The following is a 56,328-nucleotide window of genomic DNA, read 5'->3' on the forward strand; positions in this document are numbered from 1 at the left end:
GCTCGGCGACCGGAGCGGCCGCGACGACGGGTGCCGGGGGCGGCGTGGCGGGCCGCGCGTCGGGGAGCCCGGCCCAGACCGGGCTGGTCGCCAGCACGAGGCCGATGACCAGCCCGGTCAGGGCGGGGGCACGACCGGTCAGCGCCGGCCCGCGGGACGCAGGCGGGCGAGCGAGAGCCCGACCAGCGCGACGCCGGCCGCGGAGAGCGCGGCCCACCCGGCGGCCGGGACGCCCTCCGACGGGGCGCCCGACGGGGCCCCGGCGGGGACGCCGTGCGGCGCGGAGTCACCGCCGCCGACGGTGAAGGTCACCAGCTCCAGGTTGTCCTGCTGCAGCGACCCGACGGCGTGCACGAACGTCGTCGTGCCCTCCTCGAGGGTCAGGTCCGCCGGCCCGATGACGGGGTCGGTGGTGCCGGCGGCGGCGACGGCGGCCGAGACGGTGCCGGCCGGGACCTCGAGGGCCTCCTGGTTCGGGTTGGTCAGGTTCCGGACGACGGGCTCGCCGCCGGCGAGGACGTCGACGGCGGGCGCGGCCGCGAGGTGGCGCACGACCACGCGCGCCTGCCCCGCGGGGACCTCGCCGACCTCGTTGACCAGGGGCGTCAGCGACGGCTGGCCCTCGGCGGTGAGGTGGGCGGCGAGGGTGACGTTGCCGCCCGCCGGCACCTCGGCCTGCGCGGAGAGCAGGGGCTGGCCGGACCCGTCGGCGGCGTCGGCCGGGAACACGGCGACCTGGTGCGGGCCGGACGGGAGGTCGAGCGGCCCCTGGCTGGTGCCGGGGGCGAAGTCGTCGAGGGCACGCTCCCCGTCGACGTAGACGTCGACGGGCGTGTCGGGGATGCCGTGCACGACGTAGACGGTGCCGGTGTCCTGGGCGACGGCGATGCCGGCCGTGCCCAGGGCGATCGCGGACGCGAACAGGGCACCGGTGGCGGCGCGAGCGAGGCGGCGCATCGGGTTCTCCTCGGGAGCTCGAGAGGCGGACACCCCCTCTACGGCCGCTGCCTCCTCCACGGATGCAGGTGCGCAATGTTCGTCGCGCGGTTCGGTCGCGCGGGGTGGCGCTGGGGAGCCGTCCGAACTCCTGCCGGTAGTCCGCGGCGAAGCGGCTGAGGTGGGTGAAGCCCCAGCGGGCGAAGGCGGGCGACGGCGGGCGACGGCCCCGCCGCGGCTCAGATGTTCGAGGCGTCCGGCGGGAGGTCCGAGGGCGGCCGCGGCACCCCGGCGCCGCCGCCGGAGCCCGGGCAGGACACGTCGAGGGTGTAGGCCGTCATCGACAGCGACCCGTAGGCGTAGCCGTCCACGAGCACGTCGACGTCCGGTGCCGAGCCCGCCCCGGCCAGGCCGGCGAAGTAGAGGGCCGGGATGAAGTGGTCCGGGGTCGGGACCGCGGACCGGAAGTCGGTGTGGGCGTCGAGCGTGGCGAACTCCGTGGGCTCGGTGAGCATCCGCTCGCGCGAGTCGTCGCTGAACCGTTGCGCCCAGTCGTAGCCGTCGTCGGCCAGGCCCCAGTCCATCGCCCGGAGGTTGTGGACCACGTTGCCGCTGCCGAGCACGAGCACACCCCGTCGCCGGAGCGGGGCGAGCTTCGCGCCGAGCTCGAGGTGGTGGTCGAGGGGCTTGTCGGCGTTGATGCTCAGCTGCACGACCGGGATCGAGGCGTCGGGGAAGGCGTGCAGGAGCACCGACCAGGTGCCGTGGTCGATCCCCCAGCTGTCCACGTCGGCCCCGACCCACGTCGGGTGGACGACCTCGCTGACCTCCTCGGCGAGCTCCGGCAGCCCCGGGGCGGGGTACTGAACGTCGAACAGCTCGGCCGGGAAGCCGAAGAAGTCGTGGATGGTGCGCGGTCTCGGCATCACGGTCACGGCGGTGGCGTTGATGTACCAGTGCGCGCTGATCACGAGGATCGCGCGGGGGCGCGGCACCGTCGCGCCGAGCGAGCGCCAGGCCGCGGTGTAGCGGTTGTCGGCCAGGGCGTTCATCGGGTTCCCGTGCCCGAGGAACGCGGCGGGCATGAGCGTGTCCGCCGCCCCTGCGTCGGTCGTCTCCGCGTGGACCATGTCTCCTCCGACCTCCCCTCGGGCGCGTGATGGTGGCGTCGAGCTCCCGGCGCCCAGCCTCGCGGTCGTCGCACGTCGATCGCCAGAGGTCAAGCGGTCGAGCCGACCTCGAGGTAGCGGGTGGCCATCTCGGCGACGTCCGCGGCCGTCCTGTCGATGGGCTGCTGCGGCAGCACGAGGTGGCTCAGGGTCAGGCGGGTGGCGGCGTCGGCCGCGGTGGCGACGCGATCGGGGTCGAGCTCGGGGTGGTGGTGCCGGACGAGGGCGGTGAGTCCCCCGCGCGCGAGGTCGAGCACCGGCGCGCCCCGGCTGGTGATGAGCGGGAGGAACTCGGCGCTCGAGTCGCTGAGCAGCACGGCCTTGACCAGGGGATCGCCCTCGGCGGCGGCGAGCGTGGTGCGCACCGCGGCCGTCCACCGCTCCCGCAGCGTGTCCTCCTCGGCCATGGCGGCGCCGACCTGCTCGAGGAGCTGGTGGGCGTGCCGGAGGACGAGGGCCTGGGAGAGCCCGTGCTTGTCGCCGAACGTCTTGTACAGCGTCTGGCGGCTGACCCCGGTCCGCGTCGCGACCGTCCGCATCTGGAGCCCCCGCCACCCCCGGGCGAGGACCTCCTCGGCCGCGGCGTCGAGAGCCACCTCGCGCATGCGCTGGTGGGCCTCGTCCCGGTACGGGTTGCTCACGGGGACACACCCTACCGAGACGCGGACACCTTGGCGGCGGCGTCATCTCGGTTGACACTTTCGCAGAAGTGTTGACTGCGCGGGCCGATGTCCCGACAGTGGTGGGGGCACCGACGCCACCCCGGGGAGGACCCGATGACCGAGAGCGTCACGAGCTTCGCCAGCGGCACGCCCGACCGGCCGCACGACGACGTCGACATCTCGTCGAAGGCGTTCTGGTCGGCGACGATGGACGAGCGGGAGCGCTCGTTCGCCGTCCTCCGGGAGCGCGGCACGATCACCTGGCACCCCCCGTTCGAGGACCAGCTGCTGGAGGTCCCCGACGACCACGGGTTCTGGGCGGTCACCACCTACGACGACCTGGTCGAGGTCACCAAGCGCCACGACGACTTCCTGTCCGGACCCGGCATCCTCATGGAGAACCTGCCGCCCGAGCTGGTCGAGGCCGGTCAGTCGATCATCGGGATGGATCCGCCGCGCCACACGAAGCTGCGCCGGCTGGTGGCCGCGGCCTTCACGCCCAAGCAGATGCGGCGCATCGAGGACCGCATCAAGGCCAACGCGACGAAGGTCGTGGACAACCTGCTCGACAGGATCGACGAGGGCGGCGGCACGGCCGACTTCGTGGCCGAGTGCGCCGAGCCGCTGCCGATGCACAACATCAACGACATCATGGGCGTCCCCGACGGCGACCGTCAGCAGGCGGCCCACGAGGCCAAGGTCGGCACCGGGTGGAACGACCCGGAGCTGGTCGGCGAGGGGCGGGAGCAGGTCCTCGGCCGCCTCTTCCAGGCGCTGACGTACGTCCACGGCCTGGCGACGTCGCTCGCCGCGCAGCGTCGCGTCGACCCGACCGACGACCTCATCACCGCGCTGGCCCGCGCCGAGGTCGACGGGGAGCAGCTGACCGACGAGGAGATCGGCGCCTTCTTCGTGCTGCTGACCATCGCCGGCAACGACACCACCCGCCAGTCCACCAGCCACGGGCTGCGGGCCCTGACCACCCACCCCGAGCAGCGGGCGTGGCTGCTCGAGGACCTCGAGGGCCGGATGCCCGACGCGGTCGAGGAGCTGGTCCGCTGGGCGACGCCGATCATGACCTTCCGCCGCACCGCGGCCCGCGACCTGGAGTTCCGGGGCCAGCAGGTCACCGCGGGCGACAAGCTGGTCATGTTCTACTCGTCGGCCAACCGCGATGCCTCACGCATCGAGCGGCCCCACGAGCTCGACCTGTCCCGCCACCCGAACCCGCACATCAGCTTCGGTGGCGGCGGCATCCACCACTGCCTGGGCAACCAGCTCGCCCGCTTCCAGCTCCGCGCGCTGTTCACCGAGCTCCTCACCCGCGCCCCGCACCTGGTCGCCGGCGAGCCCGAGCTCATGCCCGGCAACTTCTTCCACGTCGTCAAGCGCATGCCCTGCTCGCTGTGAGACGGACCCGAACGAGGAGGACCTGATGGCGCCACCGCCGTTCGCGGTGCCCGTCCGTGCCCTGGCCCGCGCCCTCGCCGACGTGCTCGACCTCGGCGCGGAGGCCGGTGTCGCGGTCGGCCTCCTGACCGCCGACGCCCTCGGCGCCCTCCCCCGGCCCGCGCACCGAGCCGGTCGAGGTGATCGCCCGTCGAGGTCAGGACGCCGGTGAGCGCGGCTCACGAGGAGGGACGCCGCGATCGTCGAGCAGGGCGCGCACGGACCGGCGGGCACTCGTCTTCTTGCTGTGCAGGAGCGCGGCGTCGAGCACGCGGTGGGTCGACCGGCAGTCCTCCACCTCGACGACCACGCGGTGGAACGGCCGACCCGAGAGATAGACGACCACGACCTCGGTGCCGTCGCGGACGCCCCACAGCTGTCGCCGCTCGCCGATCCCGAAGCAGCCCACACGCAGCCGACCCACCCATGTGAGACCGGGGCAGGGCAACCGAGGGCTCGAGGCCACCGCGTCGTCCCGGGACATCACCCGCGATCCGACGATCCGTTCGAAGGGCACGTGGAGGCCTCGACGGCAGGCGGCGGCCCGATCGATCCCGGTGAACAGCGCCTCCAGCCCGGTCGGCCCCACGGCAAGCTCGACGGCCATCGCACCTCAGCTTCGTCCGGGAGCAGGCCGGTCGGCCTGGTCCTTCGGCGCCACCCCGCGCTGATGGAGGCGAACGGATCGATTCCGTGTCGCCGGGAGCTCGCCGAGGGTTACCGCCACGGGGCCGTCCGCGCCGAAGTTCGTGCCGACGGCGGCGGCCGGCGCGCCGACCGGAGGCAGCCCGAGTCGGCCGCCCGCGCCGATCCCGCCGGGCGCGCACGTCGACCCGACGGTTCCCAGGGCCGAGACCGGCGGCGCACCGCCGCCGTCGCTGACGATTTCCTGACGAACCCCCCACGCGCCTTGGCGCCATGACCGGCATCACCTGAGCTGGGGCTCATGACCGCCGCAGCCGTCGTGCCCGCCGAGCTCGACGTCCTCGCCGCGGGGGGCGCCTCCAGCGGAGCGCTCGCCGCCGTCGAGGACGCCATCGACGCCGTGTTCACCCCGGTCGCCGAGGGGCTGTCGGCCGTCGTGTTCGCCGAGATACCGCTGCTCGGGGTCTCGTTCCCGTGGATCGTCGGGTGGCTGATCCTGGCCGCCCTGATCTTCACCGTGTACTTCCGGGCCCCGCAGTTCCGCAACTTCGGGCTCGCCGTGCGCATCGCCCGGGGCCGCTACACCGGCGACGACGAGCCCGGCGAGATCCCGCACTTCCACGCATTGACCTCAGCGGTCTCGGGCACGGTCGGTCTCGGCAACATCGCCGGCGTCGGCGTCGCCGTCACGATCGGCGGGGCCGGCGCCACGTTCTGGATGATCGTGGCGGGGCTGCTGGGGATGTGCACCAAGTTCGTCGAGTGCACGCTCGGGGTCCGCTACCGCGAGCACCACCCCGACGGCACGGTCTCGGGCGGGCCGATGCACTACCTGCGCCGCGGGATCGCGGAACGTTTCCCCTCGGCGTTCGGCCGCAACCTCGGCAAGCTCCTCGCCGGTCTCGCCGCGGTGTTCATCCTGTTCTTCGGCGTGGCCGGCGGGAACATGTTCCAGGCCAACCAGACCTTCGCGCAGCTCAGCGAGGTGACCGGCGGCGAGGCCGGCGTTCTGGGCGGCGACGGCGCGGCCCTGGTCTTCGGCGTCGTCCTGGCCCTCGTGGTCGGCCTGGTGATCTTCGGCGGCATCCGGTCGGTCGGCAGGGTGACCAGCCGGCTGGTCCCGGCGATGGCCCTCGTCTACGTCGTCGCGTGCCTGACCGTGCTCCTGGTCAACCTGCCGCTCGTCCCCGCCGCCGTCGGCGCGATCACCAGCGGGGCGTTCACCGGGGCCGGCGTCGCGGGCGGGGTCATCGGCGCCCTCATCGTCGGCTTCCAGCGCGCCGCGTTCTCCAACGAGGCCGGGCTGGGGTCGGCCCCGATCGCGCACTCCGCGGTCAGGACCCGCCACCCCGCGACCGAGGGCTACGTGGCGCTGCTCGAGCCGTTCGTCGACACCGTCGTGATCTGCACGATGACCGCCCTGACCATCGTCGTCGCCGACACTCCCTACTGGCGCGAGGCCCAGGCCGCGGCCGTCGCCGGGCAGGACCCGGCCGGCGTCACCGTGACCTCTTCGGCGTTCGAGACCGTGCTTCCCTGGTTCCCGTACGTCCTGACGTTCGCCGTCGCCCTCTTCGCGATCTCGACCATGATCACGTGGGGCTACTACGGCCAGAAGGCCTGGACGTACCTCTTCGGCCGCAGCACGCTCTCGGAGCGGATCTACCAGGTGGTGTTCTGCCTGTTCGTGGTCATCGGCTCGGTGCTCACCCTCGGCGCCGTCCTCGACTTCGCCGACGCGGTCCTCTTCCTGCTCGCGCTGTTCAACATCATCGGGCTGTACCTGCTCGCGCCCGTGGTCAAGGAGGAGGTCGCCGCCTTTCGGGCGGCCCGGCGGTCGGGCGAGGTGGTCGAGATGGCACCCGCCGAGCGCCGGGCGACCACGCGCACCTGACGATCACCTGACGAGGTGTTCCCGTTGCTCCGCGGGACCTCGCCGGGTGCCCGGGGGCGGGTAGCGTTCTCACACCGACGCCGCGGGAGGGCCACCAGATGGGGACGCGTGTCCTGCTCGTCGAGGACGACGAGCGCATCCGCCAGGCCCTCGGGCTGGCCCTGGCCGACGAGGGCTACGACGTCGTGGAGACCGCCACGGGCGAGGAGGCGCTCGAGGTCGTCGACCCCGACCTCGACGTCGTCCTGCTCGACCTGATGCTGCCCGGCATCGACGGCATCGAGGTGTGCTCGACGCTGCGCTCGCGGGGCGACCTGCCGATCATCATCGCGACCGCGCGCTCCGACACCGCCGACGTCATCGCCGGGCTCGAGGCCGGCGCCGACGACTACGTCACCAAGCCGCTGATCGCCGGGGAGCTGGCCGCGCGCATCAAGGCGCTCCTGCGGCGGCGGCGTCCCGCGGGTGCGGAGGAGGCGCCGGGCTCGCCGGAGCTGCGGCTGGGGGACCTGGTCATCAGTCCGGGTCGCGAGTCGGTCGAGCGGGCCGGGCAGCCACTGCACCTCACACACACCGAGTTCCGGTTGTTGGTGGAGCTGGCGACGGCCCGCGGCGACGTCGTCACCCGCGAGCAGCTGCTGCAGCGGGTCTGGGGCTACGACTACTTCGGCGACACCCGGCTGCTCGACGTCCACGTCCGCCGGCTCCGCCGCAAGATCGAGCCCGACCCCGACGACCCGACCCTGGTGCTGACCGTCCGCGGCTCGGGCTACCGCACGGGACCATGACCGACCTGCGCCGCCGCTGGGAGTCGGTGTCCCTGCGCTGGCGGGTCGCCCTCGCGTTCGGCGTGGTCACGACGGCCGTCGCCGCGCTCCTGTCGGTCACGACCTGGCAGCTCGCCTCGAGCTACATGCTCGACCAGCGGGAACGGGGCGCGACCAACCAGGCCGTGGTCGACGCCCGGCTCGTCGCCGACAACCTGCAGCGACGCTCGGACGAGCTGCCCACCCTCCTCGTGGGCCTGGCCGGCCGACCGGAGACGAGCGTGCTCCTGCGCCGCGGCGGGACGTGGACCACCGCCGGGCGGGAGACCGACGTCGAGGACGTACCCCCCGCGCTCCTCTCCGCGGCACCGGCCCGCCAGCGTGTCGAGGTCGACGGCGTGCTCGTGCTCGCGGTCGCGATCCCGGTGACGCCCGACGGCGACATGTTCGTCCGGCTCGCGTCACTGACCGAGCTGGACCGCACGCTGCGCTTCCTGTCCGGCGTCCTCGTCATCGGGACGGTGGTCGCGGGACTGCTCGGTACGTTGCTGGGTTGGTGGACCGCCCGGCGTGCGCTGCAACCGTTGTCCGAGCTCACCGATGCGGCGGGGCGCATGGCCGAGGGCGACCTGTCCGCTCGCCTCCCGGTGCGGCGCGAGGCCGACCTGGCGCCGCTCGCGTCGCGCTTCAACGCCACGGCCGACGCCCTGGAGGAGCGGGTGCAGCGCGACGCCCGCTTCGCCGGCGACGTCAGCCACGAGCTCCGTACCCCGCTCACCACCATGATCAACGCGGTCGAGGTGCTCCGGCGCCGTCACGGCGACCTCCCCGAGACCGCCGGGCGCGCCGTGGACCTGCTCGGCGCCGACGTCCAACGGTTCCACCGCATGGTCGAGGACCTGCTGGAGATCTCGCGCGGAATCCAGGTGCCCGACGGCCACGACCTCGCGCCGGTGGACCTCGCCGTCGTGGTGGAGAACGTGCCCGAGGCGCTCGTCCCGGGCGCCGACGTCGAGGTCGCGCACCCCGCGCCGCTCGTGATGGCCGACCGGCGGCGCCTCGACCAGGTCGTCGCGAACCTGTGCGACAACGCGCGCCACCACGGCGGCGGGGTGGTCCGTCTCGGGGTCGTGCGCCGCGACGGACAGGCGGTGATCGAGGTCGACGACGCCGGGCCGGGCGTGCCGGCCGATCTGCGCGAGCGCGTCTTCGAGCGCTTCACGCGTGGGGGGCGTTCCGGGCGCAACGGGGCCTACAGCGGGGGCACCGGCCTCGGGCTGGCGCTGGTCGCCCAGCACGTCCACGGCCTGGGCGGGCGGGTGTGGGTCGAGGACCGCCCCGGTGGCGGGGCGCGGTTCGTCGTGGCGCTCGAGGAGGTGTCGTCGTGACGCGATGCGTGGGGCGGCTCCTGGCGGCCGGTGTGATCGTCCTCGGCGCGACCGCGTGTGGCGTGAGCCCTGAGAGCGACCCTGAACCGCTGCCCCCGACGATCCCGGTGGTGCTCCCGCCCTCGGTCACCCAGGAGCCGGCTCCGCCCACGCCGAGCCCGCCGCCGAGCCCGCCGACTCCCCCGCCGTCGGGTGCCGCAGGGCCCTGAGCGGTTCAGCCCGACGCGCCGACCCCGAGGGCGCGGCAGGACGGGACGGTCGCGGCCTGGGCGGTGAGCGACGGCGGCAGCGCGAGGTCGGGCAGGGACACGGCGGGGCCTGCGAGGACGAGCCGACCCCGGACCTTCTGCAGGGTGTCGAACAACGTCCCGTCCGCGACCTCCGGCACCGCGCGCAGATCCTCGCGCAGCATCGCCAGCTGCGCCGTCCGGTCGCGCAGCAGCCCCACGACGGGCTCGGTCACCATCTGGCCGGCCTCGATCGGCGGCGGCCCCGCGCGGTTGATCCCGTCCGCGGCGGCGTCGAACGCCCGGATGCGCTCGTCGAGGTAGGACAGCATCTGCTGTCGCGACCCGAGGAGGTCCTCCGTACGGATCTCGGGCGGCCCCGGGGCCCGCACCGCCGGGGTCAGGGCGGTGCACACCTGATCGAGCCACGTCTCGGGCGTCGGGTTGCCGGACGGGTTCTCCGGACCGAACGGCCGGGGCTGCGGGGGTGCGGCCTCCACGCCGTAGGCGCAACCGGACAGGAGACCGAGCAACAGGACCAGGGGCATCAGGTAGCGGCGCACACCCGTGGCGTGCCCAGGTCGGCCGGGCGACCGACACGGCGCCGGGCCATCGTCAGGCGATCGTCAGCCGGTCGTGCCGTCGGGTCGCGACCCGACGTGGTCGATTGGGTCCATGGCCAGACCCGGGACGCACCGGCTCCCCCTCCTGCTCCGGGCCGTCCCGGTCGTCGCCGCGGCGGGCGTCCTCGTGGCCGCGTTGCTGGCCCCGGTCGCGATCGGTGCGGGGACCGTGCTCGCGCGCGCCTCGACGGGGGTCGGGGCCACGACCACCGGCATCCTCGACCGCGCGCCGGACGCCGCAACGGTGGTGACCGATGCGACCGGGGCACCGATGGCCCTGCTCTACCGCCGGTTCCGGGTGCCCGTCGGGCCGGCGGGGATCGCGGACACGATGAAGGCCGCGATCGTGGCGGTCGAGGACCGCCGGTTCTACGCCCACGACGGCGTGGATCCGCAGGGGCTCGCCCGCGCGCTGGTCAGCAACGCGGTGCGCAGCACGCCGCTGGAGGGCCAGGGCGCCTCGACGATCACCATGCAGTACGTCAAGAACCAGCGGCTCTACACGCTCGCCGACACCGCGGAGGAGCGCCGGGCCGCCACCGCCGACACCCTCGCGCGCAAGCTCACCGAGGTCCGGCTCGCCCACCGCGTCGAGGACCGCCTCGACAAGGACACGATCCTGGCCCGCTACCTGGACCTCGTGTACTTCGGCCGCGGCGCCTACGGCGTCGAGGCGGCGGCCCGCACCTGGTTCGCCACGAGCGCCGCCGACCTCACGGTGCCGCAGGCCGCCCTGCTGGCCGGCATCGTCCGCGCCCCGGCGACCTACGACCCGATCGACCACCCCGACGCAGCGCGGGCCCGGCGCGGCCAGGTGCTCACCGCGATGACCGAGGTCGGCTCCCTGACCCCGGCACAGGCCGCAGTGGCCCGCGCCGCGCCGCTCGATGTCGTGCCCGACCCGGCGCTGCCCGCCGAGGGCTGCCTCGCCGCGCGGGAGGGCACCGGGTTCTTCTGCCAGGAGGTCGTCGACCGCGTCACCGCCGCCGGGCTCGACCTCGCGACCGGCGGCTACACCGTGCGGACCACGCTCGACCCCCGGGTCACCCTCGAGGCACGCGAGGCGGCCCGGGACGCGGTCGACGCGGACGACGAGGTCGCCGAGGTGGTGTCCGTGGTGGCGCCGCGCCCCGACCGCCGCCCGGTGCTCGCGCTGGCCGCGAACCGGGCCTACGGCGACGACTCCGCCGCGGGCGGGACGATGCTGCCGATCACGACCGCTCCCCTGCGCGGCGCGGGCTCCATCTACAAGATCTTCACCGCGGCCGCCGCGCTGGAGCGCGGGCTGGTGACCCCGGACAGCGAGCTCGACGTGCCCGAGCGCTACACCGCCACCACCTTCGACGACGCGGGCGAGGACTACGCGGTCGAGAACCTCGGCACGTACGACGACGAGATGACCCTCGAGCGGGCGCTCGCCGAGTCCCCCAACACCGCGTTCGTGGCTCTCCTCGACCGGCTGGGCAGCGTCGACCCGGTCGTCGACGTCGCCCGCCGCCTCGGCCTGCGCACGACCCTCGCCGCGCCGGGACCCGGCGGCCGTCCCCTCGCCGAGCGGGTGCGCGCCGCCGAGCAGGCGTCGTTCACGCTCGGGCCGGACCCGACGAGCCCGCTCGACCTCGCGAACGTCGCCGCGACGATCACCGCCGGCGGCACCTGGTGCCCCCCGACCCTCGTCGCGCGGGTGACCGACCGCGCGGGCCGGGACGTCACCCCACCGCCGCCGCCCTGCGAGCAAGCCGTCTCTCCCGAGGTCGCCGAGCAGCTGCGCCGCGCGCTGTCGGAGGACCACGTCGACGGCACCGCCGCCGACGCGGCCGAGGACGCCGGCTGGGACGGGTCGATGATCGGCAAGACCGGCACCACGCAGCGGTCGGCGTCGGCCGCCTTCCTCGGAGCCACCGATCGCTACGCCGCCGCGGTCATGACCTTCTCGCTCGACGCGCCGGAGCCGTTGTGCGCCGACCCGGTGCGCACCTGCTCCGACGGCGACCTGACCGGAGGCTCCGCGCCGGCAGAGACGTGGTTCGACCTCATGACCCCGTGGCACCGGGGCACGGACGCGTCCCCCGAGGCGGACGAGGACGAGGACTGAGGCACCGGTCCTGCGGGCAAGGGTGACCGTGGCCCTGATGCGCCGACGCCCACCGCGGACACGCCCGGGGCGGATCGCGGCGTCGGCGTCGCGGCATCGCCTCCCCGCGCTCGCGGCGGAGTCGGCGTTCTTCGCGGCGCTGGCCGTCTTCCCCGCCCTGCTCACGGTCGTCGCGATCCTGCGGGCGGCCGGGACGGCGCTGGGCGCGGACGCGGACGTGGCCGCCGCCGAGGGCATGACCCGCCTGCTACGGGTGGTGCTCACCACGCGGGGCAGCGCCGCGGCGGACGCCGCCGCGACGCTGCTGACCACCAGCACCACCGGTCTGCTGACCGTCGGCACCGTGGCCGCGCTGGTGCTCCTGGTCCGGGCCCTGCGCTCGGTGCTGCACGCCCTGGCCACCATCGCGGGGCGCCCGGCCCGGACCTGGCGTGCCGCCGCCGCGCTCGCCCTCCTGCTGCTCGTCGGCGGCGCCACCGTCACCGCCGCGGCCGTGCAGGACCCGCTGCTCGTGCTCGACGTCCCGGCGGGACACCTCGTGTGGCGTCTCCTGCGCTGGCCCGTCGTCGTCCTCGCCCTCGTCGCCTGGGCGGTGCTGGTGCTGCGGGTGGGGATGCGGCTCCGCCGAGGGACCTGGCGGGTCTCGCTCGTCGCCGCGGCGATCGCCGTCGCGGGGTGGCTCACGGCCAGCGCGGTCTTCCCGCTCTACGTCTCGGTCGTCGCCCGCGTGGCCGGCGGGCTCGGAGCCCTCGGGGGCGGGTTGATCCTGCTCGTCTGGCTGTACCTGCTCACGCTGTCGCTCTACCTCGCCGGGGAGACACTGCGCGAGCTCCACGACGGCGGGGCGGAGGACACCTCGCGGACCCCGCTGTGACGAGCGGCGCCCCGCGGCACGGGGGCCGCGGGGCGCCGTCACGTCGTGGCCGGGTCGTGCTCCGGCCTCAGCGGTGGTCGTCGTCGGAGGCCGCCCGGGTGCCCTTGGTCAGCGACGCCCCGGCCCCCGTGCCGATCACGGCCGCGGCGAACGCCACGCCGAGCCACAGCGCGGACCAACCGGCCGCGTTCTGGACGGCCTGGAACGCCTGGGCGAGCACGGCCGGGTTACCGGCGAACTGCTGCGGGCCCGTGGCGACGACGAGCTGGGTGAGCCCACCCAGGCTGCCGGCCAGCGCACCGCCGCCGAGCAGGCCGAGGAGCAGCAGACCCACCGCGCTCAACGCCCAGGTCATCGCCCCCTGCAGCGCCGCATGGGGCGAGCCTCCTCGCCACGACGACGCCGTACCGCCCGCCAGACCGCCCACGAACAGGGCGATGATCGCGAGCAGAGCGCTGACGATGCTCGCCGCCACGCCGGCGCCGGCGCCGTCGACGCCGAGCGCGATCCAGCCCAGGGCGATGAACAGCAACTGCAGCACGACGTACACGGGCAGCGCGACCACGGCGCCGACCCACGCAGGCCCCCACCGGGTCGTGCGCTCCTCCGTGCGCTCCTCCGAGCGGGTCGCCCGCTGTTCGGGCCCGACGGTTCGATCCTGCGACGGCGCCTCCGCCGCGCCGGACGTGTGTTCAAAGGTGGTCATCGAGGAATACCTCCACCAGACAGGTCTCGGTGGCGTCCGGAGCCGTGTCCGGCTCCGGTCGCGGGCCGCGGACCGGTCGGCCAGGCCTTCGCAGCCCGCCGCGTCCGTACTCGACGCCCGCACCGGCTGATCCATCAACCGGTCACCCTTCGGCTGCCCTGTCCTCCGTGCCCCTATCTTGCGTCGGCCTTGCGACCTGCGTGAACCGCTCAGCCCGGATCGAGCCGCTGGTTCGGAGAGGGGGCGACACCGGACGGTGCCCCCGTCCTCGGACCCCCCGCACGCCGCGCTGGAGATCCGGGCGCTCACCCCGCATCATCCCGCCCGGCCGGACGGCCGTCAGCCAACCGCAAGAGCCGATCCGGTTCGGTGTGGCGCGGACCGTCAACACCCGTCGCGTCGCACGTGCCCCGCCGCATGTCGACACCAGCGTCCGCCCCTCGGACCTGAACACGATCGAACACAGCCACTCCACGGAGGTGCGCGATGAAGGCCGTCGTCTACAGGGACGCCCACTCGGTCGCGGTCGAGGACGTCGACGACCCGCGGATCGAGGCGCCCACCGACGTCCTGGTCCGGATCACGACCACCGCGATCTGCGGTTCCGACCTGCACATGTACGAAGGCCGCACGGTGGCCGACACGGGCATCGTGTTCGGCCACGAGAACATGGGGATCGTCGAGGAGGTGGGGTCGGGCGTCACCCGCGTCCGGGCCGGTGACCGGGTGAGCCTGCCCTTCAACGTCGCCTGCGGGTTCTGCCGCAACTGCCTCTCCGGCAAGACCGCCTTCTGTCTGACCACCAACCCGCCCTACGCCGGCGCGGCCTACGGCTACGTCGGCATGGGTCCCTACACCGGCGGGCAGGCCGAGTACCTGCGCGTTCCCTTCGCCGACTTCAACTGCCTGGTGCTGCCGCCGGGTGATGAGCACGAGAACGACTTCGCGATGCTCGCCGACATCTTCCCCACCGGCTACCACGCCACGGTGCTCGCCGACCTCAACCCCGGGGAGACCATCGCCGTCTTCGGGGCCGGACCGGTCGGGCTGATGGCCGCCTACTCCGCCATGATCAAGGGCGCGTCGAAGGTTTTCGTCGTCGACAAGGTGCCCCACCGCCTGCAGCTGGCCGAGCAGATCGGGGCGATCCCGATCGACTTCTCGGCCGGCGACCCGGTCGAGCAGATCACCGACCAGACCGACGGGGTCGGCGTGGACAAGGGCGTCGACGCCGTGGGCTACCAGGCCACGGTGTCCAGTGGCGAGGAGCAGCCCGCCGTCGTGCTCGACCAGCTCGTCGATGCCGTGCGCCACACCGGTCGGCTCGGCGTGGTCGGGCTCTACCTGCCGCAGGATCCCGGCGCGCCCGACGAGAACGCCGCCAACGGCCGGCTGTTGTTCAACATCGGCCGCTTCTTCGAGAAGGGCCAGAAGATGGGCACCGGCCAGGCCGACGCGAAGGCCTACAACGCCCAGCTGCGGGACCTGATCGTCGCCGGGCGGGCCACCCCGTCGTTCGTGGTGTCCAAGGAGCTGCCGCTCGACGAGGCCCCCGACGCCTACGAGCGCTTCGACCGCCGCGAGGAGGGCTACTCCAAGGTCGTCCTCAGGCCCGGCAAGGCCGCGTGACCCGCGCGGGCACCTCGGGACGTTCGTCTTCGTCCGGGTCGGCACCGCCGCGGTGCCGGCCACCCAGCAGCTCACCGGACCCGGACCGCTGCAGACCGTCCCCATCGCCATCGCCTTCGGGCTCGCCCTGGTCGCCGCGGTCTAACACGACCACCCCGGTGTCCGGGGCCCACCTGAACCCGGTCGCGCCACCTTCCTGCTGATGGTGACTTCGACCTCGTGGTCACCGTCGCCCTCGGCTCCACGCTCGCGACGATCCTGCTCAGCACCGACGTCTCGTGGTCCGAGGGCGCCGTCGCGCTCGTCCTGCTCGTGGCGCTCCAGTTCGTGGTGGCGTGGACGACGACCCGGTGGCCGGCGACCCGCTCCGCGCTGACCTCGGCGCCGACGCTCCTCGTGCTCCACGGCGAGATCCTCGAGGAGGTCCTGGGCGAGCACCGCGTCTCGCCGGGCGAGCTGCGCCAGGCGGTCCGGGCGAGCGGCAGTGGCGACCTCTCCCAGGTCGGAGCCGTCGTGCTCGAGAGCGACGGCACGCTCAGCGTGGTCCCGGCCTCCTCGCTGGGGGACGCGTCAGCCCTGCGCGACGTCCCCGGGGCGCACACCTGAGTCCCGACCCATCGTCACGACTGCCTGACGACCCGGTCAGCAGGACGCGGGCACCGTCAGCAGGCCCGATTCACGGCGGATCGCGCAGCGCCGTGGAGGCGCCCGCGCGGTCCGACTCGGTCCCGGGCTCGGCGCGCTCGGCGGGCTCCGTCCGGGACTCGGCCGACTGGTCATGGCTCAGCGACTCGGTGACGCTGCGGGCGACGGCGACGAGCGGGACCGCGATGACCGCACCCGCCACGCCGAACAGCACCCAGCCGGCGGTCACCGACAGCAGGATGACGACCGGGTGCAGCTTGACCGCGCGGCTCTGCACGAACGGCTGGAGGAGGTTGCCCTCGACGTTCTGCACCACGAGCACCACGCCGAGCACGAGCAGGGCGATGACCGGCCCGCGGGTCACCAGCGCCACCAGGACCGCGGCCGCTCCACTGATCGTGGCGCCCAGCAGGGGCACGAAGGCCCCGAGGAACACCAGCAGGCTCAGCGTGAGCGCGAGCGGCACCCCGAGGACGACCAGGCCGATCCCGATCAGCACGGCGTCGGCCAGGGCGATGACGACGACGCCGCGGACGTACCGGCTCAGCGTCTCCCAGCCACGTCGCCCGGCCTCCTCGAGACGCTCCCGGTGCCGCGCCGGCCCGACGGCGACGACGGAGCGCCACATCCCCGACCCGTCCTTGAGGAAGAAGAACAGCACGAACAGGGCGATGAGGAGCCCGGAGAGCACGGAGATCACCGTGTTCGCCGCGGTGACGCCGCTCGGCGCCGCGGCCCGGAGGGCGTCGACGAGCCGGCCGCGCACCTCGTCCACCTGCTCGGGCCGCAGCGCGAGCGGGCCGGTCACCAGCCAGTCGCGGATGCTGTCGATGCTGGCCGTCAGCGACGACGCCAGGTTCTCGAGCTGCCCCCGGATCCGCTGTTCGAGGAGGTAGCCGGTGCCCCCGACCGCCGCGACGAGGAGCAGCACGCTGAGGCCGGCGGCCAGCCAGGCCGGCATCGCGCGGTGCAGCAGCCGGGCCAGCGGGGAGAGCAGCGCGGCCAGGAGCAGCGCCGTCGCCACCGACAGCGTGACCAGGGCCAGCTGCAGGGCGATCCACCCGAGCACCCACACCGTCGCGCCGACGACCAGCAGGCCGGCGCAGACGACGACGGCGCGGCGGAACCACCGCGGGACGAGCTCGCGACCCGGGTCCTCGACGCCGCCGGTCACGTCCGGCTCCCGCGCGGCCACAGGAGCAGCGGGACGGCGGCCAGCACGGCCGGTCCGATGACGAACCACATGGCGTTGTATCCCTCGGTGGCGGGGAACAGCGGGACGGCCAGCGACACCGCAGCCCCGACGGCGAGCGGCCCGAGCAGGCATCCCGCGCCGCGGCTGAGCAGGAAGAGGCCGGCGGCGCCGCCGTGGTGCTCGGCGGGCAGCACCTGCATCAGCGCGGAGTAGTTGAGGGTCATCACCACGCCCGCCCCGGCCGCGGGCAGCGGGACCAGCGCGATCATCCACGCGCTGTGGAAGAACCCGGCGCCAATCACGCCGGCTCCGTACACCGCCGACGCGACGGCGAGGACGCGCCGGTGCCCGACGGAGTCGGCGACCCGGCCCGCCAGGGGCACCGCGACGACGAGTCCGAGGGCGACGAGCGGGAACACCACCCCGGACACGAAGCTGGCGCTGCGCCCGAGGCCGACCGTGAAGAACAGGACGACGAACGCCTTGAGCCCCTGGAGCGCGACGTTCCACAGCAGCGTCGCCCCGAGCACGACGGCGACGTCGCGGTCACGCATCAGCCGGACGACCGCCCGCAGCCCACCGGGCGACGCCGCGGCACCCGCCAGCGGCTCCTGACGGGAGGACCACAGGCCCACCAGGAGCGCGACCGTGCCGATCGCCACGGCGCACGCCGCGACGAGGAACACGGCCGGCGCCCAGAGGTCGAGCAGGAAGCCGCCACCGACCAGGGCCGCCCCCAGCCCGGCGAAGCGCCAGGAGGAGGCGGCGGCCCGGGAGCGGCCGCTCACCTGCTTGGGGACGAGGTCAGGGTAGAGCGCCTCGTAGGGCGTCAGGTACGCGAAGTGCCCGACGAAGTAGGCGGCCGCTCCCACGACGAGCACCGTGCGGTTGAGGTCGGTCGCCACCAGCAGCAGCCCGGTCAGGCACAGCGGCGCTCCGACGAGGACGAACCAGAGCCGGTGGGCGACCGTGCGCGCCGCCCGGTCGTTCGCCAGGCCCACGAGCAGCGGCAGGACCAGGCCCGCCGCCCCTTCCCCGCCGATCACGAGGCCGGTGACGAGCGGGCCCGACTCCGTCCCCAGCAGAGTCGGCAGGTAGGTGGTCAGGGCGGTGATGGCGAACGTCGTGCCGAACGCCGGCGCTCCGAGCACGATCAGGAACGGCCACCGAGCGTGTCGGTCGGCCTCGGCCCCTTCAGCCTGATCGGACGCCGTGCCGCCGGTCCGACTCGTCATCGCACCTCGCTCGACCCGATGTCCGGGAGGCCCGGGCCGCCGGAGACCTCCCCGCTGCAACGCGCGGGGTTGCCGATCGTCGGACGTCCGCAACCTTGCGCGGGCCTGACGATGCGGCGGCCGGCGTGCCCGCGGAGCAGCCCGGAAGCGCCCTGTGCTCAGCAGGTCAGCGCTGACCCATGTCCGAAACCACACGCGCCGCCAGCATCGCGACCGCGACCTTCGCGTGAGACCTACCGTGACCGCGACGACGGTGACGCGGGCGCCGGTGCCGTCGGGGTGGGTCGGGCGGCGGGCGAGGTCCCTGTCCGGTCGATCGCCGGGACGGCGGCCCCGGAGCCGAGACTCCCCGTGAGGGGAGGTGTGCATCCGAGGGGCGGTGTGCGGGACCGTCAGCGGACCGCAAGCTCTGGCGTCTTCCGTGGCGCGCCTCCGCGGCATTGGCTGGTGGGGACGCCACCGCGACCGCGTGAGGCCGTAGCGCGACGAAGGACCGAACCGTGGACGAGCCCGATCCCTCCGGCTTCTCGTGGGTCATGTGTCCCGAGACCGGGGTGACGGCGCGGGAGGCGGCGGTGAGCGCCCTCGTCGCGCGTGACGACCTCGGTGCGGAGTGCGTCGCGGCGTCGATCTCGATGAGCCGCACCCGCCGCCTCGCGATGATCGAGGACGTCCGGGTCCTCACCGGCGTGCTCGCTCTCGAACTGGAGACGCGAGAGGCCCTCGACGGGCGCTGCGATCCGGCTCACCGCGCGCGGCTGGTCCACACGGCCACGATGCGGTCCGAAGCCTTCGCCCTCTGCGCAGCGCTCACGCTCGAGGCGCTGGACGACGAGCTGCGCGGGGACTTCCCCCACGGCCGCTGAGCCGGGCAGATCGGCATGATCATCGGCTTCGCCACCGCCTGGCCCGCCAACGTCCGGCTCATCCTCGCGGCATCAACGAGGCCAGGTGAGGGCGAGCCGTGCTGATCCTCGACCTGGTACTCGACCTGGGTCTCGGGTCGCGCCCGGCCACGCCGAGGAGCGGGCCGAGGCGCGGCCCGAGCTCGGGCCTCGAGCGTCCGTCGCCCCCTCGCTCAGCAGGTCATCGCTGATCGGGCGGCGGGGAGGACCGGTCCTCCTTCTCCCGGTTGTCACGCGCCTGCTTCGCGGCCGGCGCACGTTCCTCTTCGTACTCGTCCTCGGGCGTCTTGGCGTTCTCCTGGGCGTGCTGTGCAGCACGGGGCGCCTCGGGCTCGGTCATGGTTCACCTCCTGGTCGGGAAACGGCCGGGATACCCGCTCGCGGCGCCACCCAGCCGGGCGGCGTAGCTGCGGGGGATTCGTGCGGCACCACGGGCGGGACGCCTCGTGGGTCGCAGGTCCGACCGGCGACAGCCGCGTCTCGCGATGGGCGGTCCGGCGTCGTCGTGGGCGCGCTGCGCGCCGTGCCGGTTCTCCTTCTCCATCGCTCCTCCTCGAGCGTTCGCTGTCGGCGCTCATCCCCGCCGCGACATCGGTCCCGCCGGTGCCTGGGACACCTCGGCGACGGTGGTCTCCCCCAGCGACGGGTCGACCTCGTCCTCGTCGAGACCCGCGCCGTCGGACGGCTCGCCGAAGTCCGAGGAGTCGTCGTCCGCGGAGTGACGGCCGGTGCCGTTGGCGCCGGTCACGTGTCCCGCCGGTACGGGACGCGCCGCAGCCTCCCTTAGCCCCGGCATGGGGGACGCCTCGGACGGGAACCGCACGACGAAACGCTCGGTCGAGAGCGCCTTGACCAGACCCACCGCCATCGCGATGAGCACCAGGCAGAACGGCAGCCCGGCCAGGATCGAGGCCGTCTGCAGAGCGCTGAGGGCGTCGGCACCGCTGACCGCGCCGGCGCCGAGCAGCACCGCCGCGATGACGCCCTCCATCACCGCCCAGAACAGGCGCTGCTGCCAGCGCGGGTTCGGGTCGCCGCCGTTGGTGAGGATGTCGACCACGAGGGAGCCGGAGTCCGACGAGGTCGCGAAGAAGAGCACCACGACGACGATGGCGGCGACGGAGGCGAGGACGGCGGCGATGGCCCCGACCGGCAGCTGCTGGAGCAGCACGAACATGCCGGTGTCGGTGGACGCGGAGGCCAGCGGGTTGGCCGGGTCCTGCTGCAGCGTGTTGAGCGCCGACTCGCCGAACACGGTCAGCCACACCATCGACGCGCCGACCGGGGCGAACAGTGCTCCGGCGATGAACGAGCGGATGGTGCGCCCGTAGGAGATCCGCGCCAGGAACATGCCGACGAACGGCGACCAGGAGATCCACCAACCCCAGTAGAAGAGCGTCCAGCTGGCCTGCCACTCCTGCGCCGCCGGGTTGCCCGGGTAGGTCTGGAAGCTCTGTGCGGGCAGGTTCTGCAGGTAGTTCCCGACGTTGCTGACCGTGGTGTTGAGCAGGTCGCGGGTCGGGCCGAAGGCGAACACGAACACCATGAGCGCGAACGCCAGCCACAGGTTGATCAGCGACAGGTTCCGGATGCCCTTGTCGATGCCGAGCATCACCGAGACCACCGCGATGGCGGTGATGCCGAGGATCAGCACGATCTGCAGCGGGGTGGTGTTGCTGATCCCGAAGAGCGTCTCCAGGCCCGCCCCCACCTGCTGGGCGCCCAGGCCCAGCGAGGTGGCCAGGCCGAACAGGGTGCCGAACACCGCGAGGACGTCGACGACGAAGCCGGGCCACCGGTTGATGCGGTCCCCGAGCAGCGGGTAGAGCGCCGAGGCCGGGCGCAGGGGCAGCCCCTTGCGGAACGCGAAGTAGCCCAGCGCCAGCCCGAGCACGATGTAGATCGCCCACGGGTGCAGGCCCCAGTGGAAGAACGTCAGGAACATCGCGTTCGTCGCGGCCTCGGGGGTGCCGCCCGGACCGACCGGCGGCTCCTGGAAGTAGCTGACGGGCTCGCTCACCGCGTAGTAGACGAGCCCGATGCCCATGCCGGCGGTGAACAGCATCGCGAACCACGACGTCGTGCCGTACTCGGGTGTCGAGTCGGCGGGACCGAGGCGGATGCGCCCGTAGCGCGACGCCATCAGCACGACGACGAACACCAGGAACGCGCTCGCGCTGAAGATGTAGAGCCACCCGAAGTTGGTGACGATGAAGGAGTTGGTCGCACTCGCCGCCGCCGCCAGAGACCTGGGCGAGAACACTCCCCACAGCACGAGGGCGAGCGCGAGTACGGCCGACGTGACGAACACCGGTGGGCTGGTGTGCTCGCGCAGATAGCGGATCACGAGGGGGTTCCTCCTCGGGGCGGTCGGGGCTCGCGCTCCGACGGGGGCGTCGGGGCGAGGAGGACGAGGGGCACGCCGTGCTCGTGGTCGGCGCCGAGGCGCTGGTAGGCCTCGAGGTCCGGCGGCGAGCCGTCGACGTCGCGGTCGAGCATCCGCATCAGGGCGGCGGCGGTCCGGGGTCGGCGCGCGGCGTACTCGGCGAGCCACCGGCCGGACTCCGTCGACGGCAAGGGGTACGCCCAGCCGTGGCGACGCCGCCGACCGACCTCGTAGGTGACCTCGGGGTGCGCGACGACGTTGCGGTACCACTGCGCGCGACTGCCGTAGCCCGAGGCGACGACGTAGGAGTCGCTCACCGGACCCCGCCCGACGACCTCGAGCACAGCGTGCCGGGGCCGGCCGGTCGTCCGCCCGACGTGCGTCAGCAGCACGAGCCGACGCCCGAAGACCCAACCGAGGCCGCACCGGAAGACGAGGATCGGCGCGCGGACGAGGGCACGGGAGAGCCGACGTCGCGCCGGACCGGCGGTGCGCATGCGGGTTCCCCTCCTCGGCGTCGGCCCCGAGTCCACCGTCGCGGCACCCCGGCGCGCCACCGCCGGGACCCGGACGTCAGGTGATCGCAAGGCGCCACCTGCTCACGCGGCGCTGCCCGGGTTCGTTGATCCCTGTGGGGCCTGCTCGTCGTGACCGTCCTGCTCGGCGTCAACCTGCCGCCTGCGCTCGGCTACGTGTCCCGCTGGCGGCACGAGCGCCTGGTCAACAGCCTGCCGTACATGCAGGCCCACGGCCGCTGGGACGTCGTGACCGTCCCGCCGACCGACCGGGTCAATGCCATCCACGCCGCCCTGCTGCCCACCGGCAAGGTCCTGCTCATCGCGGGCTCGGGCAACAAGGAGGACCTGTTCGCCACCAAGGCGCTCAAGAGCCTGCTCTACGACCCCCGCGACGGCTCGTCGCGCATGATCCCGGTCCCCGACGACATGTTCTGCGGCGGTCAGACCCTGCTGCCCGACGGCCGGCTGCTCGTGGCCGGCGGCACCGCGCGCTACGAGAAGCTCGACGGCGCGGTCACGCACGCGGCCGGGGCGATGCGCGTCAAGAACGAGGACCCGGACGTCGCCCGACCCGTGCCGGCCGGAACCGAGTTCGTCTCCCCCGCCGGCCTGCGCTACCGCAGTACCCGCGACGCCCTCGTGCCGCCGGCGGCCAAGATCACCACCAGCACGGGGGCCACGGTGACCGCCAGCGAGGTCACCGTGTTCGTCGAGGCCGTCGCGCCCGGGCCCGGGTCGGTGAACCCGGACCGGGAGCAGTACGCCATCGCGGGGCTGCCGCCGGACCTGAGCCGGGACCTGTACGGCCTCGGCGCCCCGATGACCCTCGACAAGCAGGATTACCAGGGCACGGACAAGGCCTACACGTTCGATCCGGTGACCGAGACCTGGACCCGCGTCGGCGACATGGCGTTCGCCCGCTGGTACCCGACCCTGACCCCGATGGTCGACGGGCAGGTCCTGGCCACCTCCGGCCTCGACGGCGTCGGCGAGGTCCTCAACGGGCAGACCGAGATCTTCGATCCGGCGACGAACACCTGGACCGAGCGCAAGGACCTCACCCGGTACTTCCCGACCTACCCCGGGATCTTCACCACGGCACGGTCGGACGAGATGTTCTACACCGGCACCACCGCGGGCTACGGACCGGCCGACCAGGGGCGCGTCCCCGGACTCTGGGACCTCGCGGACAACACCCTGTCCCCGGTGCCGGGCCTGCGCGACCCCGACCTGCTCGAGACCGCCGGCGCCACCTGGGTGGGGCCGGTCCAGGACCAGCGCATGGCCGTCATCGGCGGCGGCGGGATCGGGGAGAGCCCCCGCTCGACCGCCCGCATCGACGTCGTCGACCTCGACGACCCGGCGCCCCGGTTCACCCCGGGGCCCGACCTCCCCGCGCCCACCCGCTACCCCAACATCGTCACGCTGCCCGACGACTCGGTGCTCATCAGCAACGGCTCCCGCGACTACCGCGGCAAGGGCGCCTCGGACCACCTCCACGCCCGGCTCTACCACCCGGCTCCGGACGGCGGCTCGCTCACCGAGGCCGCAGCCCCGGAGGTCGGCCGGAACTACCACACCGAGGGGCTCCTGCTCCCCGACGGCCGCGTGCTCACCGCCGGTTCCGATCCCTTGTTCGACGACGAGAACAACACCGTGCCGGGCACGTTCGAGCAACGCCTCGAGATCTACTCGCCGCCCTACCTCTTCCGCGGCCCGCGCCCGGAGATCACCGCGGCGCCCGACGAGGTCGAACGTGGCGCCACCGCGCTCGTCGCCACCCCCGCCCCCGAGCGTGTGGAGCGCGCCCGCCTGCTGCGCCTCGCCACCTCGACCCACGTCACCAGCGTCGATCAGCGCTCGGTGGCCCTCGACGTGCGGCCCGCGCGCCGCGGTGTCGCGGTCGACGTTCCCACCGCGCCCGAGACCGTGCCGTCCGGCTTCTACATGCTCGTGCTGGTCGACGACCGGGGTGTGCCCTCCGAGGGCCGGATCCTCCGCGTCGCCGGGGACGAGGCGGGCCGGACGGACTGACGCCGGGGCGATCGTCAGGTGCCCGCAAGCCCATGCAGGCGCCGGTCGTGGTCGCCTGGTGGAGCACGGATCTCGACGGAGACGTGACGACCCGTTCCCGCAGCGAGAGGTGAAGCATGAGCCTGTTGGGCAACCTGCACGACCTGATCGGTGACCTCGCGGACGGCGGCAGGCCCTGCCCGCCCCCGGAGCCGCTCAGATCAGGAGCGCGATCGAGGTGGCGGCACCGAGCACGGACAACACGCCGGCACCCACCGAGAGCGACAGGTCCCGGTCGCGCGTCGTCCGCCTCTCGTCCCTCGTACGGAGACGCCACATCGCGACCAGCCAGAGAGCCATGAACACGTACGTCGCCACGACCAACACCCAGAGCCACATCCTTCGACGATGGCACCGGGCGGACGATCGCGACCTGACGGTGGGATGACGATCCGGTCGAGCCTCTCGGCCCGTGGTGAGGGACGTCGCGCCACCTGACGATCCGCCGACGATGCGTGTCTCCCCCGGCGGTGGCGCCCCCGTCCGGGCACACCTCGAACGTGCCCCCACGTCGCGCGCCGCACCGATGCTCCCTCGCTCTCCTGCCCCGGGAGCACGCGCCCCCTCTCGGCCGTCGCCGGCGCCGCCGCCGCGCTGCCGGGGCAACCGTGGTCCTCACCGCCGCGCTGGTGCTCTCGGCCTGTTCCGCCGGTTCCCCCGAGCCGGCCGCTCCCGCGCCCACATCCGCGCCCACATCCGCGCCCGCACCATCGCCCGCACCACCGCCGTCGCTGCCCGACGTGATCGCCCGGGTCGAGCCGAGCGTGGTCACCGTCCGCCTGCCGAGCGGGGTGGGTAGCGGGGTGGTGTACCGCGACGATCTCGTCGTCACGAACCAGCACGTCGTCGGCGACATGCGTGGGGTGGTCCTGCAGTTCGCCGACGGCAGCACCACATCCGGTGAGGTCCTGGCAGCCGACCGCATCAGCGATCTCGCCGTGATCCGCAGCGCCCGTGGCGGACTGCCGCCGCTGCCGGTGCGCACCGAGCTGCCCCGTCAGGGCGAGGTCGCGATCGCGATCGGCAGTCCGCTGGGCCTGGAGAACACGGTCACCGCGGGCATCGTGTCGGCGGTCGGACGGGAGCTGCCCGGACGCGCCCCCGGGTCGCCGCTGGGCCTGATCCAGACCGATGCGCCCATCTCACCGGGCAATTCCGGCGGCGCGCTGGTCGACGCGCAGGGGCGCCTGATCGGCGTCAACGAGATCTACATCCCACCCGGGGCGGGAGCGGTGTCGTTGGGCTTCGCCATCCCGTCGGCGACCGTCGTCAACGTGGCCGACCAGCTCATCGGCCGGGGTGCGGTGGCCCATCCCTGGATGGGGGTGTCGCTGACCGCGCTCACTCCCGAGATCCGTGACCGTCTCGGGGTCGACGCGCTCGCCGGGGCCGTCGTGCTCGAGGTCGTCCCCGACGGGCCGGCCGAACGCGCCGGGCTGCGATCGGGAGATGTGATCACCGGGTTCGCCGACGTCCCCATCGCCTCGGTGGAGGACGTCGTGACCCGGCTCGCCGACACCCTTCCCGGACAGACCGTGCCACTGACGGTCTCGCGTGGCGGAGCGCCGACGACACTGAGCCTGGTGGTGGGAGAACGCCCGAGCTGAGCCGATCGCCGACTCTCGCCCGCACCGATGCCGATCGTGTACGTACCCGGCCCCGGGGCAGGCCAGGGACGCTGAACGGGAGCACGCGGCCTCCCGGTTCACGGTCGGCCGCCGTCTCACCCGGCCCGAGAGGCGCGACGCACCCTCACGCGTCCGTCGGCTTCCGGGCACGGTGATCCTGCGACTGCCGCGGCGTGGGGACGGCGGAGCCGGTGTGGGGGCCCGGGTCGGGCTCGGACGCCGACCGGCGCCACCCGCTCTCCTGCCGCTGCGCGGCCGTGACATCCCGGGTCCCTCGCACGGAGAACCGGCCGACCGCGAGTCCGGCCACCAACGTCACGACCGCGCCCAGCCCGCTGGCCATGCCGATCTGCTCCGCCGTGCTGACACCGCCGGCGCCCACACCGTCGGCGCGAGCGCCGTCCGGAGCCCAGGACCACACCGCGGAACCGACCGCGAGCCAGGTGCCCGCCACGGCCGCGAGCACGCCGGACACGAGTCCGGCCAGGCGACGCTGTGTCAGCGTGAGCACGAGGCCGCAGAGCAGGATCACCATGCCGGGCACGATCTGGAGCCAGAGCGCGGCCCACGGCCTCGTCCACGGACCCGCGACGCTGAGGGCGTACCCGAAGTACGGTCCGACGAGTGGCACGAGGACCGACCAGAGCCCCAGGGCCACGAGCACGACGCCCGTGACCACTCCTCGGGAGCCGGCGGTGCGGAGCATCCCGCGGCCGGATGACGTGTCGGCAGAGGTACCCATCTCGAAGCTCCTCCTCGATCTCGGCGTCGTCGAGGGCGCCGCTCGGCAGGCCGGTCGGCAGGCCGCGCGTGCTCGGACACCCGCGTCGGCTCGTCGAGGACCCGGCGTCGTCCACGATTGCCCCTTCAGGGGTGCCTGTGGGCGTCAGCGGCCTGACGATCCGCTGACGACGTCGCGACGCCGTCCCACTCCTCCGCGCGACGGCGGTCGGCCGACGAGCCGCGGTGCGCTCCTCCACCCCCACGTCGCGTCGGGTCAACGGCGGGAGCCCACCCAGAGGGTGAAGCCGACCAGCGCCGCCATCCCGATGGCGAAGGCGACGAACCCCTCGGACACCGGGCCGTAGCCGCCGAGGCGGTTGCCGCCGGGGCTGTTCTCGCCGGTGCCGCGCACGTCGAGGACGTAGGCGATGATGTCGCGCTTCTCCTCCGGCGTCAGCATGGAATCGGCGAACACCGGCATGGCGGCGGGGCCGCTCTGCATGGCGCTGTACACCTGCCGCGGGGAGGCCGCGTCGAGCGACGGCGCGAACTTGCCCTCCGAGAGGGCTCCGCCGCGGCCGGTGAAGTTGTGGCACTGCGCGCAGTTGAGGCGGAAGAGGTACCCGCCGCGCGAGGAGTCCTCCCCCACGAGCGCCGCCTCGTCCCCCGTCGGCGGTACCGGACCGCCGCCGTGCGACTGCACCCAGGCGCCGAGCGCGTCGATCTGCTGCGGGGTGAACCGCGGCGGCTTGCGCTGGGCCTGCACGCCCTGCTGCGCCATCGGCATCCGGCCGGTGGACACCTGGAAGTACACGGCGGCCTCGCCCACGCCGACGAGGCTCGGCGCGCGCCCCGGGACGCCGCGCAGGTCCGCGCCGTGACAGGTGATGCACGAGCCGTCGTAGAGGGCCCGGCCCTCGCGGATCAGGGCCGGGTCCTCGGCGCGCGCCACCGACGTGCCGGGCACCACCAGCGCGTAGAGCCCGCCGGTGACCAGGAGCATGGCGGCGAGGGCGACGGCACGTCGGAGGCCGCGCAGACGACGGCGGTGGCGGTCCTGGCGGCCGTGGCGGTCACGGCCCCCAGCGTGCTCACCCACGCCGTGGCCTCCGCACCGGTGCCGCCGCCCCGTCCGCCCCGGCCATCGTCGTGTCCCCACCGGCCCCACCTCGCACCGCGTCGAGCTCGTGCTCGTGGCGACGGCTGAGGGGGTCAACCGACTCGGCCGCGGACGGTAGCCCTGCTCGGAGTCGCTCCGCCAGCCGGACGACCCCGTGGTCGTCCCGCTCCCGAGTTGCCCGCGGCCTTCGGGGTGCGCGATGCTCGGCGCCCCTGACGGAGGTTGACCATTGCAGCCCCCGGAGTCACCGGCACGAGAGTGACCGGAGCGCCGAGGAGCGGTGGTGTCCTTCCTCCCGATCTTCCGAGACATCTTCTGGCTCGAGGTCGCGATCGCGGCCGGCGTCTTCCTCGTCATCGCGGTGCTCCTCGCCGTGACGCTGTACCGACGCCGCGCGGGCGCCGGGCGTCCCGCGTCGTCGCGCGCGGACAACCTGCCCCTGGAGATCGGCTACGCCGTGGGCCTGTTGGGCGTGGCGATCTTCCTCGTCGTGGTGACGGCCAACGCCAACCACCGCCAGGAGCAGGTCCAGCAGGCGGCCCGCGCCGCGCCCGACGTCGCGCGGATCGACGTCACGGGATTCCAGTGGTGCTGGGAGTTCGCCCACCGCGACGGCCCCGCGAGCGAGACCGGCACCTGTGCGGAGGACCCTGCGACCCGTCCGACGCTGGTGGTGCCGGCTGGTCGACCGGTGGAGCTGCGCCTGACCTCGAGGGACGTCGTGCACGCGCTGTGGATCCCCGACCTGGCGCTCAAGAGCGACGTCTACCCGGACCACACCAACGTCCTCGCGACCACGTTCACCGAGCCCGGCACCTGGCTGGGACGGTGCTCCGAGTTCTGCGGCACCCACCACCCCACGATGGAGTTCTGGGTGCGCGCCGTTCCCGAGCAGGAGTACCAGCAGTACCTCGCCTCCGGTGGGGCCTCGGTGTGACCGCGACCGAGCCCGATCGGACCCAGCAGGACGTCCCCCCGTCGAGCCGGCGCGGGACCGCAGCCGCCTGGCTGACGACGACCGACCACAAGCGCATCGCGCTGCTGACCCTCGGGACGGCGCTGGTGCTGTTCGTCGTGGTCGGCCTGATCGCGCTGGTCGTGCGCGCGCAGCTGACGCTGCCCGACCAGCACCTGGTCTCGAACGACCTCTACAACGGCCTGTTCACCACCCACGGCTCCGGGATGATCTACCTGGTCGTGACGCCGATCGCGATCGCGCTGGGCCTCTACCTCGTCCCGTTGCAGGTGGGCGCCCCGGCGGTGGCCGCTCCCCGCCTGGCGATGGCCGGGTTCTGGCTCTACCTCGCCGGCACCGTGCTCATCTTCGCCGGCTTCGCGACCGCGCTCGGACCGGCAGCGGGCGGCTGGTACGCCTACCCCCCGCTCAACAGTTCCCGCTACCTGCCCGGCGCGGGTCAGAGCCTCTGGATCGCCGGGGTGTTCCTGGCCGTCCTGGGCATGATCTTCCAGGCCGGCACGGTGCTCTGGACAGCCCTGCTCAAGCGCGCCCGTTCGGTGACGCTGATGCGGATGCCGGTGTTCACCTGGTCGACGATCGCGACCAACCTCATGGTGATCGGCGCGTTCCCGTCGCTGTTGGCGGCGATGGCCCTGCTGGGGTGGGGCCGGGTCTTCCCGGACATCTTCACCGAGAACCTGTGGAACATCGCCTACCAGCACCTGTTCTGGTTCTTCGCCCACCCCGTGGTCTACGTGATGTTCTTCCCGTTCGTCGGGGTGGTCGCGGAGGTGCTCTCGACCTTCGCCGGGCGCCGGTTCTTCGGCTACCGCGCCACGGTGGTCTCGCTGCTGGTCTTCGCCGCGTTCTCGATGAGCGTGTGGGGCCACCACATGTTCTCCACCGGGCAGGCCAGCAACGACTACTACTCGCTGACCTCGATCCTCCTGCTGGTGCCGGCCGGGGTGGAGTACTTCGGCTTCCTGGCGACCCTCGTGGGTGGGCACCTGCGCTTCACGGTGCCGATGCTCTTCGCGATCGCGTTCGTCCCGCAGTTCCTCGTCGGCGGGCTCACCGGGATCATGGTCGCCACGCCGGTGATCGACTACCAGGTCACCGACAGCTACTTCATCGTGGCGCACTGGCACTACACGCTGGCCGCGGGCTCGCTGTTCGGCATCTTCGCGGCGTTCCACTTCTGGTTCCCCAAGGCGACGGGCCTGCTGCTCGACGAGCGGCTCGGTCGCTGGCAGTTCTGGCTGTTGGTGGTCGGCACGAACACGACGTTCCTGCCGATGTTCTGGCTGGGGCTGGCGGGCATGCCGCGACGCCTCGCCACCTACCTGCCCCAGGACGGCTTCACCACCGCCAACGTCATCTCCAGCGCCGGCAGCGTGCTCATCGCCCTGAGCGTGATCGTCACCATCGCCAACGTCGTCACCTCCGTGCGCGACCGCCGGCGGCCCGCCGGGGACGACCCGTGGCAGGGCCTGACCCTGGAGTGGGCGACCGCCTCGCCGCCGGCGCCCACCAACTTCGACGACCAGCACCCGTTGCCCCGCATCCGCAGCTTCACGCCCCTGCTCGACGAGCGCGAACGCGAGGAAGGCGAGGAACGCACCGGGGACGACCCCGCCGCGCACGGGGGGCTGCGCTCCGGGGGCTCGTCGTGACAGGGCCCGCGGTGAAGGCCGACGCGCCGGCACACATCGTGGGCCTGTGGGCGACGTTGAACGCCGCGCTCGCAGGCGCCATCGTCCTCTACGTCGAGCCGCTGTTCCCGCTGCCCCTGGTGCTCCACCTCGTCGGCGCCGCGCTGGTCACGATCTTCGGTGTGGCGGTGCTCGTCGCCGGACGCCGCGGCGGCGCCGGGCCGCAGCTGCGGCTGCCCTACCGCAGCGTCGCCGCGCTCGCCGGCGCGACGGTCGCTCTCCTGCTCGCCCTGACCTGGGTCTTCGGCCTGTGGGTGCTCGCCCTGGTGCCCTACCCCCTGCTCGTCGCGGTCGTCATGGTCCGCCGGGAGCGGCTCCCGGTCGACGCCACGACGCAGGCCGGTGCCCCCGGCACCCGCAGCCCCGTGCCGGTACCCGTCGAGCGCCCCCTGACGACGCCGGAGGTCTGTGCGCGGGCGCTGGAGATCCACCACGCCCAGCAGCGACGCGGACGCGGGGAGGCCACGTGACCGGCCACCTGCTGCACGGCATGCACACCGGCGTCGCCGGCGCGGCGCTGATGGGGCTGCTCACCTCGGTGCTCGCCCCGCTGCTGGTGCTCGCCGGCCGCCGGCGTGCGGCCCGCTCCGCCGCGTCCGCCCGGTCCCGGCCGTGGCTCGCGGCCGGGATCCTCGTCGCGTTCACGGTCGTGCACGCCGCCACCGTGCTGCTGATCGGGCCCGACACGGCCACGTCGGTGACCCTCGCCGTGCACGTGGTGCTGCTGCTCGGTGCCGTGGCGTTCTGGCTGCCCGTGCTCGGGCACGGGACCACCCGCCTGCCCGACGCCGGACGCGCGATCTACCTGTTCCTGGCCTGCCCGCTGCTCGACACCGCCGCGCTCGCCCTCGTGGTGCGCGGCGACGAGCCCGCGGGCGTCGCCATGATCGTGGCGATGCTGCCGATCGGGGCGGCCGCGATCGTGCTGACGCTGCGCTGGATCGCCGTCGAGGAGCGCGAGGCGCACGCCGTCGACGAGGCGCTCGAGGAGGTCCGATGACGAGCCGTGGCTACCGCCCGCGCCGGTTGAGCGTCACCGGCTACGTCGCGCGGGGTGCCGAGCGCCGCTTCCAGGTGGCGGGGCTGCTCCGCCACCAGATCAACAAGGTGTTCCCCTGGCACTTCTCGTTCTTCTGGGGCGAGCTCGCGCTCTACTCGTTCGTCGTGCTCCTCGGCTCGGGCATCGTCCTGACGCTGTTCTTCGTGCCGTCGCTGGACCAGGTCACCTACCAGGGCTCCTACGCACCCACCTACGGCCTCGAGGCCAGCCGCGCCTGGGTGTCGACGATGCAGATCTCCGTGGACGTGCACGGCGGGCTGTTCCTGCGCCAGCTCCACCACTGGGCGGCGCTGGTCTTCCTCGCCGCGATCATGCTGCACATGGCCCGGATCTTCTTCACCGGCGCCTACCGGGCGCCCCGGGAGATCAACTGGTTCCTCGGCGTCGTCATGCTCGTCGTCGCCATCTTCGAGGGCTACCTCGGCTACTCGATGCTGGACGACCTGCTCTCGGGCACCGGGGTCCGCATCTTCTCCGGGATCGTGCTGTCCGTGCCCGTCATCGGCACGTGGGTGCACTGGATGATCTTCCAGAGCCCGTTCCCGGGCGAGATCTACGTCGAGCGGTTCTTCATCGCCCACGTCCTGCTGCTGCCCGGCATCCTGCTGGCCCTCATCGCCCTGCACCTCGCGGTGGTCTGGTACCAGAAGCACACCCACTTCAAGGGCCCCCGGGCCCGCGAGGGCAACGTGGTCGGCAACCGCACCCTGCCCGTGTTCGCGATGCACAGCGTCGCCGCACTGCTCGGGACCCTCGGGGTGCTCGGCCTGCTGGCCGGGACCGCCCAGATCAACCCGATCTTCCACTGGGGGCCCTACACCCCGGCCCAGGTCAGCAACGGCTCCCAGCCCGACTGGTACGCGCTGTGGCTCATCGGCTCGCTGAAGCTGTTCCCGCCGGCCGACCTGTCCGTGGGCGGGCGCTACACCGTCCCCGGCGGCTTCTGGAGCGGGGTGCTGGTGCCGGTCGTGCTCATCCTGCTGCTGTTCGCGTGGCCGCTGATCGACCGCCTGCGCGACAGCGACCGGGAGCTGCACAACGTGCTCGACCGTCCCCGCGACGATCCCGGCCGCACCGCGATCGGGGCGATGGCGCTCACCCTCTTCGGCGTGCTCACCCTCGCCGGCACCGACGACATCTCCGCCACCGTCTTCTCGATCCTCCTGGAGGCCCTGCGGTGGACCGAGCGCGCGGCGGTGTTCGTGCTGCCCCCGCTGGTCTTCGTGGTCACCCGGCGGCTCTGTCGGCGCCTGCAGCGCTCCGATCGCGACGCGCTCGCCGGTGGCATCGCCACGGGGCTCGTCGACCAGCCCGTCGAGGGCGCCTACCGCTCGGTGCAGCAGCCCTTCGTCGGCGTCGACCCCGAGGGCGGTGAGCACGCGCCGGAGTACGACGGCGCGCGCGTGCCCAAGACACCGACCCCGCAGCGCCCGGGAGGCGGGTCGTGAGCGAGGACGGCTCGACGCCCCCGGAGCGCGAGCTCGACCGCATGGACGTCCACGAGCTCGGTCGTCTCGGCGCCCGACTCGACGACGTCGAGATCGTCGACGACGCACCCCGTCACGAGCCCGGCAGCCGTGAGGAGCGCCGGGCGTACCGCCGCGTGGCCGCCTGGTTCGTCCTGACCGCCCTCGGCGCCGTCGGGTTCGTCCTCGTCTTCGTCCTCTGGCCCTGGCAGTACACGAGCGAGGGACCGGAGCAGACCCTGCGGGCCTGGTTCACCCCCATGCTCGGCATCACCTTCGCCATCAGCGTGCTGTCCCTCGCCGTCGGGATCGTGACGTGGAGCAAGATCATCACGCCGGAGGACGTCGCGGTGCAGCAGCGCCACGACGGCCCATCGCCGCCGGTCGCCCAGCGCACCCTCGCCGCCCGCGTCGTCGAGCTCGTCGACCAGACCGGACTGGGTCGCAGCAAGCTCCTGCGCCGCACGGTGCTCGCGGCCTGCACCGCCGTCGCCGGCGTCCTGACCGTCACGGTCCTCGGGACCCTCGTCCGCGATCCGTGGTCCGAGGGTCCCTACTCCCCGCTCCTGACGACCGGGTGGCGCTCCCCCGACGGCGAGCGCACCTACCTGCGGGTCGACACCGGCGACCCGCACAGCGTGACCCTGCTGCGTCCCGAGGACGTCGCCGCCGGCGGGATGCTCACCGTCTTCCCCTTCCGGGAGTCGATGCGCGGCGACCCCGAGGCGCTCGCCGAGATGCTGCGCGCCGCCGACGTCCCCGTCGTGATCGTGCGCTTCTTCCCCGGCACACCCGTCGTCGAGCGCGTCGGGCAGGAGGACTTCCACCTCGACGGCCTCTACGCCTACTCCAAGATCTGCACGCACATGGGCTGCCCCGCCTCGCTGTTCGAGCAGACCACCCTGCGGATCCTCTGCCCCTGCCACCAGACCGAGTTCCAGGCCAACGAGTACGCCCGCCCCGTCTTCGGGCCCGGCGCCCGCCCCCTGCCCCAGCTCCCCCTGCGCGTGGACGAGCGCGGCTACCTCTACGCACCCCACGACTTCATCGAGCCCATCGGCCCCGGGTTCTGGTCCCGCGACCCCCGGGGCTGACCGCGACCCGCCGCTACCCGCGGTCGGTCGCCGAGTCCGGGTCCCCCATCCGGCGTTCGACGCGTGCCGCGATCATGAGTTCGAGGGCCTGACTGAGCGCGAACACCATCGCCGCGGCGAACGCGCCCGCGGACCAGGCGACGGTCGCCGGGAGCAGCAGGCCCGCGACGATCGCCGCGCCCAGCCCGAGGACGACCGAGACCATGTCCAGGGCCGTGCCGAGCATGATCACCTCCCGGGGCACCGTTCCCGGCCGCCGCCGGAACCCCCGCGTCGTGACCGCCTGCAGCACCGTGAAGGCCCCCGCGGCGCAGACGGCGAAGAGGGCGATGTCGACCAGCGACGGCGATCCGGCCACCTGGTTCAGCGCCCCGTAGGACGCCGTCATCGTCACGGAGAAGCCGAACGCGGTGCTGTTGTCGACGATCGCGGTCTGCAGGCCGGCCCGCGCGGTGTGCTCCCCACCGGACGCGCGACGTTCCTCGTCGTTCACCGCGGTCACCGTAGGGGGCCGCGACCCCCGACGCCTCCGGGCAGCGCGACCAGCTGCACGCGGTCACCACTCGGAGGACCGGGCCGCGCGGACCGGGTCGGACACCGGCGGACGCGGTCACCGCGGATCTCCGCCCGCGCCACGACGCCGGGCCGCTCGCGCGATGGCGTGGGCGGCGACCGGCGAGGTGAGCACGGTGAAGACGATGCCGATGGCGGCGTACGAGATCGTCGCGGCGTTCTCGGTGGCGATCGACGACGCCAGCACGCAGATCACGCCGGGTCCCGTGGCGAGCCCCTGGGCGTGCAGCTGGCTGTAGGTCCCGGGCATGCGCAGCACCCCGACCAGGGCGATGGTCAGCAGGAGCAGGCCGACGACCAGCAGGACGCCGCCGGCGACGTCGAGCACGACGGACATCACTCGAGCGGCCCTCCCGTCGCCAGGTACCGGGCGGCCGCGACGGTGGCGACGAACGACAGCAGCGTGAGGGCCACCGCGGCGTCCAGGTAGTGCGGGACGTCGCGCAGGTAGGACAGCAGGGCCAGCAGCGCGACCACGAGGACCGCGAGCAGGTCGAGGGCGATGAGGCGTTGCAGCACGTCCCGCCCGCGCAGGAGCGCGAGGACCCCGACGATCACCAGGACGGTCACCCAGACCAGGGCCGCGACGACGACGAGGAGGGGCACGCCGCTCACGGGAACACCCGGCGCTGCCGGCTCTGGTAGGCCGCGGCCTGCTCCGCCCGGACACCGTCCGGGTCGTGGGCGTCCAGCACGTGGACCAGCAGCTCGCCGCGCTCCTCGTCGAGGTCGACGACGACCGTGTTGGGCGTGATGCCCAGCCGGACGCCCCAGGCGGCGAACGACGACGGCGACGTGGGGCCGGTCGGCAGGCGCACCAGTCCCGGGTCGGGAGGACCACGCAGGCAGCAGCGGATCACCTCGGCGCTGGAGGTCACGACGTCGACGAGGGTGCCGCCGACGAGGGCCGGCACGCCGGCGAGCCGACGGACCGTCGAGGAGTCCGATCTCGACGCCGCGCGGCGCCGGTGCCCGACCGCCACGACCAGGGACGCGAGGACGAGCCCGATCGCGACGTCGCCGAGCTTCACACTCGAGACGACGAGCAGGTAGAGGCCGGCCAGCACGACCACCCTCAGCACGATCCCGATCACGGTCCAGCTCCGTTCGTCGATGCCGTCAGCACGTCGGCGGCGGCGGCCGACACCGCGACCAGGGGTTCCGGCCACAACCCCCCGGCGAGGAGGAGCACGGCGAGGACGACGACCGGCACGCGCCGTGACACCCCCCTCGCCGGGGCGGTGTCACGGGTCTCGGCGTCCGTCACCGCGTCCCGGTCCTCCTCGGCCCAGAACTCCCGCTGGTAGACGAGGAAGAGGTAGAGCAGGGACAGGGCGCTGCCCACCACGAGCAGGACGACGAGGGTCGGGCTGCCGGCGTCGACGGCGCTGCGGAAGACGGCGAGCTTCCCGACGAACCCCACCGCCGGCGGCACGCCGGCGACGCTCAGGGCACCCACCACGAACGCGCCGGCGACCAGCGGCCCCCGGACCGCCGTGGTGAGGAACAGCAGGGCCTTGTTCAGCGCGTTGACCACGCTGTAGAGCACCGCCGCCGCGAACCCGACCGGACCGCCCACCCCGACCGCGACCAGCACGTACCCGACCTGCCCGATCGCCGAGTAGGCGAGCATCTCCGCGGGTCGGCGGCGTGCCACCGCCAGCACACCGCCGTAGACGATCGACGCGGCCCCGAGGACGACCAGGACGGTCGCGGACAGGCGGATCTGCTCGGCGAACACGCCGGGCCCGAAGCGCAGCAGCCCGTAGGCGCCGATGTTGGCGACGGCGCCGCTGAGGACCGCGGCGACGGACGGCCGGGTGTCCGCGTAGACGGTCGGCAGCCAGTAGTGGAAGGGGAACAGCCCGAGCTTGACGCTGAACGCGACGAAGAACCCGACGGCCACGGCGATCGCGGCGTTGGGCGGGACCTCCCGGATGCGCTCGGCCACGTCGTCCATGGCGAGGGTGCCGGTGACCCGGTAGGTCCCGGCCACGGCCAGCAGGAAGATGAAGGACCCGAGCAGGTTGACCGAGGCGAAGATGACCGCGGCACGCAGCTGGGCGCGTCCGCCGCCGTACCCGGTCAGCACGTACGCGGCGATCATCGACATCTCGAAGAAGACGTAGAAGTTGAAGACGTCGCCGGTGAGGAACAGACCGTTGAGCCCGGCGGCGAGCAGGACCAGCAGGCCGGGCACCGTGCGCTGCCCGACCCCGAGGAGCGTCTCCGCACAGGCCGCCGCGAGCAGGACGATGCAGGACAGCAGGGCGAAGGTCACGCCGAGCGCGTCGGCCCGCAGGACGATGCCCACGCCGGCCGGCCACCCGCCGGTGACCATCTCCACCGCGCCGTCGCGCAGGACGTCGGCGGCCAGGAGGCCCAGCACCGCGATGGTGGCCGCGAGCGTCACCGCGCCGAGCCAGCCCACCGTGCGGCGGCGCCCGTCGAGGACCACGAGCAGCAGCCCGGCCGCCCACGGCACGAGCAGGGAGAGCGACAGGGCCGTCATTCGGTCTCGTCCCCCTCCTGGCGGACGACCTCGTCCCGGCCGGGGCGGTCGACGTCGCGCAGCTCGTCCCGCTCCGCCGTGCCGTGCGCGACGACGACGCGGTGGACCAGGGCCAGCAGCAGGGCGAGCGTGCCCATGCCGATCACGAGGGCGGTGAGGGCGAGTGCCTGCGGGAGCGGGTCGCTGAGCGGCCCGCCCTCCGCGGGGTCGAGGGGGGCGCGCCCCTGCGACAGGCTCGACCCGATGATGGTGACGATCGCGCACTGCGAGATGAGCGCGATCCCGGCGACGACCCGGACGAGGCTGCGCTGGAGCAGGAGGTAGGAGCCCGCGCCGAAGAGCAGGGCGGCAGCGGCGGCGGTGGCGAGCGTCATGTCGGCGGCTCCTGGTCGGGCTCGGCGAGCTGGTGGACGAGCACGGTGACGACGCCGACGACGAGCAGGAAGATGCCGACGTCGAAGCTCACGGCGGTCATCAGCTCCGCCGTGCCCACGCTCACCACCTCCTCGTCGGGCCCGGGGCGGTGGCTGAACACCGGCTCGCCCAGGGCGACGGGGAAGAACCCGCTGGCGAGGGCCACGAAGGCGCCGCCGACCGCTGCGTGCGGCGCGTGGCGCAGGACGGGCAGGGCGGCCTCGGCGCGGTGCGCACCGACCGCCACGGCGTTGAGGGCGACGGCGAGACCGACCACCATGCCGGCGGCGAAACCGTCGCCGACCTTCGTGTAGCCCTTGACGATCAGGGCGACGGCCACGACCACGCTCGGCGCCAGCAGCAGGCGGGCCACGACCCGCACGATGACCGTGGGGCCGGGGGGCGTCTCCGGGTCGGTCACCAGAGCCTCCCCCGTCGCAGCAGCGTGGCCACACCGACCGCCGCGATCAGCAGGACCGTGATCTCGCCCATCGTGTCCAGCCCGCGGAAGTCGGCCACGATCACGGTGACGACGTCCTGTCCGTGCGCGGCCGGGGCGAGCCGGGCCTGCTCGGCGGCCACCGACGGGGTCTCCCGCGGCTCGGACAGGTAGCCCCAGATCACCACGAACGCGCCGAGCCCGGAGACCGCGGCGACCAGGGGGTCGCGCCAGCGCTGCCCCCGCCGCCGTCCGTGTTCCCGGTGCGGCTCGGTGCCCGGCAGGCGTGCGAGCGCGGCGAGGAAGACCAGGCTGAGCATGGTCTCGACCAGCACCGCCACGAGGGCGACGTCCGGCGCCGCGCGCAGGGCGTAGACCGCGGCGAGCCCGAAGCCCACCGCGGCCAGGGCGAGCACGATGCCCAGCCGTTCCCGCGTGCGGGCGGCCACGAGGGTGGCGACGCCGACGAGCACGAGCAGCGGCAGCACGAGCCAGTCGGTCCCGGCGATCGGTCCCACCGCGAACGCCTGCGTCACGGGGGTGACCGCGAACGCGCCGACGGCGAGTGCGCCCGCCGGCACGAGCACCGCGGCGATGCTGCTGCGCAGGTCCCGGGTCTCCCAGTCGTGTAGCCGGTCGGACACCCGGCGCAGCCCGATGACGGTCGCGGTGTACGCCCGCCGGGGCCCGAGCCGGTCGCCCGCGGTGGCGACCAGGCGGGAGGCGCGGTCCCGGAGGCCCGCGGCCGCGAGGAGCAGCCCGCCGAGCGCCCACGCGGCGAGGGCCATGACGTTGGTCCCGCGGAGGTCGAGGTGGTAGGCGGGCGAGAGCGTCACCGGCGCGGCGTGGGAGACGGCGCCGGCGTCCTGCGCCAGGGCCGTGATCGGCGAGGGCACGATCCCGATGACCACCGCCACGAGGGCCAGGACCACCACCGGCACGAGCAGGACGCGGGACAGGGCGCCCGGGGCGGTGGACAGCGGCCCGAGGAACAGGCGCGTCCAGTAGCGGCCGATGTAGGCGAAGGTCAGACCCGCGGCCAGGACGGACGCCACCGTCAGGACCGGACCGTGCTCCTTCGCGGCCCCGAAGAACAGCTCGTCGGAGAAGAACCCTCCGGTGAGCGGGAGCCCGGCGAGGGTCGCGGCCGCCACACCGGTGGCCGCTGCCAGCACGGGCGTGCGCCGGCCGAGCCCGCCCAGCCGGGACAGGCGGTCCTCTCCCGTCGCCGTCGTGACCGCTCCCGCCGACAGGAACAGGGCGCTCTTGGCCACCGCGTGCACGACGACGTAGAAGGCGGCCGCGCCGGCGGCGGCGGCCCCGACCATGCCGTAGAGGGTGACGACGTACCCGTACTGGGAGATGGTCGAGTAGGCCAGCACCTGCTTGAGCTCGTCGCGGCCGAGGGCGAGCACCCCGCCCACCGCGATCGACGTCAGCCCGACGACGAGCAGCACGACCAGTACGAGCTCGCTGCGGGCCAGCAGCGGATGGACCCGGCCCAGGACGAGCACGCCGGCGGCGACCATGGCCGCCGAGTGCAGGTACGCCGACACCGGTGTCGGGGCCTGCATGGCGCGGGGCAACCAGAAGTGCAGCGGGACCTGGGCGCTCTTGGCGAGCGCCGCCACCGCGATCAACAGGCCCGCGACCGTGGTCGTCGTCCCCGGCCCGACCCGCGCGACCAGCTCGGGGATCGCGAAGGTGCCGTACGCGGAGTAGAGCAGCACGGCGCCGACGAGCAGCGCCACCGCGGGCACGATGGTGACCAGCAGCGCGGTCAGCGCGGCGGTGCGCGCCTCCCGACGCTCGCGGTCGAAACCGATGAGGAAGTAGGAGCAGACCGCCGTCAGGTCGAAGAAGACGAAGACGAGGACGAGGTCCGTCGCCGTCGCCAGGCCCACCATCGCGACTGCGAACAGCCCCATCCACGGCCAGAACCGCCGGCCCTCGGAGAGTGGCCGTCCGTCCTCCACGAGGTGCTGGCGCAGGTAGCGGGTCCCGTAGGCGAACACGAGGACGCCCACGCCGGTGGCGAGCAGGGAGTAGAGCGCGGCGAGACCGTCGAAGGCGAACGACAGGCGCAGGTCGAGCGAGGGCACCCAGGGCAGCGACAGCGTGCCGCCACCGCGCAGCCACCCCACCAGGCACACCGCGAAGCCGGCGGCCGCGGCCGCGCAGCACGACCACCCCGGCCAGTCGGGGCGGCGGGACCGGCTCGACCCGGGGCGTTCCGCCTCCGCGCCCTCCATCAGGCGCCGACGTGCGGGGTGATCGGGGAGCCGGCCACGACGCGACGGCGACGCGGGTGCGCCGGGTGCGCCGGGGGCGAGGTCATGGCCCGGGGACTTGCCGACACCGCCACCACGGGAAACTCCTTCTCCGGATCGCCGCGGGACCTCGGCGCACGGCGACCCCTTCGACCACCTCGACGCCGCGGCCCAGGCCGTCCTCGCCACGGATCCGTTCACCGAGCCGTGCGGCCCGCCGCCGGTACCCCGGGTCGCCGACGAGGTCGCCGATCCGGGCGGTCAGTCCGTCGGTGAGCCTCCTCGCGGGCAGCGGTGCGGGCCCCGCACCCGCCGCGCGCACACGCGCGCCCCAGAACGGCTGGTCGCCCAGGAACGGGCAGATCAGGGTCGGCTTCCCCGCGCGCAGCCCGGCCGCGGTCGACCCCGCGCCGCCGTGGTGGACGACCGCCGTGACCCTCTCGAACAGCCAGTCGTGCGGCACGGCGTCGACCACGAGCACGTCCTCCGACGGCGACTCCCCCGCCGTGAGGCCGCCCCACCCCGTCGCGACGATCCCGCGCACCCGGTTGACCTCGAGGGCCCGGAGCACCGCGTCGCGTCGCTGCTCGGCGCCCTTCCCGAACCCCATCGACCCGAACCCGACGTAGACGGGCGGGGCCCCGGCGGACAGGAAGTCGGCGAGACGCGGGTCGGGGCGCCAGGTGGGATCGCGCTCGAGGAACCAGTAGCCCGTGACGTGCGCCGACGGCGGGTAGTCGGCGGGGATCGGCACGACGTGGCGGCTGTAGGGGTAGAGCACGGGCACCGCCGCCCCGTCGGGGTCCCGCAGCGGGTCGGCGAGCCGACCGACCTTGCCCAGCCCCATCTCGCGCCGGAGGTCGTTGATCATGCCGCCGTACAGGACCGTGGCCAGCCGGGTGAACGCGTAGGAGGCGCGATTGGCCCACCCCGGCAGCGACGCCCCGCCCAGGAACGGGATCGGGAACGCGCGCGTGGGGGTGTAGAGCGGCAGCGGGAGCGAGAGCACCCCGGGCACACCGAGTGCCTCGGCCAGGGACGCCCCGGCGAGGCACTTCGGGTGGTGGACGACGAGGTCCGGATCGGTCTCTCGCGCCGCGGCCCACTGCTCGTCGAGGTGTTCGCGCATGGCCTCGCGCATGACGCCCAGCGTCCGGAGCGCGTCGCGGGGCCCGCTCAGCTCGGGCATGACCTCCTGCAGCATGGCGAGCATGCGTGAGCCGGCCGGCCACAGCCCGACCCCGACGCCCTCGACCAGCTCACGGAAGCCCTCGGGGACGGCGAGGGTCACCTCGTGGCCCCGGGCCCGCAGTGCGCCGCCGAGCGCGACGTAGGGCTGGACGTCGCCGCGGGTGCCGAACGCGGTGACGAGGACGCGCACGTCACCGCACCCCGCACCGGATCGCGATCAGGACGATGGCGGACGGGATCGCCATGCTCGCGAAGACCACCAGCCCGGCCGCCCACGGCCGCGGGAGGACCACGAGGGCGAGGAGGAACACGATGCCGAGCTGGATCACCGCGTTGTAGGTGCGGGGCGAGACCCCTCCACGGTGCGTCGCGCCGCGCAGGCGCGCAGCCAGGCCCGGGTCCTCTCCCCGTGTCGCGGCCTCGAGCTCCGACAGGGCGCGCCGTTCCCGCGCGGAGAGCGGTCGGTGCTCGCCGGGCTCCGGCCCGGGCGTGGGGGGCGTGGCAGGCATGGCGGCCTTCCGTCACGGGGGACAGAACACGCCGACCAGACTTCCCGGCACACCGCGGACAACAGTAGCGGGTGCAGACCGCCGAACCCATGAGGAACGACGGCGAGCACACCGCGTGACCGTCGGGCCGGTGGGACCCGGAACGTGACCCGATCAGCCGTGTCTCCGTGGTCCCCGTGTCGCGATCGGCCTTCGCCTGGGCACCCGGACGTGGAAAGCTCTTCGTTGTCTGGCTCCAGGCGTGGGCACACGCCGCGACGAGAGGGCACACGATGACCGAGGTCCGGAGCGATGCACCGTCGACCGAACCGGAGCCGGACACCGGCGCCAAGATCAAGCCCGTGGTGTTCTACGGCTCCGCCGCCGTGACCCTGGCCATCGCGTTGTGGGCGATCTTCGCGCCGACCTCGGCGGCGGACACCATCGGCGCGGTGGTGAGCTGGACGTCGCAGTGGTTCGGCTGGTTCTACATCCTGCTGACCACGCTGGTCCTGGTCTTCGTCATCGTCGTCGGCGCCTCGCGCCTCGGGCGGACCCGGCTCGGGCCCGAGCACTCGCGACCGGAGTTCAGCACGTTCGCGTGGGCGTCCATGCTGTTCGCCGCCGGCATCGGCACCGACCTGATGTTCTTCGCCGTCGTCGAGCCGGTCACGCAGTACCTCACCCCGCCGCGCGGCGAGGGCGGCACCCTGCAGGCGGCCGAGGACGCGACGGTGTGGACGCTGTTCCACTACGGCATCAGCGGCTGGGGTCTGTACGCGTTGATGGGGATGTCGCTGGCGTACTTCGCCTACCGGCGGAACCTCCCGCTCGCGATCCGGTCGGCGCTGTACCCCATCTTCGGCAAGCGGATCCACGGTGGCATCGGCACGGCGGTCGACCTCGCCGCCGTGCTCGGCACGATCTTCGGCGTCGCGGCGTCGCTCGGGATCGGCGTGGTGCTGCTCAACTACGGCCTCACCTTCCTGTTCGGGATCCCGGAGGGGACGGGGGCCCAGATCGGGCTCGTGGCCCTCGCGGTCGTCATGGCCACGGCGTCGGCCGTCAGCGGCGTCGACCGCGGGATCAAGCTGCTGAGCCAGCTCAACGTGCTCCTCGCGATCGGCCTGGCCCTCTTCCTGCTGATCGCCGGGAACACCGTCTTCCTGCTCAACGCGCTCGTGCAGAACGTCGGCGACTTCGTCAGCTCCTTCCCCGGGCTGACACTCGAGACGTTCGCCTTCGACCAGCCCGTCGACTGGCTCAGCGCATGGACGCTCTTCTTCTGGGCGTGGTGGATCGCCTGGGCGTCGTTCGTGGGGCTGTTCCTGGCCCGCATCTCGCGGGGCCGCACCATCCGCCAGTTCGTGGCCGGGACGTTGATCATCCCGTTCACCTACATCGTCATGTGGATCTCGATCTTCGGCAACAGCGCCATCGAGGTCATCCGCAACGGTGACGTGGCCTTCGGGCAGAACACCATGGAGAACAACGCGCAGGGCTTCTACCAGCTCCTCGCGCAGTACCCGGCGGTCCCGTTCATCGCCGGGGTCGCCACCTTCGTCGGCCTGCTGTTCTACGTGACCTCGGCCGACTCGGCGGCCCTCGTCATGGCCAACCTGAGCTCCCACCTGAAGACGCCGCAGTCGGACGGGGCACGGCCGGTGCGGATCTTCTGGGCGGTGGCCACCGGCCTGCTCACGGTGGGGATGCTGGCCGTGGGCGGCGTGCCCGCGCTGCAGAACGCCACGATCATCATGGGCCTGCCCTTCGCCTTCGTGCTCCTGCTGGTGATGTACGGCCTCTACAAGGCGCTGCGGCTGGAGTCCCTGCTCGCGGCGAGTCGCGAGTACGGGCCACGGCCGGTGGCCTCCGGCCGCCTCACCGGCGACGGGCACCATCCCGCGGGCCCCGGGTGGCGACAGCGCCTCGACCGGGCCTTCTCGTTCCCCGACCGGGAGCGAGCCGAGCGGTTCCTGGACGAGGTCGCGCTCCCCGCCGTCGAGGAGGTGGCCGAGCACCTCGAGGAGCGCGGGGTGGAGGCGCAGGCCCGGCAAGGCCAGGACGAGGACGGCACACGGATCGTGGAACTGGTCGCCGACATGGGTGAGGAACACCCCTTCACCTACCGCATCCAGCCGCGGGAGGTCCCCGTACCCGTCTACGGGCGCGCCGTGCCCGAGGGGACCCTCACCTACTACCGGCTGGAGGTCCACCTGCGGGACGGCGGCCAGGACTACGACGTCATGGGCCACACGCACGGCCAGCTGATCGACGACGTCCTCGACCAGTACGAACGGCACCTCGAGTACGTCCGCCTCGAGCAGGACGTGCGCTGAGCCCTCGTCGGCTCAGCACCCTCTCAGGCGGACACGGCACACTGGATCCCGGTGTGCCGGGAAGTCTGGTCGGCGGTCACGAGTCCGCGTCCGCGACCAGCGAGGTGGTGCACGATGACGACCGAGCCGACCCGGCCCGAACCCGCCCGGCCCCTCACCGACCGCGAGAAGGTCGTGCTCGCGCGGATGGCGGCCGATCTGCGCCGCACGCCCGGCCGCCCCGGGGCCCGGAGCCCGGAGGTCCCCCGGCCCGCCCGTTCCGGGCCGCGGACCCGCGACGTCGTCGTCCAGGTGGTGGTCGTCGTCGTGCTCGCCGTCGTGCTCATGCCGACCGTGTGGGCGGGTGCCGTGCTCGCGGTGATCGTGCTGAGCGGGCCGGTCGCGGCCGCGTGGTGGGCCCGACGCCGCGGCGCGGGGTGACGGAGACGTTGGGCCGGTCGGGCGCGTGTCTTCGTGCCGCCTCGTCGAGCGCTAGCGTCGCGCGCTCTCGCCGTCGTGTGGAGACGACGGCATCGACGAGAGGTGTCGCGTGATCTCTCCGTCCCGCTCCGTCGGGCGCACGTCGTCGACCGGGGACGTGCACAGCCGTGACGGCACCGTGCTGCGCACCTGGAGCAACGGCGCCGACGGCGTCCCGCTCGTCATCAGCAACGGGCTGGGGGCGCCGCCCTCGGCGTGGCCGCGGCTGCGGGAGCCCGACTGCGGGTTCGCGGCCGTGTCCTGGTCGCACCGAGGCCTCGGCGGGTCCGGGCGCCCCGCCGACCCGACCCGGATCCGTGTCGAGGACCACGCCGCCGACCTCGAAGCCACCATGGACGCCGCGGGCTTCGAGCGGGCCCTGCTGCTGGGGTGGTCGCTGGGGGTCAACGTCGCCTTCGAGTTCGCCCGCGCCCGTCCCGACCGGGTGGCGGGCATCATCGGGGTCGGTGGGCTGCCCGGCGGCTCGTTCCGGGCGTTCGGCCCGCCGGGTGTGCCCGTGGCTCTGCGGGAACGGGCCGGCCGGACCGCCGCGTGGCTGTTGCGCCTGGTGGGGCCGCCGGCGGCGGCGCTGGCGGCCCCGACGGTGGAGTCCGCGCGCGCACTCGGAGCCGCTCACCTCCCGCCGCTGCCCGATCCGTCCGCGTCGGCGGAGGTCGCGCGCGTGTTCGCGGGACACGAGTGGACCTGGTACTCCGAGCTCCTCCTCGCCGCCGGCGACCATCCCCCGATCGACACCGGTTTCGTGTCCTTCCCGGTGACCCTGGTGGGCGGCACGCTCGACGTCGCCGCCGCAGCCCCGGACGTCCGTGCGGTCGCGGGGTCGATCCCGCAGGCGCGGTTCGTGCCCCTCGTCGGCACCCACTTCCTGCCCCTCGAACAACCCGACGGCCTCCACCGGGAGCTCGTCGCCCTCGCCGAGCGGGCCGGACCGTCCCGCGCCCCGTCGGGGGGTTCGGTACCGTCGTCGCCGTGATCCGCTGGCACGGGAGCTCGCGGCGTCGCGCTGGTGGCGCGGTGTCGACGACCCCGTCGCGCGGGAGCTGGTGCGGGCGTCTCGCGCTCCTGGTCGTCGCGCTCGGTCTGGTGCTCATGCACCACGTCGTCGGCGCCCACCAGCACTCGACGCCGGACGTCGCGTCCCCGCCGATGCCGGCACCCGCGGTCGTCGGCCACGCCGCGCCGTCGACCAGCGAGCACCACCACGGCGGTGACGCCGTGCCGTCGGCCGGCGTCGATCAGCACGGGACGACTCCCGACGGCATGTCCACCGCCAGCAGCGCCGCGCTGCTGCACCACCATCCGGACGAGGGCGGTCACGACCACGCCGGCTCCCTGCTGCACCTGTGCCTCGTCGCACTCGTGGGCGGCGCGGCCTTCCTCCTCGTGCTCGTCCTCGTCGCGCTGTGGTGGCGGCCGCCGCCCCGGCGGGTCGGACCGGCCGGCGGCGCTCCGGCGACCGCGCCCCGTGCCCCTCCCGCGTCCTCGAGACTGGCGGAGCTCCAGGTCCTCCGGCTGTAGGCCGGCCCACCGTCTGCGCGTGCCCGTCCCCGGGCCTGACCGCGCAGCGGCGCCGTGCCCTGCCGTCAGCACCGGCCCCTCGCGCACCGGCCGGTGCCCAGCCGAAGGAGACCTCCTCGTGCGTGCCCGTCTCGTCGGCGGCGTGATCGCCGCCGCCACCGCCGCCTTCCTGGCCGCGGGATGTTCCGATTCCGCCGCGCCGCCCGCGGCCGGCCCCGCCCCGACACCGCCGGCCTCGTCACCGCAGGCCGGCGCCCCGATCGCGCCCGAGCACAACCAGGTGGACGTGCTGTTCGCCCAGGGCATGATCCCCCACCACCAGCAGGCCATCGCCATGTCGTCCCAGGCCTCCGAGCGCGCGTCGTCCCAGGAGGTCAAGGACCTGGCCTCGCGCATCGACCAGGAGCAGGGTCCGGAGATCGAGCAGATGACCGCGATGCTCGACGCCTGGGGCGCGCCTCGCCCGCAACCCGGCTCCACCGCGATGCCCGGCATGCCGGGACACGGCATGCCCGGCGCGCCCATGGGTGGCATGCCGATGCAGGGGATGATGGGTGAGGCGCAGATGCGGCAGCTCTCGGCCCAGTCCGGCGCTGCCTTCGACCGCATGTTCCTGCAGATGATGATCGAGCACCACAGCGGTGCGGTGCAGATGGCCCAGACCGAGCAGACCCAGGGTCTCAACCCCCAGGCCAGGGAGCTCGCCGGCACCATCGCGGCGGATCAGCAGCGGGAGATCATCGAGATGCAGACCCTGCTCAGCAGGATCTGACCCGCCCGGGACGCCCGCCCGGTCGAGTGGCCGGGCGGGCGTCTCGTCCGTGTCCTGGCGTCAGGACGTCGCGCGTGCGCGGAACCGACGCAGGCGCAGGCTGTTCGCCACGACGAAGACCGACGAGAACGCCATCGCCGCTCCGGCGAGCATGGGATTGAGCAGGCCGGCGGCAGCCAGGGGCAGCGCCGCGGTGTTGTAGGCGAAGGCCCAGAACAGATTGCCCTTGATGGTCGACAGCGTGCGGCGGGAGAGCCGGATGGCGTCGACCGCGGCCCGCAGGTCGCCGCGCACCAGGGTGAGGTCGCCGGCCTCGATCGCGACGTCGGTGCCGGTACCGAGGGAGAGCCCGAGATCGGCGCGGGCGAGGGCGGCGGCGTCGTTGACGCCGTCCCCGATCATGGCCACGACCTTGCCCTCGGCCTGGAGACGGGCGATGACCTCGTCCTTGTCCGCCGGCATGACCTCCGCGACCACGCGCTCGGCGTCGATCCCGACCTCCGACGCGACGGCGCGAGCGGGCTGTTCCGCGTCGCCGGTCAGGAGGACGGGGGTCAGCCCGAGCGCCCGCAGGCCGGCGACGGCCTCGGCGCTGCCCTCCTTGACCGTGTCGGCGACGGCCAGCAGCCCCCGCGCCGCACCGTCCCACGCCACCGCGACGACGGTGTGCCCGCGGGCCTCGGCGTCCGACTTCGCCTCGGCGAGCCCGGCGGGCATCGCCACCGACCAGTCCGCGAGCAGGCGTGGCCGGCCGACGAGGACCGCGTGACCCTCCACGGTGCCGTGCACCCCGAGACCTTCGTCGTTGGCGAACTCCTCCACAGGAGGGAGCGGCCTGCCCGAGCGGGCGCGGGCCGCGGCGGTGATGGCCCGGGCGATGGGGTGCTCCGAGGCGTCCTCGACGGCACCGGCGAGCCGGAGGACCTCGTCCGCCTCCTCGCCGGCAGCCGGGTGCACGTCGACCAGGGACATGCGGCCTTCGGTGATGGTGCCGGTCTTGTCGAGGACGACGGTGTCGACGCGACGCGTCGACTCGAGGACCTCGGGCCCCTTGATGAGGATGCCGAGGGCGGCGCCTCGACCCGTCCCGACCATGAGCGCCATCGGCGTGGCCAGCCCGAGCGCACAGGGGCACGCGATGATGAGGACGGCGACGGCCGCGGTGAAGGCGCCGGCCGCGCCGACGCCGGTGGCCAGCCAGAAACCGAGCGTGCCGGCGGCGAGCAGGATGACGAGCGGGACGAAGACGCCCGAGACCCGGTCGGCGAGGCGCTGGACGGCGGCCTTGCCGGTCTGGGCGTCCTCGACGAGGCGCGCCATCTGCGCGAGCTGGGTGTCGGAGCCGACCCTCGTCGCGCGGACGACGAGACGACCGCCCTCGTTGACCGTGGCGCCGATGACGGCGTCGCCCACGCCGACCTCGACCGGCACCGACTCGCCGGTGACCATGGAGGCGTCGACCGCGGAGCTGCCGTCCTCGACCTCGCCGTCGGTGGCGATCTTCTCCCCGGGTCGGACGACGAAGCGGTCCCCGACGACCAGTCGCTCGACGGGCACGCGGTGCTCGACACCGTCGCGCAGCACCGCCACGTCCTTGGCACCGAGCTCGAGCAGCGCACGGAGCGCAGCCCCGGCGCGACGCTTGGCCCTGGCCTCGAACCAGCGGCCGGCGAGGATGAACGTCGTGACCCCGGCGGCCACCTCGAGGTAGATGTTCGCGGCGCCGTCGGTCGGCTCGATGGACAGCTCGAACGGGTGGACCATCCCGGGCACCCCGGCCGTGCCCAGGAAGAGCGCGTAGAGCGACCAACCGAGGGCGGCGAGGGTGCCGAGCGAGATCAGGGTGTCCATCGTCGCCGTGCCGTGGCGCAGGTTGGCCCAGGCCGCGCGGTGGAACGGCAGGGCGCCCCACACGACGACCGGAGCGGCCAGCGCGAGCGACGCCCACTGCCAGTAGGTGAACTGCAGCGCCGAGACCATGGCCAGCACGACCACGGGCACGGACAGGGTCAGGGAGACGAGCAGCCGGGTCCGCAGGCTGTCCGCCTCGCCGGCTCGGTCGCCGTCGGCCTCCGCGTCGGAGTCCTCCGCCGCCGGGGGCTGCGGGACGGATGCCGTGTAGCCGGCGGCCTCGACGGCTCCGATGAGGGCCTCGGTGGACACGTCGGAGGTGACGGCGACGCGTGCCTTCTCCGTGGCGAAGTTGACCGTCGCCTCGACCCCGTCGAGCTTGTTGAGCTTGCGCTCGATGCGGTTCGCGCACGAGGCGCAGGTCATGCCGCCGAGGACGAGCTCGACCTCGTGGACGGTCGTCGTGCCGCGCGTCTCGGAGAGCGCGTCCGCCTCGTCGACGACCGCGCCCGTGTTGCCGGTGACGGTGCTCATCCCGCGTGTCCTTCCTGGGCGGCCTCGGGGGGACGGCCCCCGACGGCCGACGGATGGTGATCAGTGTCCATGCGGTGCGCCCGACTCGGCGTGCGTGGTGGGAGCACCGGCCGGTGCGCCGGGGTCGGCAGCGGCGACGACCGTGAACTCGGCGGTGCGGACCACGCCCCGGTGGGCGAAGTCGAGGTAGAGCCGGTAGGGACCGGCGGAGGGCACCTCGGCCACGAACTCGATGGCCGGGCCCGCCGCGGTGCGCCCGTCGCCAGGGGACCCGGTGGGGTGCACGTGCAGGTAGGCGAGGTCGCCGGTCCGCAGGGCGACGAGGTGGCCGTACGCCGCGAGGTAGGGCTGCAGGTCCGTCACGGGAGCTCCGTCACGCGCCACCGACAACGTCACGGGGCTGGCGGTGCCGGGGACGAGGGCGCCCGTCAGGGTGACCGTGTAGCCGTCCGGGGTCGTGGCGACGGTGGACGGGGGCGGCAGGGGCACGGGACCGTAGGCACCGGCGACCGCGATGTCGCGTCCGAGGGTCATCGCCTCGGTGCGCCCGTCGGGAGCGAAGTCGGCGAAGACCCGGTGGTCGCCCGGGGCGAGGGCCGTCGTGGTGCGCCACGTCCCGTCCGGGTCCATGACCGGGTGGAGGTGCTGGAAGCCGGACTGGTCGCGCCGCACCACGATCAGGTGCAGCGGCTTGTCGTGGGTCGGGGTGAAGGCCGTGACCGGGGCACCACCCGGACCGAGGATGCGGAACGCCAGCTCGCCGGGGCGGTCGGCCCGGTCGGGCGTGTCGGTGACGTCGAGGGTGTAGCCGTCCTCGGAAACGGCCAGCCCGCCGGCGTCCGTTGCGGCGCCGGGAGTGCCACCCCCGTCCTCGGGCCGAGGTGGGGCCGCGGCGGAGCCGGCCGTCCCGGTCGGCGCCTCAGGGGCGGGCGCGGGGGTGGGCCCGGCCACCGCGCCGACGCCACCGCCCACGACGAGGGCGAGCACGAGTGCCAGAGCGAAACCACCGAGCCGGACGAGAGGGCGATCGAGAAGTGACCGCCACGTCGAGCGCCGTCCTGACGCACCGCCGCCGCGGGAATCGGTGGCACCGGGCGTCCGAGACCCGGTCGTGTCCGGGTCGGCCCGCTCGGGGCTCGTCGTGGTCACGGCGTGCTCCCCGTTCCCTCGAGCCGGTAGCCGGCCTCCTCGACGGCGGCCCGGATCGCGCCGTCGTCGATCGGGCCGACCGCGGTCACGACGAGACGGCGACTGACGAGGTCGACGTCGACGTCCGAGACGCCTGCCACCTCGGCGACCTCCTCCTGCACCGAGGCCACGCAGTGGGCGCAGGTCATGCCGTCGACGGTGTAGGTGCTGGTCTGGCTCACGAGGTCATCTCCGTTCTCGTCGGCAGCTCAGGACCTGACCAGGCGGGCGATCGCGGCGCTGGCCTCGGCGATCTTCTCGTCGGCCACGTCGCCACCCTCCGCCGCTGCCTCGGCCACGCAGTGCCCGAGGTGGTCGTCGAGCAGGCCGAGGGCGACGTTCTCGAGCGCCCGCGTGGCGGCCGAGACCTGCGTCAGGACGTCGATGCAGTACTTGTCGTCGGCGACCATCTTCGCGATCCCGCGCACCTGGCCCTCGATCCGGCGCAGCCGCGCGAGGTACGCGTCCTTCTCTCCGGCGTAGCCGTTCATCGCTCGGCTCCTCTCGACATGCTCGACGATACCCCCTGGGGGTACCCCGTCAAGTCCGGTGTCCCGCGAGGTGTCGACCGGTATCCACACCTTGCGAGCGACACCCCTACCTCGTACCTTGCTACGGATACCTATACCCCCTATGGGTATAGAACCGGGTGGCGACGGCCTGACGGGAGGTGGGAGTGATGGGCGATCTGGCACCGGCGCTCGTGGTGCTCGGCATCGGCGTCCTCCTGGTCATCGCGCTCCGGACGCTGGCGCGGGCCGCCGCCGTGGCGCCGCCACTGGAGAACGTGCTGCCCCACGCCGGCGGGTTGCCACCTCTCGAGCACCCCGTCTCCCGGTTCCACGTCCGCTGGTACGTCGTGACCATGGTGTTCCTGGCCTTCGACATGGAGATGATCTTCATGTACCCCTGGACCCTGGTCGTCGTCCAGCGGGGACCGGCGTCGGTGGTCGAGATGTTCGGCTTCCTCGCGCTGCTCATGGCGGGTGTGGTCTACGCCTGGCGCGAAGGTGCGCTCCGATGGACCTGAGGACAGCGCTCCTGCGAGCGGCCGTCGCGAGGCCCCACGTGCTGGTCGTCGGCGGGGTGGGGACCGACCGGCTCCGGGCGCGCGTCGAGCAGGAGGTCGCGCGCCGGCGGTGGCCGGTGGCGACGGCACCGGCCGACACGGACGTCGTCGTGGTCGTCGGACGGCCGGGCCCGGAGCTCGGCGCGGTGATCGAGGACGTCTGGGTCGGGGTGCCCGCCCCCCGGGCGCGGGTGCAGGTCGTCGACGAGCACGAGATCGTCCCGGGTCTCGACGAGACCGTCGGGACCCTGGGCGACCTCGACGCGCAACGAGCTCTCGCGGGTCGCGACGGGTCCCGCCCGACACGGGCCGCCTCTCCCAGCGTCGACGAGGACGACGAGCAGCACGAGCACAGCGCGCACGATGACCACGGCGCCGAGCACGGCACCGAGCACGGCACCGAGCACCACCACCACGGCGGAGGCACCGAGCTTCCCGGCGGGCTGGCGATGGCCGATCTGGCCGAGGATCGCGACGGGCTCGCCCTCGACCAGCTGCACGTCCCCCTCGGGCCGGTGCTGCCGGAGTGGCCGAGCGGACTCGTCGTCGACGTCGCCCTCCAGGGCGACGTGATCCAGGACGCCCGGGCGCGCTTCCTCGACGTCGAGGCCGGGGAGGCCGTCGAGCGCCTGCCCGACGCGGCCCGCGCGCTGACGTCGGTCGCCCGGGTCCTCGCCCTCGCCGGCTGGTCCGGGCCGGCAGCCCGCACGCGCGGCCTGCGCGACCGGGTGCTCTTCGGCGAGGGCGACACCGCGCACGTCGCCGACGAGCTGGACGCTCTCCGCCGCCGCGTCCACCGCTCCCGCGTCCTGCCCTGGGTGCTCGGGTCCAGGAAGAGCAGCCGGGGCGCGGTCCTGGACGCGCTCGAGGAGAAGTTCTCGTCGGCCCGGGCCGCCCTCGGCGGGGGCGGCGAGCACCGGCCGACGACCACCGACCTCCCCGCGCTGGACGCCCGGCTCGTCGGCGCCGAGTTCGCCGCGGCGAGGCTGATCGTCGCCGCCGCGAACCCGGCGCCGCAGCCCGCTCTCGCCGAGCCGACGAGCACGGAGGGTGCGTCGTGAGCACCGCACTGCCGCTCGGTGGGGCGGCCCTCCTGCCGGGCCTGCTGCTGGCCGTCACCTGGGCCGCGGTCGCCGCCGACGCCGTCGCCGCCGGACGGGCAGCGGGACGACCCGTGTCCTGGACGGTGGCCCTCGGGCTCCCCGGGCGCGAGGCGGTCCGGCTGCTCGTGGGACAGCGTCGCCGCACCGCGGCGGGCGACGAGCTGCTGCGCGGGATCGGCGGCGCCGCCCTCCTCGTCGCTGCGCTGATGGCGGCCGCGGTCCTCCCGCTGGGCCTGCGGCCGGTCGCCGACCTCGGCCCCGGGCTCGTGTGGTTCAACGCGATGGAGGTCGTCGCGTGGGCGGCGGTGTGGCTGGTCGGGTGGGGCGCCAACAGCACCGTGTCCCTGATCGGCGGCTACCGGTTCGTGGCCCAGGGCCTGGCCTACGAGCTCCCGCACATGTTCGCGCTCATCACCGCGGCGGTGGGGGCGCAGAGCCTCCGCGTCACCGACGTGGTGGCGGCCCAGCAGGGCCTGTGGTTCATCGTGATCATGCCGGTGGCGTTCGTGGCCTTCCTGCTCAGCGCGGCGGCCATGGCCTTCTGGGGTCCGTTCGACGCACCGGTCGGCCGGGACGTCGCCGGCGGCGCGGCGGCGGAGCTCTCCGGGGTCGACAGGCTCGTGTTCAGCACCGGGCGGTGGCTGCTCCTCGTCGCCTCCTCGGCGATGGCGGTCCCGCTGTTCCTCGGTGGAGGGCACGGTCCGTGGCTCCCGGCGTGGGCCTGGGTGCTGGTCAAGACCCTCGCCGTCCTCGGGGTGCTCATCGTCCTGCGGCACCGGGTCCCGACGATCCGCATGGAGCGGTGGACGGAGTTCTCGTGGGTCGTCCTCGTTCCCGCGACGATCGCCCAGGCCCTCGTCGTGACCCTGGTCGTCCTCGGCCGAGGAGGCATCTGACGTGATCACCATCGCCCTGTTCGGCGCCCTCGCGGTGACCGCGGTCGTCGCCGGCGCGCTCGTCTTCCGCGTCGACTCGATGGCGCGGGCGACGTTCCTGCTGCTGCTGTCGTTCCTGGCGGTCGCCGGCCTCGTCCTGATGACCGGGCTGCACTACCTCGGCCTGGTCATCGTCCTCATGATGATCATCGAGATGGTCGTCATGGCCGTGTTCATGATCATGTACATGATGAACCCGGCCGGGCTCATGCCGATGTCGATGTTCCACAACACCCGAGGGTCCGCCGTCGTCGCGGCGACGACCTTCGTCGCGCTGGCCGGGGGCGCGCTCCTCGTCGACTGGCCCGTGCGAGGGGGCCGGCCGGCACCGGACCTCACGATGGCGCTCGGCGAGAGCCTCATGGGCGGCCAGATGCTCACGATGATGACCCTGGGCGTCACCCTGTTCGCCACGATCGTCGGCACGGTCGTGCTGGCCACCGGCCGGGGTCGGTACGACCGCCTGGGCGACGAGCTCGACGCGCCGGAGTCCGACGACCGGGACCGGGGCGGTGTCGGGCGATGACCCTGCAGGCCTTCCTCGTCGTCGCCGCGGCGCTGGTCTCCGTCGGACTGTTCGGGGCGCTCACGCAGCAGTCCATCGTCATGGTGATGATGGGCCTGGAGCTCCTGCTCAACGGCGTCATCCTCGCCGCGGCCGCGTTCTGGTACTTCCTGGCACCGGCCGGCACGGAGGGCCAGGTGCTGATCGTCGTCGTCGTCACGGCGATGGCCATCGAGATGGCGGCCGGCTTCGCGGTCACGACCGCGATCTACCGGGCCAAGCGCATCGACATGACCGACGACGCCGCCGAGCTGCGGGGCTGACCATGAGTGCTCTCCTCGTCGCCCTGCTCCTCGTCCCCCTCGCCGGCGGGACCGCGCTGATCGTGGTGCGCCCTCCGCGCGGCGCCGTTCCCGCGGGACTCCTGGTCGCCGCGACGACCGTGGGCCTGGCGGTGGCCGCCGCCGTGCAGCGCCCGCAGGGTCACCTCCCGCTCTTCGAGGGCGTCGCCGCCGGCTTCGCGGTGGACGACCTCTCGGCGGTCATGGTCGTGCTCGTCGCCGTCGCCCTGCTCGCGGTGCTGGCCTTCGCCGCGGGCGAGCCGGCACTGGGCTCGGGCCGTTTCGTCGGCCTCGTGCTGGTCTTCGCCGGCGCGATGCTGGCGACGGTCACCGCGACCACCCTCCCGCCCTTGCTCGCGGCGTGGGAGGTCATGGGCGCGACCAGCTGGGCGCTCATCGCCCACCACACCGGCGACCCGGCGGCGGCCCGCGGCGCGAGGACGGCGTTCCTGACCACGCGCACCGCGGACCTCGGTCTCTACCTCGCCGCGGGCGCGGTCCTCGCCGGCGGCGTCCCGACCCTCGCACTCGACGCGTTGCCCGTCGTCGCGGGCGGATGGCAGGACGTCGCCGTCGCCGGCATCGTGGTCGCCGCGCTCGGCAAGTCCGCGCAACTGCCCTTCAGCTTCTGGCTCTCGGGCGCCATGCACGGTCCGAGCCCGGTGTCGGCGCTGCTGCACTCGGCGACCATGGTCGCCGCCGGGGCCTACCTGCTCCTGCGGACGACGGCGGGGCTGGACGCGACCGGATGGGCCGGGCCGCTCGTGGCGTGGGTCGGTGCGGGCACCGCCCTGCTGCTCGGTCTCGTCGCGCTCGCGCAGAGCGACCTCAAGCAACTGCTCGCCGCGTCGACCTCGGCGCAGATCGGGTTCATGGTGCTCGCCGCCGGGGTCGGCGCCGTGCCCGGCGGGGTGCTGCAGACCGTCGCGCACGCCGCCACCAAGAGCCTGCTCTTCCTGGTGGCCGGCGCGTGGCTCGTGCGCGTGGGTACTCGTCGGCTCGACGACCTCCGTGGGGCCGCGCGCCGCCACCCGGTGCTCGGCGCGGCCTTCACCGTCGGGGCCGTGACGCTCGCCGGGGTCCCACCGACCGGCCTGTGGGTGAGCAAGGACGCCGTCCTGGCCGGCGCCCTCTCGAGCGGGCCCGCCCTGTACACCCTCGGTCTGGCCGCCGGTCTCGTCTCGGCGGGCTACGCCGCCAAGGCCCTCTGGTTCGTCTGGCGTCCGTCGCCCGCCGGCACCGACGACGCCGCGGTCGGGCGCGTCGGGGTGCGGGTCCAGGCCGTCGTGGCCGTGACGCTCGCGGTGGCCGCCGCCGCGGCGGGGCTGCTCGCCCTCGGTCCGGACATCCTGCGCCCCGACCCGGCACCGAGCGGCCTCGAGCTCCTCGTCTCCGGAGCGATCGCCGTCGTCGGCGTCGGGCTGACGTGGCTCGTGGCCGGTCGGCTCCCCGCGCCCGCCCTGCTCCGGTCGTGGCTGGGCCTCGAACGCGTCGCCGTCGCCGTCGTCGTCCGGCCGGCCCTGCGGCTCGCCACCGCCCTCGCCCGCCTCGACGACGCGCTCCACCAGCGCGTCGTGCTCGGAGCGGGGCGCGGCGCGGTCCGCGCCGCCGACGCCGTCGATCGACACGTCGAGCGCGGTCTCGACCGGGGCGTCGACGGCGTGGCGGCCGGCGCCCGAGCCCTCGGCCGCACCGCCCGCCGCCCGCAGACGGGCCGGCTGCACCAGTACTACGCCCAGGCCGCCGTCGGGTTCGGCCTGCTGGCGGCCCTCGCCGTGCTCCTGATCGGGGTGAGCTGACGTGCTCTCCGTCGTCGTGTTCCTGCCCGTCGTCGTCGCGCTCGGCCTCGCCGCGCTCCCGGCCACGAGCGCCCCGCGCCGCTACACCGTCCCGTGGGTGGTGACCGGGCTCGTGCAGCTCGCGCTCGTCGCGATCATGTGGCTGCGGCTCCCCGCCGGCGGCTACGGGTTCGTCGAGCAGGTCGCCTGGATCCCGAGCGCTGGCATCTCGTACCACCTCGGCGT

Annotated in this window: 58 protein-coding genes (2 of these 58 only partly in view); 30 read left to right on the plus strand and 28 right to left on the minus strand. The window is 73.8% G+C overall.

Going from position 1 to position 56,328, the window contains the following annotated elements:
* From PGB27_RS21910 to PGB27_RS21925, 4 genes are all read right to left on the minus strand, one after another.
* Window positions 1-97 carry the 5' end (the start) of a class F sortase gene (locus PGB27_RS21910; RefSeq protein WP_274202539.1) on the minus strand. 473 nt of this gene lie to the left of the window's left edge, so only the first 97 of its 570 coding nucleotides appear in the window; its start codon is at window positions 95-97; its stop codon lies beyond the left edge, outside the window.
* 41 nt (window positions 98-138) lie between these two features.
* Complete coding sequence (locus tag PGB27_RS21915; protein ID WP_274202540.1) at window positions 139-957, minus strand: DUF4397 domain-containing protein; 819 nt, start codon at window positions 955-957, stop codon at window positions 139-141.
* A gap of 218 nt (window positions 958-1,175) precedes the next feature.
* Window positions 1,176-2,066, minus strand: a complete 891-nt coding sequence (ygiD, locus tag PGB27_RS21920) for a 4,5-DOPA-extradiol-dioxygenase (RefSeq protein WP_274202541.1) — start codon at window positions 2,064-2,066, stop codon at window positions 1,176-1,178.
* An 89-nt stretch (window positions 2,067-2,155) separates the two neighbouring features.
* Window positions 2,156-2,746 (minus strand): TetR/AcrR family transcriptional regulator, encoded by a 591-nt coding sequence (locus PGB27_RS21925; RefSeq protein WP_274202542.1) that lies wholly within the window; start codon window positions 2,744-2,746, stop codon window positions 2,156-2,158.
* Between the two features lie 135 nt (window positions 2,747-2,881).
* On the opposite strand from PGB27_RS21925, the gene PGB27_RS21930 reads away from it, so the two are divergent.
* A complete protein-coding gene (locus tag PGB27_RS21930; protein WP_274202543.1) occupies window positions 2,882-4,177 on the plus strand; it encodes a cytochrome P450 in 1,296 nt (431 codons plus the stop codon).
* Window positions 4,178-4,202: 25 nt separating this feature from the next.
* Window positions 4,203-4,388, plus strand: coding sequence for a hypothetical protein (locus PGB27_RS21935; protein WP_274202544.1), 186 nt, complete (start codon window positions 4,203-4,205; stop codon window positions 4,386-4,388).
* On the opposite strand, the gene PGB27_RS21940 is transcribed toward PGB27_RS21935, so the two are convergent.
* Window positions 4,374-4,640, minus strand: a complete 267-nt coding sequence (locus tag PGB27_RS21940; protein WP_274202545.1) for a hypothetical protein — start codon at window positions 4,638-4,640, stop codon at window positions 4,374-4,376. The genes PGB27_RS21935 and PGB27_RS21940 overlap by 15 nt on opposite strands.
* Window positions 4,641-5,162: 522 nt before the next feature.
* On the opposite strand from PGB27_RS21940, the gene PGB27_RS21945 reads away from it, so the two are divergent.
* The 3 genes from PGB27_RS21945 (at window position 5,163) to PGB27_RS21955 (ending at window position 8,910) form a co-directional block, all read left to right on the plus strand.
* Window positions 5,163-6,755 carry an alanine/glycine:cation symporter family protein gene (locus PGB27_RS21945; RefSeq protein WP_274202546.1) on the plus strand — a complete coding sequence of 531 codons (1,593 nt, stop codon included), beginning with the start codon at window positions 5,163-5,165 and terminating at the stop codon, window positions 6,753-6,755.
* A gap of 98 nt (window positions 6,756-6,853) precedes the next feature.
* Entirely contained in the window at window positions 6,854-7,543 is a 690-nt protein-coding gene (locus PGB27_RS21950; RefSeq protein ID WP_274202547.1) for a response regulator transcription factor, read from the plus strand.
* Window positions 7,540-8,910, plus strand: coding sequence for a HAMP domain-containing sensor histidine kinase (locus tag PGB27_RS21955; RefSeq protein WP_274202548.1), 1,371 nt, complete (start codon window positions 7,540-7,542; stop codon window positions 8,908-8,910). Before PGB27_RS21950 ends, PGB27_RS21955 begins: the two co-directional genes overlap by 4 nt.
* 214 nt (window positions 8,911-9,124) lie before the next feature.
* On the opposite strand, the gene PGB27_RS21960 is transcribed toward PGB27_RS21955, so the two are convergent.
* Window positions 9,125-9,700, minus strand: coding sequence for a hypothetical protein (locus PGB27_RS21960; RefSeq protein WP_274202549.1), 576 nt, complete (start codon window positions 9,698-9,700; stop codon window positions 9,125-9,127).
* A 112-nt stretch (window positions 9,701-9,812) separates the two neighbouring features.
* Here PGB27_RS21960 and PGB27_RS21965 point away from each other — a divergent pair, with 112 nt between their 5' ends.
* The gene (locus PGB27_RS21965; protein WP_274202550.1) at window positions 9,813-11,855 is read left to right on the plus strand and encodes a transglycosylase domain-containing protein; all 2,043 of its coding nucleotides are present in this window, start codon (window positions 9,813-9,815) and stop codon (window positions 11,853-11,855) included.
* 37 nt (window positions 11,856-11,892) lie between these two features.
* Window positions 11,893-12,729 carry a YhjD/YihY/BrkB family envelope integrity protein gene (locus tag PGB27_RS21970; protein ID WP_274202551.1) on the plus strand — a complete coding sequence of 279 codons (837 nt, stop codon included), beginning with the start codon at window positions 11,893-11,895 and terminating at the stop codon, window positions 12,727-12,729.
* A 67-nt stretch (window positions 12,730-12,796) separates the two neighbouring features.
* Here the strand turns inward: PGB27_RS21970 and PGB27_RS21975 are convergent, their stop codons facing one another.
* Entirely contained in the window at window positions 12,797-13,435 is a 639-nt protein-coding gene (locus PGB27_RS21975; protein WP_274202552.1) for a hypothetical protein, read from the minus strand.
* Window positions 13,436-13,921: 486 nt separating this feature from the next.
* Between PGB27_RS21975 and PGB27_RS21980 the strand changes: the two genes are divergently transcribed.
* Both PGB27_RS21980 and PGB27_RS21985 read left to right on the plus strand, forming a co-directional pair.
* Window positions 13,922-15,064 carry a glutathione-independent formaldehyde dehydrogenase gene (locus PGB27_RS21980; RefSeq protein ID WP_274202553.1) on the plus strand — a complete coding sequence of 381 codons (1,143 nt, stop codon included), beginning with the start codon at window positions 13,922-13,924 and terminating at the stop codon, window positions 15,062-15,064.
* 219 nt (window positions 15,065-15,283) lie between these two features.
* A complete protein-coding gene (locus PGB27_RS21985; protein ID WP_274202554.1) occupies window positions 15,284-15,670 on the plus strand; it encodes a DUF421 domain-containing protein in 387 nt (128 codons plus the stop codon).
* Between the two features lie 70 nt (window positions 15,671-15,740).
* On the opposite strand, the gene PGB27_RS21990 is transcribed toward PGB27_RS21985, so the two are convergent.
* Window positions 15,741-16,883 carry an AI-2E family transporter gene (locus tag PGB27_RS21990; RefSeq protein ID WP_274202555.1) on the minus strand — a complete coding sequence of 381 codons (1,143 nt, stop codon included), beginning with the start codon at window positions 16,881-16,883 and terminating at the stop codon, window positions 15,741-15,743.
* The gene (locus PGB27_RS21995; protein WP_274202556.1) at window positions 16,880-18,139 is read right to left on the minus strand and encodes an MFS transporter; all 1,260 of its coding nucleotides are present in this window, start codon (window positions 18,137-18,139) and stop codon (window positions 16,880-16,882) included. Before PGB27_RS21995 ends, PGB27_RS21990 begins: the two co-directional genes overlap by 4 nt.
* Before the next feature lie 500 nt (window positions 18,140-18,639).
* Here PGB27_RS21995 and PGB27_RS22000 point away from each other — a divergent pair, with 500 nt between their 5' ends.
* Window positions 18,640-19,005 (plus strand): hypothetical protein, encoded by a 366-nt coding sequence (locus tag PGB27_RS22000; protein ID WP_274202557.1) that lies wholly within the window; start codon window positions 18,640-18,642, stop codon window positions 19,003-19,005.
* Window positions 19,006-19,225: 220 nt separating this feature from the next.
* Here the strand turns inward: PGB27_RS22000 and PGB27_RS22005 are convergent, their stop codons facing one another.
* The 3 genes from PGB27_RS22005 to PGB27_RS22015 form a co-directional block, all read right to left on the minus strand.
* Window positions 19,226-19,384: a hypothetical protein gene (locus PGB27_RS22005; RefSeq protein WP_274202558.1), complete on the minus strand. Its 159-nt coding sequence runs from the start codon at window positions 19,382-19,384 to the stop codon at window positions 19,226-19,228.
* A 234-nt stretch (window positions 19,385-19,618) separates the two neighbouring features.
* Window positions 19,619-21,391, minus strand: coding sequence for a BCCT family transporter (locus tag PGB27_RS22010; RefSeq protein ID WP_274202559.1), 1,773 nt, complete (start codon window positions 21,389-21,391; stop codon window positions 19,619-19,621).
* Entirely contained in the window at window positions 21,388-21,927 is a 540-nt protein-coding gene (locus PGB27_RS22015; RefSeq protein WP_274202560.1) for a nitroreductase family deazaflavin-dependent oxidoreductase, read from the minus strand. Before PGB27_RS22015 ends, PGB27_RS22010 begins: the two co-directional genes overlap by 4 nt.
* Window positions 21,928-22,077: 150 nt before the next feature.
* On the opposite strand from PGB27_RS22015, the gene glxA reads away from it, so the two are divergent.
* Entirely contained in the window at window positions 22,078-23,982 is a 1,905-nt protein-coding gene (glxA, locus tag PGB27_RS22020) for a radical copper oxidase GlxA (RefSeq protein ID WP_274202561.1), read from the plus strand.
* A gap of 779 nt (window positions 23,983-24,761) precedes the next feature.
* Window positions 24,762-25,628, plus strand: coding sequence for a S1C family serine protease (locus PGB27_RS22025; RefSeq protein ID WP_274202562.1), 867 nt, complete (start codon window positions 24,762-24,764; stop codon window positions 25,626-25,628).
* A gap of 145 nt (window positions 25,629-25,773) precedes the next feature.
* Here PGB27_RS22025 and PGB27_RS22030 read toward each other — a convergent pair whose 3' ends face one another.
* Both PGB27_RS22030 and qcrC read right to left on the minus strand, forming a co-directional pair.
* Window positions 25,774-26,391, minus strand: a complete 618-nt coding sequence (locus tag PGB27_RS22030) for a hypothetical protein (protein WP_274202563.1) — start codon at window positions 26,389-26,391, stop codon at window positions 25,774-25,776.
* A gap of 255 nt (window positions 26,392-26,646) precedes the next feature.
* Window positions 26,647-27,471, minus strand: a complete 825-nt coding sequence (gene qcrC, locus PGB27_RS22035) for a cytochrome bc1 complex diheme cytochrome c subunit (RefSeq protein ID WP_274202564.1) — start codon at window positions 27,469-27,471, stop codon at window positions 26,647-26,649.
* Window positions 27,472-27,775: 304 nt separating this feature from the next.
* On the opposite strand from qcrC, the gene PGB27_RS22040 reads away from it, so the two are divergent.
* Genes PGB27_RS22040 through qcrA form a run of 6 tightly spaced genes read left to right on the plus strand, consistent with a single transcriptional unit; the run spans window position 27,776 to window position 33,782 of the window.
* The gene (locus PGB27_RS22040; RefSeq protein WP_274202565.1) at window positions 27,776-28,429 is read left to right on the plus strand and encodes a cytochrome c oxidase subunit II; all 654 of its coding nucleotides are present in this window, start codon (window positions 27,776-27,778) and stop codon (window positions 28,427-28,429) included.
* On the plus strand, window positions 28,426-30,123 hold the full coding sequence (locus PGB27_RS22045) for a cytochrome c oxidase subunit I (protein WP_274202566.1): 1,698 nt from the start codon (window positions 28,426-28,428) through the stop codon (window positions 30,121-30,123). The genes PGB27_RS22040 and PGB27_RS22045 overlap by 4 nt, the downstream gene beginning before the upstream one ends.
* The gene (locus PGB27_RS22050; protein ID WP_274202567.1) at window positions 30,120-30,632 is read left to right on the plus strand and encodes a hypothetical protein; all 513 of its coding nucleotides are present in this window, start codon (window positions 30,120-30,122) and stop codon (window positions 30,630-30,632) included. The genes PGB27_RS22045 and PGB27_RS22050 overlap by 4 nt, the downstream gene beginning before the upstream one ends.
* Entirely contained in the window at window positions 30,629-31,162 is a 534-nt protein-coding gene (locus tag PGB27_RS22055; protein WP_274202568.1) for a hypothetical protein, read from the plus strand. The genes PGB27_RS22050 and PGB27_RS22055 overlap by 4 nt, the downstream gene beginning before the upstream one ends.
* Window positions 31,159-32,670, plus strand: coding sequence for a cytochrome bc1 complex cytochrome b subunit (gene qcrB / locus PGB27_RS22060; protein WP_274202569.1), 1,512 nt, complete (start codon window positions 31,159-31,161; stop codon window positions 32,668-32,670). The genes PGB27_RS22055 and qcrB overlap by 4 nt, the downstream gene beginning before the upstream one ends.
* The gene (qcrA, locus tag PGB27_RS22065; RefSeq protein WP_274202570.1) at window positions 32,667-33,782 is read left to right on the plus strand and encodes a cytochrome bc1 complex Rieske iron-sulfur subunit; all 1,116 of its coding nucleotides are present in this window, start codon (window positions 32,667-32,669) and stop codon (window positions 33,780-33,782) included. Before qcrB ends, qcrA begins: the two co-directional genes overlap by 4 nt.
* 13 nt (window positions 33,783-33,795) lie before the next feature.
* Here qcrA and PGB27_RS22070 read toward each other — a convergent pair whose 3' ends face one another.
* From PGB27_RS22070 to PGB27_RS22115, 10 genes are all read right to left on the minus strand, one after another.
* Window positions 33,796-34,275, minus strand: a complete 480-nt coding sequence (locus PGB27_RS22070; RefSeq protein WP_274202571.1) for a hypothetical protein — start codon at window positions 34,273-34,275, stop codon at window positions 33,796-33,798.
* Between the two features lie 117 nt (window positions 34,276-34,392).
* Window positions 34,393-34,692, minus strand: coding sequence for a monovalent cation/H(+) antiporter subunit G (locus PGB27_RS22075; protein WP_274202572.1), 300 nt, complete (start codon window positions 34,690-34,692; stop codon window positions 34,393-34,395).
* Window positions 34,692-34,970: a monovalent cation/H+ antiporter complex subunit F gene (locus PGB27_RS22080; protein ID WP_274202573.1), complete on the minus strand. Its 279-nt coding sequence runs from the start codon at window positions 34,968-34,970 to the stop codon at window positions 34,692-34,694. The genes PGB27_RS22075 and PGB27_RS22080 overlap by 1 nt, the downstream gene beginning before the upstream one ends.
* Window positions 34,967-35,449: a Na+/H+ antiporter subunit E gene (locus tag PGB27_RS22085; protein WP_274202574.1), complete on the minus strand. Its 483-nt coding sequence runs from the start codon at window positions 35,447-35,449 to the stop codon at window positions 34,967-34,969. Before PGB27_RS22085 ends, PGB27_RS22080 begins: the two co-directional genes overlap by 4 nt.
* Window positions 35,446-36,867 carry a complex I subunit 5 family protein gene (locus PGB27_RS22090; RefSeq protein ID WP_274202575.1) on the minus strand — a complete coding sequence of 474 codons (1,422 nt, stop codon included), beginning with the start codon at window positions 36,865-36,867 and terminating at the stop codon, window positions 35,446-35,448. The genes PGB27_RS22085 and PGB27_RS22090 overlap by 4 nt, the downstream gene beginning before the upstream one ends.
* Window positions 36,864-37,241, minus strand: a complete 378-nt coding sequence (locus PGB27_RS22095; protein WP_274202576.1) for a sodium:proton antiporter — start codon at window positions 37,239-37,241, stop codon at window positions 36,864-36,866. Before PGB27_RS22095 ends, PGB27_RS22090 begins: the two co-directional genes overlap by 4 nt.
* Window positions 37,238-37,702, minus strand: coding sequence for an MnhB domain-containing protein (locus tag PGB27_RS22100; protein WP_274202577.1), 465 nt, complete (start codon window positions 37,700-37,702; stop codon window positions 37,238-37,240). The genes PGB27_RS22095 and PGB27_RS22100 overlap by 4 nt, the downstream gene beginning before the upstream one ends.
* A complete protein-coding gene (mbhE, locus tag PGB27_RS22105) occupies window positions 37,699-39,972 on the minus strand; it encodes a hydrogen gas-evolving membrane-bound hydrogenase subunit E (protein WP_274202578.1) in 2,274 nt (757 codons plus the stop codon). Before mbhE ends, PGB27_RS22100 begins: the two co-directional genes overlap by 4 nt.
* 82 nt (window positions 39,973-40,054) lie before the next feature.
* Window positions 40,055-41,371: a glycosyltransferase gene (locus PGB27_RS22110; RefSeq protein ID WP_274202579.1), complete on the minus strand. Its 1,317-nt coding sequence runs from the start codon at window positions 41,369-41,371 to the stop codon at window positions 40,055-40,057.
* A gap of 1 nt (window position 41,372) precedes the next feature.
* Window positions 41,373-41,690, minus strand: coding sequence for a DUF3040 domain-containing protein (locus PGB27_RS22115; protein WP_274202580.1), 318 nt, complete (start codon window positions 41,688-41,690; stop codon window positions 41,373-41,375).
* Between the two features lie 272 nt (window positions 41,691-41,962).
* Here PGB27_RS22115 and betT point away from each other — a divergent pair, with 272 nt between their 5' ends.
* The 5 genes from betT to PGB27_RS22140 all read left to right on the plus strand — a co-directional run bounded on the left by betT (window position 41,963) and on the right by PGB27_RS22140 (window position 46,778).
* Window positions 41,963-44,008 carry a choline BCCT transporter BetT gene (gene betT / locus PGB27_RS22120; RefSeq protein WP_274202581.1) on the plus strand — a complete coding sequence of 682 codons (2,046 nt, stop codon included), beginning with the start codon at window positions 41,963-41,965 and terminating at the stop codon, window positions 44,006-44,008.
* 114 nt (window positions 44,009-44,122) lie between these two features.
* The gene (locus tag PGB27_RS22125) at window positions 44,123-44,428 is read left to right on the plus strand and encodes a hypothetical protein (protein ID WP_274202582.1); all 306 of its coding nucleotides are present in this window, start codon (window positions 44,123-44,125) and stop codon (window positions 44,426-44,428) included.
* Between the two features lie 109 nt (window positions 44,429-44,537).
* On the plus strand, window positions 44,538-45,461 hold the full coding sequence (locus PGB27_RS22130; RefSeq protein ID WP_274202583.1) for an alpha/beta fold hydrolase: 924 nt from the start codon (window positions 44,538-44,540) through the stop codon (window positions 45,459-45,461).
* Complete coding sequence (locus PGB27_RS22135) at window positions 45,458-46,006, plus strand: DUF6153 family protein (protein WP_274202584.1); 549 nt, start codon at window positions 45,458-45,460, stop codon at window positions 46,004-46,006. The genes PGB27_RS22130 and PGB27_RS22135 overlap by 4 nt, the downstream gene beginning before the upstream one ends.
* A gap of 118 nt (window positions 46,007-46,124) precedes the next feature.
* On the plus strand, window positions 46,125-46,778 hold the full coding sequence (locus tag PGB27_RS22140) for a DUF305 domain-containing protein (RefSeq protein ID WP_274202585.1): 654 nt from the start codon (window positions 46,125-46,127) through the stop codon (window positions 46,776-46,778).
* A 60-nt stretch (window positions 46,779-46,838) separates the two neighbouring features.
* Here the strand turns inward: PGB27_RS22140 and PGB27_RS22145 are convergent, their stop codons facing one another.
* The 4 genes from PGB27_RS22145 to PGB27_RS22160 form a co-directional block, all read right to left on the minus strand.
* Window positions 46,839-49,055 (minus strand): heavy metal translocating P-type ATPase, encoded by a 2,217-nt coding sequence (locus tag PGB27_RS22145; protein WP_274202669.1) that lies wholly within the window; start codon window positions 49,053-49,055, stop codon window positions 46,839-46,841.
* 168 nt (window positions 49,056-49,223) lie between these two features.
* Window positions 49,224-50,150 carry a hypothetical protein gene (locus PGB27_RS22150; protein ID WP_274202586.1) on the minus strand — a complete coding sequence of 309 codons (927 nt, stop codon included), beginning with the start codon at window positions 50,148-50,150 and terminating at the stop codon, window positions 49,224-49,226.
* Window positions 50,151-50,308: 158 nt separating this feature from the next.
* Entirely contained in the window at window positions 50,309-50,533 is a 225-nt protein-coding gene (locus PGB27_RS22155; protein ID WP_274202587.1) for a heavy-metal-associated domain-containing protein, read from the minus strand.
* Window positions 50,534-50,560: 27 nt separating this feature from the next.
* Window positions 50,561-50,842: a metal-sensitive transcriptional regulator gene (locus PGB27_RS22160; RefSeq protein WP_274202588.1), complete on the minus strand. Its 282-nt coding sequence runs from the start codon at window positions 50,840-50,842 to the stop codon at window positions 50,561-50,563.
* 188 nt (window positions 50,843-51,030) lie between these two features.
* On the opposite strand from PGB27_RS22160, the gene PGB27_RS22165 reads away from it, so the two are divergent.
* The 7 genes in view from PGB27_RS22165 to PGB27_RS22195 are tightly spaced (at most 2 nt apart) and all read left to right on the plus strand, a layout consistent with a single transcriptional unit that may run on beyond the window.
* Window positions 51,031-51,381, plus strand: a complete 351-nt coding sequence (locus PGB27_RS22165; protein ID WP_274202589.1) for an NADH-quinone oxidoreductase subunit A — start codon at window positions 51,031-51,033, stop codon at window positions 51,379-51,381.
* On the plus strand, window positions 51,372-52,481 hold the full coding sequence (locus PGB27_RS22170; protein ID WP_274202590.1) for a hypothetical protein: 1,110 nt from the start codon (window positions 51,372-51,374) through the stop codon (window positions 52,479-52,481). Before PGB27_RS22165 ends, PGB27_RS22170 begins: the two co-directional genes overlap by 10 nt.
* Window positions 52,478-53,419 (plus strand): complex I subunit 1 family protein, encoded by a 942-nt coding sequence (locus tag PGB27_RS22175; RefSeq protein WP_274202591.1) that lies wholly within the window; start codon window positions 52,478-52,480, stop codon window positions 53,417-53,419. The genes PGB27_RS22170 and PGB27_RS22175 overlap by 4 nt, the downstream gene beginning before the upstream one ends.
* A gap of 1 nt (window position 53,420) precedes the next feature.
* The gene (locus PGB27_RS22180) at window positions 53,421-53,984 is read left to right on the plus strand and encodes an NADH-quinone oxidoreductase subunit J (RefSeq protein ID WP_274202592.1); all 564 of its coding nucleotides are present in this window, start codon (window positions 53,421-53,423) and stop codon (window positions 53,982-53,984) included.
* Window positions 53,981-54,286 (plus strand): NADH-quinone oxidoreductase subunit NuoK, encoded by a 306-nt coding sequence (locus PGB27_RS22185; RefSeq protein ID WP_274202593.1) that lies wholly within the window; start codon window positions 53,981-53,983, stop codon window positions 54,284-54,286. Before PGB27_RS22180 ends, PGB27_RS22185 begins: the two co-directional genes overlap by 4 nt.
* Window positions 54,287-54,288: 2 nt before the next feature.
* Entirely contained in the window at window positions 54,289-56,103 is a 1,815-nt protein-coding gene (locus PGB27_RS22190; protein ID WP_274202594.1) for an NADH-quinone oxidoreductase subunit 5 family protein, read from the plus strand.
* Window position 56,104: 1 nt separating this feature from the next.
* On the plus strand, window positions 56,105-56,328 hold the start of the coding sequence (locus tag PGB27_RS22195) for a complex I subunit 4 family protein (RefSeq protein ID WP_274202595.1). 1,282 nt of this gene lie beyond the right edge of the window; 224 of the gene's 1,506 nt are visible here — the first part of the coding sequence; the start codon lies at window positions 56,105-56,107; its stop codon lies off the right edge, out of view.

The sequence above is a fragment of the Actinomycetospora lemnae genome (assembly GCF_028737315.1).
Classification (GTDB): domain Bacteria; phylum Actinomycetota; class Actinomycetes; order Mycobacteriales; family Pseudonocardiaceae; genus Actinomycetospora; species Actinomycetospora lemnae.

Coding starts and splice junctions, on each gene's coding strand:
- PGB27_RS21915 (WP_274202540.1), bottom strand. CDS start 957: ATGCGCCGCCTCGCTCGCGCCGCCACCGGTGCCCTGTTCGCGTCCGCG.
- ygiD (WP_274202541.1), bottom strand. CDS start 2,066: ATGGTCCACGCGGAGACGACCGACGCAGGGGCGGCGGACACGCTCATG.
- PGB27_RS21930 (WP_274202543.1), top strand. CDS start 2,882: ATGACCGAGAGCGTCACGAGCTTCGCCAGCGGCACGCCCGACCGGCCG.
- PGB27_RS21935 (WP_274202544.1), top strand. CDS start 4,203: ATGGCGCCACCGCCGTTCGCGGTGCCCGTCCGTGCCCTGGCCCGCGCC.
- PGB27_RS21945 (WP_274202546.1), top strand. CDS start 5,163: ATGACCGCCGCAGCCGTCGTGCCCGCCGAGCTCGACGTCCTCGCCGCG.
- PGB27_RS21950 (WP_274202547.1), top strand. CDS start 6,854: ATGGGGACGCGTGTCCTGCTCGTCGAGGACGACGAGCGCATCCGCCAG.
- PGB27_RS21955 (WP_274202548.1), top strand. CDS start 7,540: ATGACCGACCTGCGCCGCCGCTGGGAGTCGGTGTCCCTGCGCTGGCGG.
- PGB27_RS21965 (WP_274202550.1), top strand. CDS start 9,813: ATGGCCAGACCCGGGACGCACCGGCTCCCCCTCCTGCTCCGGGCCGTC.
- PGB27_RS21970 (WP_274202551.1), top strand. CDS start 11,893: ATGCGCCGACGCCCACCGCGGACACGCCCGGGGCGGATCGCGGCGTCG.
- PGB27_RS21975 (WP_274202552.1), bottom strand. CDS start 13,435: ATGACCACCTTTGAACACACGTCCGGCGCGGCGGAGGCGCCGTCGCAG.
- PGB27_RS21980 (WP_274202553.1), top strand. CDS start 13,922: ATGAAGGCCGTCGTCTACAGGGACGCCCACTCGGTCGCGGTCGAGGAC.
- PGB27_RS21995 (WP_274202556.1), bottom strand. CDS start 18,139: ATGACGAGTCGGACCGGCGGCACGGCGTCCGATCAGGCTGAAGGGGCC.
- PGB27_RS22005 (WP_274202558.1), bottom strand. CDS start 19,384: ATGACCGAGCCCGAGGCGCCCCGTGCTGCACAGCACGCCCAGGAGAAC.
- PGB27_RS22015 (WP_274202560.1), bottom strand. CDS start 21,927: ATGCGCACCGCCGGTCCGGCGCGACGTCGGCTCTCCCGTGCCCTCGTC.
- PGB27_RS22030 (WP_274202563.1), bottom strand. CDS start 26,391: ATGGGTACCTCTGCCGACACGTCATCCGGCCGCGGGATGCTCCGCACC.
- qcrB (WP_274202569.1), top strand. CDS start 31,159: ATGACGAGCCGTGGCTACCGCCCGCGCCGGTTGAGCGTCACCGGCTAC.
- PGB27_RS22075 (WP_274202572.1), bottom strand. CDS start 34,692: ATGTCCGTCGTGCTCGACGTCGCCGGCGGCGTCCTGCTGGTCGTCGGC.
- PGB27_RS22090 (WP_274202575.1), bottom strand. CDS start 36,867: ATGACGGCCCTGTCGCTCTCCCTGCTCGTGCCGTGGGCGGCCGGGCTG.
- PGB27_RS22095 (WP_274202576.1), bottom strand. CDS start 37,241: ATGACGCTCGCCACCGCCGCCGCTGCCGCCCTGCTCTTCGGCGCGGGC.
- mbhE (WP_274202578.1), bottom strand. CDS start 39,972: ATGGAGGGCGCGGAGGCGGAACGCCCCGGGTCGAGCCGGTCCCGCCGC.
- PGB27_RS22115 (WP_274202580.1), bottom strand. CDS start 41,690: ATGCCTGCCACGCCCCCCACGCCCGGGCCGGAGCCCGGCGAGCACCGA.
- betT (WP_274202581.1), top strand. CDS start 41,963: ATGACCGAGGTCCGGAGCGATGCACCGTCGACCGAACCGGAGCCGGAC.
- PGB27_RS22125 (WP_274202582.1), top strand. CDS start 44,123: ATGACGACCGAGCCGACCCGGCCCGAACCCGCCCGGCCCCTCACCGAC.
- PGB27_RS22145 (WP_274202669.1), bottom strand. CDS start 49,055: ATGACCTGCGCCTCGTGCGCGAACCGCATCGAGCGCAAGCTCAACAAG.
- PGB27_RS22160 (WP_274202588.1), bottom strand. CDS start 50,842: ATGAACGGCTACGCCGGAGAGAAGGACGCGTACCTCGCGCGGCTGCGC.
- PGB27_RS22165 (WP_274202589.1), top strand. CDS start 51,031: ATGGGCGATCTGGCACCGGCGCTCGTGGTGCTCGGCATCGGCGTCCTC.
- PGB27_RS22170 (WP_274202590.1), top strand. CDS start 51,372: ATGGACCTGAGGACAGCGCTCCTGCGAGCGGCCGTCGCGAGGCCCCAC.
- PGB27_RS22185 (WP_274202593.1), top strand. CDS start 53,981: ATGACCCTGCAGGCCTTCCTCGTCGTCGCCGCGGCGCTGGTCTCCGTC.
- PGB27_RS22190 (WP_274202594.1), top strand. CDS start 54,289: ATGAGTGCTCTCCTCGTCGCCCTGCTCCTCGTCCCCCTCGCCGGCGGG.